48 protein-coding genes are annotated in these 54092 nt (G+C 70.0%); 41 read left to right on the plus strand and 7 right to left on the minus strand.

The annotated features are described in order from the left end of the window. Window positions 1-221: 221 nt before the first annotated feature. Complete coding sequence (locus tag QM597_RS02465) at window positions 222-1487, minus strand: phytoene desaturase family protein (protein WP_415003287.1); 1266 nt, start codon at window positions 1485-1487, stop codon at window positions 222-224. 87 nt (window positions 1488-1574) lie between these two features. Between QM597_RS02465 and QM597_RS02470 the strand changes: the two genes are divergently transcribed. From QM597_RS02470 to QM597_RS02490, 5 genes are all read left to right on the plus strand, one after another. Continuing rightward, complete coding sequence (locus tag QM597_RS02470; protein ID WP_415003288.1) at window positions 1575-2018, plus strand: DUF3040 domain-containing protein; 444 nt, start codon at window positions 1575-1577, stop codon at window positions 2016-2018. A gap of 355 nt (window positions 2019-2373) precedes the next feature. After that, window positions 2374-2823, plus strand: a complete 450-nt coding sequence (mraZ, locus tag QM597_RS02475) for a division/cell wall cluster transcriptional repressor MraZ (RefSeq protein ID WP_415003289.1) — start codon at window positions 2374-2376, stop codon at window positions 2821-2823. 163 nt (window positions 2824-2986) lie between these two features. Continuing rightward, a complete protein-coding gene (rsmH, locus tag QM597_RS02480; RefSeq protein WP_415003290.1) occupies window positions 2987-3976 on the plus strand; it encodes a 16S rRNA (cytosine(1402)-N(4))-methyltransferase RsmH in 990 nt (329 codons plus the stop codon). Continuing rightward, window positions 3973-4413: a hypothetical protein gene (locus tag QM597_RS02485; RefSeq protein ID WP_415003291.1), complete on the plus strand. Its 441-nt coding sequence runs from the start codon at window positions 3973-3975 to the stop codon at window positions 4411-4413. Before rsmH ends, QM597_RS02485 begins: the two co-directional genes overlap by 4 nt. Further along, window positions 4410-6170, plus strand: a complete 1761-nt coding sequence (locus QM597_RS02490) for a peptidoglycan D,D-transpeptidase FtsI family protein (protein WP_415003292.1) — start codon at window positions 4410-4412, stop codon at window positions 6168-6170. The genes QM597_RS02485 and QM597_RS02490 overlap by 4 nt, the downstream gene beginning before the upstream one ends. Before the next feature lie 25 nt (window positions 6171-6195). Here the strand turns inward: QM597_RS02490 and QM597_RS02495 are convergent, their stop codons facing one another. After that, window positions 6196-6528: a histone-like nucleoid-structuring protein Lsr2 gene (locus tag QM597_RS02495; protein WP_415003293.1), complete on the minus strand. Its 333-nt coding sequence runs from the start codon at window positions 6526-6528 to the stop codon at window positions 6196-6198. A gap of 435 nt (window positions 6529-6963) precedes the next feature. Here QM597_RS02495 and QM597_RS02500 point away from each other — a divergent pair, with 435 nt between their 5' ends. The 18 genes from QM597_RS02500 to pheT all read left to right on the plus strand — a co-directional run bounded on the left by QM597_RS02500 (window position 6964) and on the right by pheT (window position 26430). Next, window positions 6964-8466: a UDP-N-acetylmuramoyl-L-alanyl-D-glutamate--2,6-diaminopimelate ligase gene (locus QM597_RS02500; protein ID WP_415003334.1), complete on the plus strand. Its 1503-nt coding sequence runs from the start codon at window positions 6964-6966 to the stop codon at window positions 8464-8466. Beyond that, on the plus strand, window positions 8463-9845 hold the full coding sequence (locus QM597_RS02505) for a UDP-N-acetylmuramoyl-tripeptide--D-alanyl-D-alanine ligase (protein WP_415003294.1): 1383 nt from the start codon (window positions 8463-8465) through the stop codon (window positions 9843-9845). The genes QM597_RS02500 and QM597_RS02505 overlap by 4 nt, the downstream gene beginning before the upstream one ends. Before the next feature lie 57 nt (window positions 9846-9902). Further along, window positions 9903-10967, plus strand: coding sequence for a phospho-N-acetylmuramoyl-pentapeptide-transferase (mraY, locus tag QM597_RS02510; RefSeq protein ID WP_415003295.1), 1065 nt, complete (start codon window positions 9903-9905; stop codon window positions 10965-10967). Beyond that, window positions 10964-11965 (plus strand): hypothetical protein, encoded by a 1002-nt coding sequence (locus tag QM597_RS02515; protein ID WP_415003296.1) that lies wholly within the window; start codon window positions 10964-10966, stop codon window positions 11963-11965. Before mraY ends, QM597_RS02515 begins: the two co-directional genes overlap by 4 nt. Window positions 11966-12099: 134 nt before the next feature. Further along, window positions 12100-13323 (plus strand): putative lipid II flippase FtsW, encoded by a 1224-nt coding sequence (ftsW, locus tag QM597_RS02520; protein WP_415003297.1) that lies wholly within the window; start codon window positions 12100-12102, stop codon window positions 13321-13323. After that, window positions 13320-14399 carry an undecaprenyldiphospho-muramoylpentapeptide beta-N-acetylglucosaminyltransferase gene (murG, locus tag QM597_RS02525; RefSeq protein WP_415003298.1) on the plus strand — a complete coding sequence of 360 codons (1080 nt, stop codon included), beginning with the start codon at window positions 13320-13322 and terminating at the stop codon, window positions 14397-14399. Before ftsW ends, murG begins: the two co-directional genes overlap by 4 nt. Continuing rightward, a complete protein-coding gene (gene murC / locus QM597_RS02530) occupies window positions 14399-15787 on the plus strand; it encodes a UDP-N-acetylmuramate--L-alanine ligase (protein ID WP_415003299.1) in 1389 nt (462 codons plus the stop codon). The genes murG and murC overlap by 1 nt, the downstream gene beginning before the upstream one ends. Further along, window positions 15780-16526, plus strand: coding sequence for a cell division protein FtsQ/DivIB (locus QM597_RS02535; protein WP_415003300.1), 747 nt, complete (start codon window positions 15780-15782; stop codon window positions 16524-16526). Before murC ends, QM597_RS02535 begins: the two co-directional genes overlap by 8 nt. Window positions 16527-16693: 167 nt before the next feature. Next, window positions 16694-17854 (plus strand): cell division protein FtsZ, encoded by a 1161-nt coding sequence (gene ftsZ / locus QM597_RS02540; protein WP_415003301.1) that lies wholly within the window; start codon window positions 16694-16696, stop codon window positions 17852-17854. Beyond that, the gene (locus QM597_RS02545) at window positions 17855-18520 is read left to right on the plus strand and encodes a polyphenol oxidase family protein (RefSeq protein ID WP_415003302.1); all 666 of its coding nucleotides are present in this window, start codon (window positions 17855-17857) and stop codon (window positions 18518-18520) included. Continuing rightward, a complete protein-coding gene (locus tag QM597_RS02550; RefSeq protein ID WP_415003303.1) occupies window positions 18513-19226 on the plus strand; it encodes a YggS family pyridoxal phosphate-dependent enzyme in 714 nt (237 codons plus the stop codon). The genes QM597_RS02545 and QM597_RS02550 overlap by 8 nt, the downstream gene beginning before the upstream one ends. A 67-nt stretch (window positions 19227-19293) precedes the next feature. Continuing rightward, a complete protein-coding gene (locus QM597_RS02555) occupies window positions 19294-19809 on the plus strand; it encodes a cell division protein SepF (RefSeq protein WP_415003304.1) in 516 nt (171 codons plus the stop codon). Between the two features lie 3 nt (window positions 19810-19812). Next, complete coding sequence (locus QM597_RS02560) at window positions 19813-20106, plus strand: YggT family protein (RefSeq protein WP_415003305.1); 294 nt, start codon at window positions 19813-19815, stop codon at window positions 20104-20106. 92 nt (window positions 20107-20198) lie between these two features. Next, window positions 20199-20951, plus strand: a complete 753-nt coding sequence (locus QM597_RS02565) for a DivIVA domain-containing protein (RefSeq protein ID WP_415003306.1) — start codon at window positions 20199-20201, stop codon at window positions 20949-20951. Between the two features lie 88 nt (window positions 20952-21039). Continuing rightward, the gene (locus QM597_RS02570; protein ID WP_415003307.1) at window positions 21040-22131 is read left to right on the plus strand and encodes an ATP-binding protein; all 1092 of its coding nucleotides are present in this window, start codon (window positions 21040-21042) and stop codon (window positions 22129-22131) included. A 4-nt stretch (window positions 22132-22135) separates the two neighbouring features. Then, window positions 22136-22675 carry a hypothetical protein gene (locus tag QM597_RS02575; RefSeq protein WP_415003308.1) on the plus strand — a complete coding sequence of 180 codons (540 nt, stop codon included), beginning with the start codon at window positions 22136-22138 and terminating at the stop codon, window positions 22673-22675. Window positions 22676-22706: 31 nt separating this feature from the next. Continuing rightward, window positions 22707-23825 (plus strand): phenylalanine--tRNA ligase subunit alpha, encoded by a 1119-nt coding sequence (gene pheS, locus QM597_RS02580; protein WP_415003309.1) that lies wholly within the window; start codon window positions 22707-22709, stop codon window positions 23823-23825. 85 nt (window positions 23826-23910) lie between these two features. Next, entirely contained in the window at window positions 23911-26430 is a 2520-nt protein-coding gene (gene pheT, locus QM597_RS02585; protein WP_415003310.1) for a phenylalanine--tRNA ligase subunit beta, read from the plus strand. Between the two features lie 15 nt (window positions 26431-26445). Here pheT and QM597_RS02590 read toward each other — a convergent pair whose 3' ends face one another. Then, window positions 26446-27309, minus strand: a complete 864-nt coding sequence (locus tag QM597_RS02590) for an NUDIX domain-containing protein (RefSeq protein ID WP_415003311.1) — start codon at window positions 27307-27309, stop codon at window positions 26446-26448. A 111-nt stretch (window positions 27310-27420) separates the two neighbouring features. Between QM597_RS02590 and QM597_RS02595 the strand changes: the two genes are divergently transcribed. The 9 genes from QM597_RS02595 to QM597_RS02635 all read left to right on the plus strand — a co-directional run bounded on the left by QM597_RS02595 (window position 27421) and on the right by QM597_RS02635 (window position 40734). Continuing rightward, window positions 27421-27909: a GNAT family N-acetyltransferase gene (locus QM597_RS02595; RefSeq protein ID WP_415003312.1), complete on the plus strand. Its 489-nt coding sequence runs from the start codon at window positions 27421-27423 to the stop codon at window positions 27907-27909. Between the two features lie 72 nt (window positions 27910-27981). Then, window positions 27982-28761, plus strand: coding sequence for an enoyl-CoA hydratase/isomerase family protein (locus QM597_RS02600; protein WP_415003313.1), 780 nt, complete (start codon window positions 27982-27984; stop codon window positions 28759-28761). Between the two features lie 109 nt (window positions 28762-28870). After that, window positions 28871-31609 carry a hypothetical protein gene (locus QM597_RS02605; protein WP_415003314.1) on the plus strand — a complete coding sequence of 913 codons (2739 nt, stop codon included), beginning with the start codon at window positions 28871-28873 and terminating at the stop codon, window positions 31607-31609. Next, window positions 31554-32930 (plus strand): hypothetical protein, encoded by a 1377-nt coding sequence (locus QM597_RS02610; RefSeq protein ID WP_415003315.1) that lies wholly within the window; start codon window positions 31554-31556, stop codon window positions 32928-32930. The genes QM597_RS02605 and QM597_RS02610 overlap by 56 nt, the downstream gene beginning before the upstream one ends. A gap of 242 nt (window positions 32931-33172) precedes the next feature. Next, window positions 33173-33952, plus strand: coding sequence for an electron transfer flavoprotein subunit beta/FixA family protein (locus tag QM597_RS02615; protein WP_415003316.1), 780 nt, complete (start codon window positions 33173-33175; stop codon window positions 33950-33952). A 14-nt stretch (window positions 33953-33966) separates the two neighbouring features. Further along, the gene (locus QM597_RS02620; protein WP_415003317.1) at window positions 33967-34914 is read left to right on the plus strand and encodes an electron transfer flavoprotein subunit alpha/FixB family protein; all 948 of its coding nucleotides are present in this window, start codon (window positions 33967-33969) and stop codon (window positions 34912-34914) included. Window positions 34915-35029: 115 nt separating this feature from the next. Beyond that, entirely contained in the window at window positions 35030-35692 is a 663-nt protein-coding gene (locus QM597_RS02625) for a hypothetical protein (RefSeq protein WP_415003318.1), read from the plus strand. After that, window positions 35689-37218, plus strand: a complete 1530-nt coding sequence (locus QM597_RS02630) for a DNA polymerase Y family protein (protein ID WP_415003319.1) — start codon at window positions 35689-35691, stop codon at window positions 37216-37218. The genes QM597_RS02625 and QM597_RS02630 overlap by 4 nt, the downstream gene beginning before the upstream one ends. A gap of 108 nt (window positions 37219-37326) precedes the next feature. Further along, window positions 37327-40734: an error-prone DNA polymerase gene (locus QM597_RS02635; RefSeq protein WP_415003320.1), complete on the plus strand. Its 3408-nt coding sequence runs from the start codon at window positions 37327-37329 to the stop codon at window positions 40732-40734. A gap of 232 nt (window positions 40735-40966) precedes the next feature. On the opposite strand, the gene QM597_RS02640 is transcribed toward QM597_RS02635, so the two are convergent. Continuing rightward, entirely contained in the window at window positions 40967-44182 is a 3216-nt protein-coding gene (locus QM597_RS02640) for a tetratricopeptide repeat protein (protein ID WP_415003321.1), read from the minus strand. Between the two features lie 322 nt (window positions 44183-44504). On the opposite strand from QM597_RS02640, the gene QM597_RS02645 reads away from it, so the two are divergent. From QM597_RS02645 to QM597_RS02665, 5 genes are all read left to right on the plus strand, one after another. Further along, a complete protein-coding gene (locus QM597_RS02645) occupies window positions 44505-45233 on the plus strand; it encodes an NUDIX hydrolase (RefSeq protein ID WP_415003322.1) in 729 nt (242 codons plus the stop codon). Continuing rightward, a complete protein-coding gene (gene nadA, locus QM597_RS02650; RefSeq protein ID WP_415003323.1) occupies window positions 45230-46486 on the plus strand; it encodes a quinolinate synthase NadA in 1257 nt (418 codons plus the stop codon). Before QM597_RS02645 ends, nadA begins: the two co-directional genes overlap by 4 nt. 26 nt (window positions 46487-46512) lie before the next feature. Continuing rightward, window positions 46513-48024: an L-aspartate oxidase gene (gene nadB / locus QM597_RS02655; RefSeq protein WP_415003324.1), complete on the plus strand. Its 1512-nt coding sequence runs from the start codon at window positions 46513-46515 to the stop codon at window positions 48022-48024. Then, window positions 48017-48856 (plus strand): carboxylating nicotinate-nucleotide diphosphorylase, encoded by an 840-nt coding sequence (nadC, locus tag QM597_RS02660; RefSeq protein ID WP_415003325.1) that lies wholly within the window; start codon window positions 48017-48019, stop codon window positions 48854-48856. The genes nadB and nadC overlap by 8 nt, the downstream gene beginning before the upstream one ends. 111 nt (window positions 48857-48967) lie before the next feature. Beyond that, a complete protein-coding gene (locus QM597_RS02665) occupies window positions 48968-50077 on the plus strand; it encodes a cysteine desulfurase family protein (protein WP_415003326.1) in 1110 nt (369 codons plus the stop codon). Between the two features lie 474 nt (window positions 50078-50551). On the opposite strand, the gene QM597_RS02670 is transcribed toward QM597_RS02665, so the two are convergent. Continuing rightward, window positions 50552-50956 carry an SRPBCC family protein gene (locus tag QM597_RS02670; RefSeq protein WP_415003327.1) on the minus strand — a complete coding sequence of 135 codons (405 nt, stop codon included), beginning with the start codon at window positions 50954-50956 and terminating at the stop codon, window positions 50552-50554. Between the two features lie 22 nt (window positions 50957-50978). Between QM597_RS02670 and QM597_RS02675 the strand changes: the two genes are divergently transcribed. Both QM597_RS02675 and QM597_RS02680 read left to right on the plus strand, forming a co-directional pair. Continuing rightward, entirely contained in the window at window positions 50979-51215 is a 237-nt protein-coding gene (locus tag QM597_RS02675) for a hypothetical protein (protein ID WP_415003328.1), read from the plus strand. Between the two features lie 10 nt (window positions 51216-51225). Continuing rightward, on the plus strand, window positions 51226-51906 hold the full coding sequence (locus QM597_RS02680; protein WP_415003329.1) for a suppressor of fused domain protein: 681 nt from the start codon (window positions 51226-51228) through the stop codon (window positions 51904-51906). A gap of 10 nt (window positions 51907-51916) precedes the next feature. Here the strand turns inward: QM597_RS02680 and QM597_RS02685 are convergent, their stop codons facing one another. Both QM597_RS02685 and QM597_RS02690 read right to left on the minus strand, forming a co-directional pair. Beyond that, on the minus strand, window positions 51917-52306 hold the full coding sequence (locus QM597_RS02685; RefSeq protein ID WP_415003330.1) for a PIN domain-containing protein: 390 nt from the start codon (window positions 52304-52306) through the stop codon (window positions 51917-51919). Next, the gene (locus QM597_RS02690; RefSeq protein ID WP_415003331.1) at window positions 52303-52548 is read right to left on the minus strand and encodes an AbrB/MazE/SpoVT family DNA-binding domain-containing protein; all 246 of its coding nucleotides are present in this window, start codon (window positions 52546-52548) and stop codon (window positions 52303-52305) included. Before QM597_RS02690 ends, QM597_RS02685 begins: the two co-directional genes overlap by 4 nt. Before the next feature lie 137 nt (window positions 52549-52685). On the opposite strand from QM597_RS02690, the gene QM597_RS02695 reads away from it, so the two are divergent. Both QM597_RS02695 and QM597_RS02700 read left to right on the plus strand, forming a co-directional pair. Beyond that, window positions 52686-53411, plus strand: a complete 726-nt coding sequence (locus QM597_RS02695; RefSeq protein ID WP_415003332.1) for an enoyl-CoA hydratase — start codon at window positions 52686-52688, stop codon at window positions 53409-53411. Beyond that, the gene (locus tag QM597_RS02700) at window positions 53411-53866 is read left to right on the plus strand and encodes a hypothetical protein (protein WP_415003333.1); all 456 of its coding nucleotides are present in this window, start codon (window positions 53411-53413) and stop codon (window positions 53864-53866) included. The genes QM597_RS02695 and QM597_RS02700 overlap by 1 nt, the downstream gene beginning before the upstream one ends. Window positions 53867-54092 lie beyond the last annotated feature (226 nt).

Here is a 54092-nt window from a genome sequence, read left to right on the forward strand (position 1 = left end):
CCAGGTTAGCGTCCATCGCAGGTGCCCCCTACAGGGGTTCGGCGTTCGGGTAAGCAACGCTGAGTCTGGACACCCTGGTCTCTGAGGTCACGCAGCCACGCCGAAGGCCTTATCTCCCCGCATCAATCATCTAGGCCGCGCGTTCCTCGCGCCACCTCAGGACCCGGTGTGCTGCGCTCGCACCTCAATGACCTGATCGACCCGTTCCCGCAGGACCCCGCTCAGGTGCGGGGGGCGGTACCGATGGCGGCGGCGATGGCGGCGGTGGCCATGCCGATGTGCTCCAGGCGCGGCCCCGGATGCGCGTGCGCTCCGGCGTGGAACAGCCCGCCGGCCGGGGCGACCCCAGGACGACGGAACATCGAGGTCCAGCCGGTCCACATCCAGCCGTCGTCGACGTACTCGGTCATGCGCGCCGGGCGCAGGTCGTGACGCTCCAGCACCCGGTCGCGCAGGTCCAGGCCGAAGCGCGCGAGGGCGTCGAGCACGTCCTCGCCGCTGCGGTGTTCGAGCGTCCACCGCCTCGGCGCGGTGCGGTAGGCGACGACCGGGGGATTGGCGTGCAGCAGGGCCTCGGAGGCCAACTCGGGCGGATCGCCGTCGAGTGCCAGCAGGGTTCGTGAGGCGGGGACGACCGGGATGCCCGCGGTGTGCGGCCGGCCCAGGGGCGGGGTGCGGTTGCACCAGACGACGGTCTGCGCGTCGAGGAATCCCGCATCGGTCTCGACGCCCTGGACGTGTCCGGCGCTGTCGAGACGCACCTCGTGGGCGCGGGTGTTCAGCCGCACGTCGATCTTGCGTTCGGTGACGCGCTTGCCGAGTGCGGCGGCCAGGCCCGGCCAGTCGCCGTCGAAACGCCATCGGCCGAAGGTGCGTTCCACGTAGTGCCACACCGACAGGAAGGCCGGGGTCGCGCCTCGGTCGAGGCCGCTGTGACGCACCGGGTCGAGTACGAGTTTGCGCAGCCGGGGGTCGGCGAAGGACCGCTTGCCGAACGACGACATCATTCGCCGTGGGTGCAGCGTGGCGCGGGCGGTGCGGTCGAAGGCCGCTGGGCCGGTGAGGATCTGGTCATAGGCACCTCGGCGCAGCACCTCCCAGACGTCGGCCAGTGAGTCGACCCAGGGCGACCAGGTGTCGAAGCCGACCAGTTCGCCGATGGCGTCGTGCTGGTCCCCGCGATGCCCGTGGGGCAGGTCGAGCACCGAGCCGTCCTTGAACATATGGCGACGCGGCGGTGCCGGTTCCAGGCCGAGGCTGGCCTCCAGGGTGCGCCCGGACTTGCGGAATAGGTCGCGGAAGACGCCCGGTGTCGTGACGGCCGGCGGGTGGAGGTTCCAGCGGCTCCCGTCGATCTCGATGCCGTGCAGGCCGCCGCCGAGCCGCCCGGAGGCCTCCAGGAGGATCACCTCGTGCCGGGCTTTCGCCAGCCGGACGGCCGCCGATAGGCCCGCGAAACCACCGCCGGCGACCACGATGCGCGTCATGCCAGCACCTTAGTTGTGTCTCGGGGGCCGGGTCCTGGGTGGTCTGCTGACCACCGGGCACCTAGACTTTGCCTACGCCCCATCCCTATGGCGTCCACTGTTTTCCGGGAGGCAATCGTGCCGCTGTCAGACGAAGAAGCCCGACTTCTGCAGCAGTTGGAGCAGTCGCTGGCCGCTGAAGACCCCGATTTCGCCTCGACGCTGCGGGGATCGGCCTTCGAGGCGCGCAACCGTCGCTGGGCCGCGCTGGCGGTGTTGGGCTTCTTGGCGGGCCTCGGCGTGCTGTTCTACGGCACGATGCTGACCCTGACCTGGCTCGCGGTGGCCGGCTTCGTGCTGATGGTCGCCAGCGGCTATCTCTTCATCACCGCGTGGCGGCGCGGCATGGGTGCCGACGCCGACGAGGCCCCCCGCGCCCCGCAGGGTCCCCGCAGGGTCTCGCGCGGGGACCGGGGCCGTTCGTCCGGCTCCTTCGTCGAACGGATGGAACAGCGCTGGCAGCGTCGCCGCGACGGCGATCACGGGTTCTGATCCCTCCCTTTTCCACCACGCGCCGGCCGCCCTCCCCCTCGGGGGAGGCGGCCGGCGCGTTTTTCTGGCCGCTCCCGCTCCACCACGCTCCACGTCGCCCCGGATGAGGCTCCGCCCGGCTCCACGCGGAGCGTCTGGGGCGTGAGTAGGGCGCTTTTCGCCTGGAAATAAAGGGGAACGGCGGGCCGCAGGCCCGGTCTCTCCGCGCGCCGGTGGCCATCCCTCGCCGCGACACGCCCCAGTGTCGCGGCGGTAATGCCGTGCGGGGCTAGGCCATGTGGTGCAAAGTGGAGTACTGTGGAGCGAAATGGAGCAGCCGGGATGACCGCCCGGGCGATCCCCGAGGAGGTGCGCCGTGACCGTGGAGTCCGCGCAGTTCTTCGGTACGTTCACTCCGAAGCTCGACGAGAAGGGGCGCATCTTCTTGCCGGCGAAGTTCCGGGCGATGTTCCACGAGGGCGTCGTGCTGGCCAAGGGGCAGGAGAACTGCATCTACGGCTGGAAGCCGGAGACCTTCTCCGAACTCACCCAGAAGCTGCGGGCCGCCTCCTTCACCAACCGCCAGGTGCGCTTCTTCCAGCGCTCGCTGTACGCCAGCGCCTCGACCGAGGTGCCGGACAAGCAGGGCCGGATCGCCATCCCGGTGCTGCTGCGCGAGTGGGCGCACCTGGAGCGCGACTGCGCCGTGATCGGCGCGATGGACCGGATCGAGATCTGGAACGCCCAGCGCTGGGCACAGTTCACTGCCGAACAGGACGAGGCCTTCGCCAACCTCAGCGACGAGGAGATGCCCGACCTGTTCTGACCTCCGTCCCGCCCGTTCGGGCCGCGTCCGTGGAGCGAGATCTTCGGCCGAGTGGTTCTGGCGCACTTCCCCGGTGCCAGACCCATCCGGCCGGGGCTCTGGCTCTGCGGACCGCCTCGGGCCACCGATCCCCGTTCCCTCAGCATCCGGCCTTGGAGCACCGATGACCGCCGCCAGCCCCGCAGCCTCGGCACCCCTGCACGTCCCCGTGGCGTTGGAGCGGGTGCTCGACCTGCTGACCCCCGCAGTGGCCTCGGCCACCGACGACGGCCCCGCAGTCGTCGTCGACGCGACGCTCGGGCTGGGCGGGCATAGCGAGGCCATGCTGGAACGGCTCGGACCGCAGGTCCGCGTCCTCGGTATCGACCGCGATCCGCACGCCCTGAGGCTGGCGTCGCAGCGGCTAGCGCCCTACGGAGATCGGTTCACCGCCGTCGAGGCGGTGTATGACGACCTCGACCGCGTGCTGGAGGAGGCCGGGGTGGCCCGCGTCCACGGCGTCTTGTTCGACCTCGGGGTCTCCTCGATGCAGCTGGACCAGGCCGATCGGGGCTTCGCCTACGCGCAGGACGCGCCGCTCGACATGCGGATGGATGCCGGCGGCCCGCTGACCGCAGCGGACATCCTCAACACCTACGACGTCGCCGACCTCGCCCGGGTGCTGCGCATCTACGGGGAGGAGAAGTTCGCCCGGCGGATCGCCGAGAACGTCGTTCGCGAGCGTGAGCGCGAGTCGTTCACCACGAGCGGTCGGCTCGTCGAGTTGATCCGGGCTAGCATCCCGCAGGCGGCGCGCCGCACGGGCGGGAACCCGGCGAAGCGCACCTTCCAGGCGTTACGGATCGAGGTCAACGACGAACTGCGCGTGTACGAGCGCGCGCTGCCGGCCGCCCTCGCCGCGCTGGCCGACGGCGGCCGGGTCGTCGTGCTGTCGTACCACTCGCTCGAAGACCGGATCACCAAGAGGGCCTTCGCCGCAGCGACGACCAGCCCGGCCCCGCGCGACCTTCCGGTGGTCCCGGCCGACCAGCAGCCGGGCTACCGCTTGGTGACGCGCGGTTCGGAACCCGCCTCGCAGGCAGAGATCGACACCAACCCGCGGGCCGCCTCGGTGCGGCTGCGGGCCATCGAGAAGAGGAGTGCCACGGCATGAGTGCATCCCCGGTGCGATCCGCGATGCGGTCGGCCTACCAGCCGGTGCTCCCGGACCGCGAACTCCGATCCAGGGCGGAGAAGGCGCGCGAGCGCGCCTTCCTGCGCCTCGTGACGCCGGCACAGGCGCGGGCGCGCCGTGCCCCCTTCGTCGTGGTGATCGTCGCCATTTTATCGGTGGGGCTGGTCGGCCTCATCGTCATCAACACCGCTCTCCAGGACCAGGCCTTCGAGTTGGCCAGGCTGCAACAGCAGGCCGCCGCGCTGGAGATGCAGCAGCAGCAGTTGGCCTACGAGGCAGACCGGATGGCCAATCCGGCCTCACTGGCCGATGCCGCTCGCTCACTCGGCATGGTGCCCAACGAGAATCCGGTCTTCCTCAAGCCCGACACCGGCGAGATCATCGGCGTGCCGACACCGGCCGGAACGCAGCCATGACGCCCGCCCAGCGGCGGCGGCAGCGGGTCGTCCGCGCGCGGGTCAGGTTCAGCCTGCTCACCGCATTCGCCGTCTTCGTGGTCTTCGGGGCGCGCCTGCTGCAGATCCAGGGCTTCGACACCGGTGCCTACGCGGCGCAGGCCACCGACGCCGGCACCCGTTCGACCATCGTGCCGGCCGAGCGCGGCGAGATCCTGGACCGCAACGGCGTGGCCCTGGCGACGAGCTACGACGGCGTCACGCTCACCGCAGACCCGGCCTTGACTGCCGAGAACGCCCCCCAGATCGCCAGTATCGTCACGGAGGTCATCGGATCGGACGCGGACTACTTCGACCTCATCGACCGCTTGCGCAAGCCCGATGACCGTTTCGAGTACGTCGCCAAGGACCTGCCCGCCTGGCAGGCCGACCAGGTGATCGAGGCGCTGAGCAAGGCGGGGCTGAACGGCGTGTTCGTGCAGCACGAGAGCCTGCGGTCCTACCCGAACGGTTCGGTCGCGGCGAACCTGCTGGGCCATCTCAACGACGACGGCGACGGCGTCGGTGGGCTGGAACAGCAGTACAACTCGATCCTGTCAGGCAGTGACGGCTCGGCGACCTTCACCGTCTCGCCGAAGGGGGAGAAGATCCCGCTGGCCGACAGCCAGATCGTCGAGATGGAACCCGGCAGCGATGTGCTGACGACCATCGACAGCGATCTGCAGTGGTACGCCGACAGCGTCCTGGCCGACACGGTCCAGTCGACCGGTGCCGACTGGGGTCTGGCGGTGACGCTGGACGTGCAGACCTGCGAGATCCTGCAGATGTCGCAGGTGCCGACCTTCGACGCCGATGCGGGACTCGACCTCACCGACGCGCTGACGGTCAACCGGGCGATGCAGACGGTGTACGAACCGGGGTCGGTGATGAAGACCATCACCATGGCGGCGCTGGCCGATCAGGGCAAGATCGAGCCGACCACACCCATCGTGGTGCCCTCGCAGATGTCCATCGACGGCTTCACCATCGGCGACGCCTGGGACCACGGCACCTTGCACCTGACGGCCGCCGGGGTCATCGCCAAGTCCTCCAACCTGGGCACGATCATCGCCTCGCAGCAGATGGACGACGAGACCATGTACGACTACCTGCGCGCCTTCGGTTTCGGCGAGAAGACCGGTGTCGGCCTGCCGGGGGAGTCCTCCGGCCTGTTGAGCGACGGCTCGGAGTGGACCAAGGCCAATCACGCCACGATCTCCTTCGGCCAGGGAATCTCGGTGACCGCGCTGCAGATGGTGCGCGCGGTCGGTGCCATCGCCAACGGGGGCCAGATGTGCGATCCGACCGTGGTCAGCGGGGTGCAGTCGCCGGGCGGCTCGGTCACGCCGACGGTCGCCGACGCCCCCCGTCAGGTGGTTTCCACGGAGGCGGCGAAGGCGGTCACGACCATGATGGAGGCGGTCGTGACCCCGGAGGGGTCGGCTCCCGTGGCGCAGATCCCGGGTTACCGGGTGGCGGGCAAGACCGGCACGGCCTGGCGGGTCGACCCCGACACCGGGCGGTACGTCACCGGCTCACACACGGTCTCGTTTATGGGCTTTGTCCCGGCCGACGCCCCGCGCTTCCTGACCTATGTCGTCATCGACAACCCGAAGGGGAATGCGAGCGGCGGCGGCACCGCAGCACCGGTGTTCCGCGACATCATGTCGATGGCGCTGCAACGTTTCGGCATCGTGCCGACCGGTGCTGCGGCACCGGGCACGCCGACGACCTGGTAAGGCGCGCCGCCGAGGCCGGTTCGAGTCAGTGGGCGGCGGCAAAGGCGTCCTGCACGGCCGCCGGGATACGGCCGCGGGTGGGCACGTCGAGTCCCTGAGCCTCGGCCCATGCGCGGATCTCCTTGGGCGAGGGACCGCCGCTCTTGGCCGCCGCTCGGCGCGCACCGCGCGTGCCGGTGACGCGCTGGCCTGCGGCGATGTAGGGGGCGAGGACCTGGGCGAACTCCTCGGCCTCGGCCTCGGTCAGGTCGATCTCGTAACTCGTGCCGGCGAAGGCGAAGTACACGGTCGGGGAACCCGATTCGATTTCGACTGCGCTCAGATCCGAGAAATACTTGTCAATGGTTCGTTTAGCCATGCGTGAAGAGTAGGAAAAGTCGCCCGATGATGCAATCTGCGCTCGGAGATTTCGAGATAATGGCGCAAGGAGGAGATAGAAGATCGCGGCTCAAGGACTGATCCTCCGATCATAGGAGCTTCCTGCGCGCCCCTTCGACTTCGATTCAATACCAGAAGGTCCGTTCCCTGAATCCTGCCTCAGGAGCAATGGCGGGCTGCGGGGCCATAGTGCTCACCGTGAAAGGCGCGGTGCTTGCTCGGGTGAGTGGGTGATCGTGAACGAAGCGGGGATGCCCAACCACGACATTGCCCGCGCCATCGGTTTCTTGGCGGGATCGCGGTCGAATGCCTCGTCGAGGAGTAACGTGCTCGGGAACCGACGGCAGTGACTCCGGGCGATGACGTGAACATGGTCAAATCCACGGGCCGCTAGAGTCGGGGAGTGGCCGAGCAGATGAGAGATCGCCCGCGCGTGGGTCCCGGTCGCACGCTCGGCTGGATCGCCGATCACCTCGGCGTCCCGGCCGGGGTCCCGGCGGATCCGGCGCTGCCCGTCGCGGGCATCGCTCTGGGCAGTTCGGACGTGCGCCCCGGTGACCTGTTCGTCGCACTGGCCGGCGAGCGCAGCCACGGTGCCGACCACCTCGACGCCGCAGTGGCTGCCGGAGCCGTGGCCTTGCTGACCGACGAGCAGGGTGCGGTTACGGCCGCCGGCCGGCTCCCGGCTTTGGTCGTGCCGGAGCCGCGCGGCGTCCTCGGCAGACTGGCCAGTGCGTTCTACGGCGACCCGAGCGCCGCCTTTACCACTGTCGGCGTGACCGGGACCCAGGGCAAGACCACGACGACCTACCTCGCCGAGGCCGCCGCCGGACAGCCCGCTGCGGTCGTCGGGACCATCGGCACACGCATCGCCGGGCAGCCGGTTGCCTCGGCGCTGACCACGCCGGAGGCCCCGCGCCTGCAGAGCCTGTTCGCCGTCATGCGTGAAGAAGGCGTCCGCACCTGCGCGATGGAGGTCTCCAGTCATGCACTGGTCCAGCGCCGGGTCGACGGATTCGTCTTCGACGCCGCGATCTTCCTCAACCTGGGCCGCGACCACCTGGACTTCCACCGCGACCTGGAGGACTACTACGCGGCGAAGGCCCGGCTACTGACCCCCGATCACGCCCGCCTCGGCATCGTCAACATCGACGACGAGCACGGGCGCCGGCTCGCGGCGGAGGCACCGGTGCCGGTCACCACCTTCTCGACCGAGGGGCACCCCGCCGACTGGCGCGCGGTCAACATCCGGGCGCACCGGCTCGGCTCGCAGGCCGATCTCGTCACCCCCGACGGGCGAACGGTGCCGGTCTCGGTGCCGCTGCCGGGGGCCTTCAACGTGTCGAACGCGGTCGCGGTGCTGGTGGCGCTGGCCGAGGCGACCGGCCGTGATCTCGCCGACCTCGCGGCGGGCCTGGCGAACGCCCCCGGCGTCCCCGGACGCATGGAGCGGGTCGAGGCCGGCCAGGACTTCACGGTCGTCGTCGACTACGCCCACAAGCCCGACGCGATCACCGCTGTCCTGAGGGCGCTGCGCCCGGTGACGCCGGGCCGGCTCGTCATCGTCCTGGGTGCCGGGGGGGACCGCGACATCGGCAAGCGGCCGCTCATGGGCGCGGCTGCGGCAGGCCTCGCCGACATGGTGGTGGTCACCGACGACAACCCGCGCTCGGAGGATCCCGCGCTCGTCCGCCAGGCCGTGCTCGCCGGCGCGCTCGGTCACGCCGCCGATGTGGTCGAGATCGGCGACCGGGCCGAGGCCATCGCGCACGCCATCGGCCTGGCCGGGCGGGGCGACACCGTGGTGATCGCCGGCAAGGGCCACGAGACCGGACAGGACATCGACGGCGTTGTCCATCCCTTCGACGACCGCGAGGTGGCGCGGGGCGTGCTCGGCGAGGCGCGGGGGCGCGCATGATCGCGCTGACGGCCGCACGGATCGCCGAGGTCGTCGGCGGCAGAGTCGTCGGCGACGATACCGTGCTGGTCACGGCCCCCGCCGTGATCGACTCGCGACAGGCCCAGGGCGGCAGCCTGTTCGTCGCGCTCGTGGGCGAGCACGCCGACGGCCACGACTTCATCGACGCTGCCGCGTCACGGGGGGCGACTGCGGCCCTGGCCGAGCGCGAGGTGGACTCGCCCATCGCGCTCGTCGTCGTCGACGACGCCCAAGCGGCGCTGGGCCGCCTGGCCCGTCACGTCCACCGGCAGCTGACCGCCGCCGGGCTGACCACGCTCGCGCTGACCGGTTCGGCCGGTAAGACCAGCACCAAGGACCTGCTCGCGCACATCGTCGAGGCCCACGGTCCGGCGGTGGCACCCACCGGATCGTTCAACAACGAACTGGGCGTGCCGCTGACCGTTCTGCGCGCTACCGAGCAGACTCGGTATCTCGTGATCGAGATGGGCGCTCGCGGCATCGGCCACGTTGCCGCGCTGTGTGAGATCGCGCCGCCGGATGTCGCCTCCGTGCTCAACGTCGGTACCGCCCACGTCGGCGAGTTCGGGGGTGTCGAGCAGATCGCGCGGGCCAAGGGGGAGATCGTCGAGGCGCTCGGCAGTGACGGCGTGGCCGTGCTCAATGCCGACGACCCGCGGGTGTTGCCCATGTCCTCGCGCACCCGTGGCCGTGTCGTGACCTTCGGCACGGCCGACGATGCCGATGTGCGGCTCGCCGGCCTGACACTCGACGAACGGGGATTCCCCGAACTGCTCCTGACCCGTGGCGAGGAGTCCGTGCAGGTGGTGCTGCCGCAGCCCGGCCTGCACCACGGGGCCAACGCCGCCGCTGCGGTGGCGATGGCGGAGTCCGCCGGAGTGCCGTTCGCAGATGCGGTCGCCTCGCTGGCAAGCGCGACCGCCCGCTCGCCGCACCGCATGGCGCGTTACGACCTCCACGGCGGTGCCACGGTGGTCGATGACGCCTACAACGCCAATCCCGAGTCGATGCGGGCCGCACTGGGCTGGCTGGCCGAGGCCGCGCCGGGCCGGGGGATCGCGGTGCTCGGCGCGATGCTGGAACTTGGCGACGACGCGGACCGCCTGCACCGCGAACTCGGTATCGCTGCCGCCGGACTCGGGCTGCGTGAGCTCATCGCCATCGGCGAGCAGGCCGCGCCGATGGCCGATGGCGCGGGGCGGATCGGTCACCGCGTCGCCGATGTCGGCGAGGCCGTCGAGCGCGTGCGGGCGGCCCTGCGACCCGGCGACGTGGTGCTCGTGAAAGCATCCAGAGGCTGCCGCTTGGAGCGCGTCGTGGACGCGTTGCGGGAGCCGACCGGGCATACTGCGCAGTGACCCGATTCGACCGTTGCCCTTGTCTTTGACGTCTGCCTGAGAGGAACACGCTTTCCGATGTTGGCCATCTTGATCGCCGGAGCCGTCGCCCTGTTCAGCACGCTGCTCGGGACGAGGGTGGCGATCACGGTGCTCGTGTCCAAGGGCTACGGCCAACTCATCCGCGACGACGGCCCGACCTCCCACCACGTCAAGCGAGGCACGCCGACGATGGGCGGACTGGTTGTCATCTTCGCGGTGCTGCTCGGTTACGGGGCGGCCCACCTGTTTATGAAATCGCCGCCCACCGCGTCGGCGCTGCTGCTGCTGTTCCTGTTCGCGGGCTTGGGCGGCATCGGCTTCCTGGACGACTGGATCAAGATCTCTCGCCAGCGCAGCCTCGGCCTGCGCAGCAAGGCGAAGATGATCGGTCAGATTTTCGTCGGTCTGGTGTTCGCGCTCATGGCCATCGGCTGGGAGAACGAGAATGGAGACACGCCGATCACCCATGTGGTCAGCTTCACCCGCGACCTCGCTGGCTGGGAGCTGCCGACGGTGCTCCTGGTCATCTGGGTGTTGCTGCTCATCGCGGCGACGAGCAACGGCGTCAACCTCACCGACGGCCTCGACGGCCTGGCCACGGGTGCCTCGGTCATGGTTTTCGGTGCCTTCGTGCTCATCAACCTGTGGCAGAGCAATCAGAACTGCACGACCGTCCCCGGCCCGAAGTGCTACGACGTGCGCGACCCCATCGACCTGGCCGTGGTGGCCTCGGCCCTGACCGGCGCGTGCTTCGGCTTCCTGTGGTGGAACACCTCCCCGGCGAAGATCTTCATGGGTGACACCGGCTCGCTCTCGTTGGGCGGCGCGATGGCCGGGTTCGCTTTGATGACCCGCACTGAGTTGCTGCTGGTGATCCTCGGCGGCCTGTTCGTCATCATCACCGCGTCGGTCATCTTGCAGGTCGGGTACTTCAAGATCAGCGGCGGCAAACGCATCTTCCGGATGGCACCGCTCCAACATCATTTCGAGTTACTCGGCTGGGCGGAGATCACCATCGTCGTGCGTTTCTGGCTCATCAGCGGCCTGTGCGTGGCGACCGGCCTGGGCTTGTTTTACTGGGAATGGGTCACGGGCCTGTGAGCGCCGGCCCCCGGCTGCCCGAGCACGGAGAGTCATGGGCGGGCCGCCGGGCGGTCGTGCTCGGCTACGGTGCCGGCGGTCATGCGGTGGCCGACGCGCTGCAGCATCTCGGTGCTGAGACGGCGGTGTTCGGGCAGTCTCCCGCAGGGCCGGAGTGGCCCGAGCGCGCACGGCTGTTGGAAGTGTTGGGGGTCGACCTGCGCCTGGGCGAGAAGCCCGAGGACGCCCGGTTCGACCAGGCCGACCTGGTGGTCGTCGCGGCGGACGAGCCGCAGTGGTCGGTGCCGTGGGCGGCGCGGGCCGCCGGACGCGGCGTCACCGTGTGGGGCGAGGCCGAGTTCGCGTGGCGCTTGCGCGCGCCGGACGCGCCTGCCTGGCTCGCGGTCGCCGGGAGTCGCGGCGTGGCAACCACGGCTCGTCTGGTGCAGGCCATCGCGCGGGCCGAAGGGTTGAGCTGCGATGTCGCCGGTTCCCGGAACCGTCCGCTGCCCGAGGCGGTCATGGACCCGCAGCCCTGCGATGTGCTGGTGGTCGAGGCCTCCGCCGCGTTGGCGGCCGGCATGGCGAGCGTGTCGTGCCGGGCTGCGGTCGTGCTCGATGTCGCACCGGGCGAGCGGGACACCGGCATCGGCCGGGTCTACGAGAACGCGCAGATCGCCTGCGTCTACAACGCCGCCGACGCCGCGACCGAGGCGCTGGTGGCCGAGGCCGACGTCATCGAGGGCTGCCGGGCCATCGGATTCACCCTCGGGATGCCCGGACTCAGCATGATCGGCCTGGTCGAGGACATCATCGCCGACCGCGCCTTCGTCGTGGACCGGCATTCCAATGCCGCAGAACTAGGCACGACCGGTGATCTGGAGCGCGACGGCCGTGCCGCGACACCGGACCTCGTCGAGTGCGCCCTCGCCGCCGCAGCCCTGGCGCGCGCCCACGGGGTCTCCCAGCGTGCCGTCCGCGACGGCCTGCGCACCGCGCTCCTGCCCGCCGCGCCCTGAGCCGCACCGTTCGATGCTCGGCCGCAGGCGGCCTCACACCTCAGCCACCGGCGACACGCGCCCGGACGTCCCGCTCTCGGCCGTTCCCAGCGGCCAGACTTGACCCATGCTCTGCGATGAGGAGGTCTGTCCGCATGGGCGCGACATCTGACCGCCGACCGCCCGCCGAGGCCGTGGGCGGCCTGCTCGCCCGGCCGCTGGCCTCTTATCAGCTCGTCCTCGGCGTCTCGGCCATTCTCGTCGGACTCGGACTCGTCATGGTGCTCAGCGCGAGTTCGGTGCTGGCCTACCGCTCGAACGGTAACTCCTACGCCATCGTGATGAAGCAGGGCCTGTTCGCGGGCCTGGGCCTTGCCGGTGCCCTGGCTGCGCTCAAATTGCCGCTGACTTTCTTCCGCCGGATCGCCGGTCCGCTGCTGATCGCGGTCACCCTGCTCATCGTGGCCACTTTGATCCCCGGCATCGGCGTCGAGGTGGGCGGCAACCGCAACTGGCTGCCGCTGGTCGGCGGATTCCGCCTCCAGCCGTCGGAGTTCGCCAAGCTCGCCGTCATCATCTGGATCGCGGCGCACTACGCGGACCACCAGAAGGCCCTGCACGGACCCCGCGCGACCCACGCGATGCTGATGCCGGTCGTGCCGGTCGCGGGCGCCATCGGCTGTCTGGTCGTGGCGCAGAAGGACCTCGGCACGGCGGTCGTCCTGTTCGGCGTGATCTTCGCGATGGTGTGGGCCGCCGGGCTGCCGCGGCGGCTCGTCGCTACCGGTGCGGTGCTCCTGGGCGTGGCTCTCGTGCTGTTGGTGACGACCGCACCGCACCGCATGGACCGGCTCATGGTGCTGCTGGACCCCATGAGCGACCCCGACCGCACCGGCTATCAGTCGATCCACTCGATGATGGCGCTGGCCACCGGCGGATTCTGGGGGGTCGGTCTCGGCGGCAGCCGCCAGAAATGGGGGGCGCTGCCCAACGCGCACACCGACTTCATCCTCAGCGTCGTCGGTGAGGAACTCGGCCTGCTGGGCACTTTGGTGGTCCTGGCGCTGTTCGTGCTGCTGGCTATCGCGGGGGTGCGCATCGCCCTGCGCACCACTGACCGGTTCGCTCAGTACGTCGCCATCGGCGTGACCATCTGGATCACCGGGCAGGCCGCGATCAACATCGGCATGGTTCTCGGACTGCTGCCGGTCATCGGCATCACCCTGCCGCTGATGTCCTACGGGGGATCGAGCCTCTTGGTGACCATGACAGCCTTGGGGTTGTTGGCGCGTTGCGCCTTGACCGAACCCGGCGCGTCGCGGGCGCTGCAAGCCCGTAAGAAGCGCGACCAGGAGCCTGAGCGAGGAGCGCGACTATGACACCACGGATCCTGCTCGCCGGCGGCGGCACTGCGGGACACACCTCGCCGCTGCTGGCGACCGCCGAGATCTTGCGGGAGGCCGGTGCGGAGATCACCTGCCTCGGCACGCCGCGCGGCCTGGAGGTCACGCTCATCCCGCAGGCCGGCTACCCGCTGGAACTCGTCCCGCCCGTGCCGCTGCCGCGCAAGGCCGGCGCGGACCTGGCGAAGGTCCCGACGCGGCTGCGCCGCTCCGTCGCCGCCACGCGCGAGGTCATCGAACGAGTGCAGCCCGACGTCGTGGTCGGCTTCGGCGGCTACGTCTCGGTCCCGGCCTACCTGGCCGCGCGCAAGAGGCTGCCCCTCGTCGTCCACGAGGGCAACGCCCGGCCCGGCATCGCCAACAAGCTCGGCGCGCGCTTTACCCCATACGTCGCCACGAGCTTTCCCGATACCGATCTGCCGCACGCGCAGTTCGTGGGCCTGCCGATCCGCCGGCTCATCTCCGGCCTGGACCGCACGGCACTGCGCGGCGAGGCTCGGGAGTTCTTCGGCCTGGACGCCGATCGCCCCACCCTGCTCGTCACCGGCGGATCGCAGGGGGCGCGGCGGATCAATCACGCCGTCTCCGGTGCGGCCAAGGCGCTCGCCGAGGCCGGCATCCAGGTGCTGCACGTCGCGGGACGGGTCGAGGAGGCACAGCCCGAGCGTGGTGACGACGACCCGCCTTACGTCGTCGAGGGATTCGTCGACCGGATCGACCTGGCCTATGCCGCAGCCGACTTCATCGTGTGCCGAGCCGGTGCCAATACCGTCACCGAGGTTGCGGTGACCGGGCTACCTGCGGCCTTCGTGCCCCTGCCCATCGGCAACGGGGAGCAGGCGGTCAACGCCCACCCCGTCGTCCAGGCCGGGGGAGCACTGCTCATCGACGACGAGGCGTTCTCGACACGCTGGGTCGAGCAGGTGGTGGTGCCGCTGCTGGCCGACGCCGAGCGCCTGGCGGCGATGAGCGATGCTGCCGCCCACGAGTTGCCGCGCGATGCCGATCAGCGCCTGGCCGAGATGGTCCTGGCCGCTGCGAAGGGGCAGTGATGCACGTTCCCGTGCCGGAGGTCGTCGAGCCGGCCGCCTCGCTTCGTCACGTCCACCTCGTCGGGATCGGCGGCGCGGGCCTGTCGGCCATCGCCCGGCTCCTGCATCAGCAGGGCGTGTGCGTCAGCGGCAGCGACCAGGCCGACTCGGCGCTCACCCGTGCTCTCTGCGACGAGGGGATCACGGTCCACATCGGCCACCGGGCCGAGAACCTGGGCGACGCGGACACGGTCGTCGTCTCGACGGCGGTCCGCGAGGACAATCCCGAGGTCGTCGCCGCGCAGGCCGCCGGAGTACGCCTGTGGCCGCGGTCGGCGGGCCTGCAGTCGATCCTGATCGGCCGGCGGGTCATCGCCGTCGCCGGTACCCACGGCAAGACCACGACGACGGCCATGATCGTCTCGGGCCTGCGCGCGGCCGGCCTGGACCCGACGTTCGCCATCGGTGCCGAAGTCGCCTCGCTCGGCACCAACGCCCGGCTGGGCGGCGACGATCTCGCGGTCATCGAGGCTGACGAGAGCGACGGTGCCTTCCTGGTCTACACGCCGGACTTCGGCGTCGTCACCAACGTCGACGCCGACCATCTGGACTACTGGGGGTCGGCGCAGGCCTACGCGGAGGCGTTCGTCCGGTTCGTCGACGGCTGCGCGGCCGGTGCGGCGGTGGGACTCGACGACGAGGGCGCGCGCGCCCTCGTCGGCCGCCGCCGCGTCGTGACCACCGGCTTCGCCGAGGACGCCGACCTGCGCGGCACGGACCTGAGCGCCGACGCGGCGGGCACCCGGTTCCGCGTGCGGTGCGCGGGTGAGGCGGACCTCCCGGTGGAGTTGGCGGTCACCGGCCGCCATTACGCCCAGGACGCACTACTCGCGCTGGCCGCCTGTCGGTATGTCGGTGCCGATCTCGACGGTTTCGTGCGCGGTCTCGGCGAGCATCGTGGGGCCAAGCGCCGGATGGAGTACCTCGGCGAGGCTGCGGGCGTGCAGGTCTACGACTCCTATGCCCACCATCCCACCGAGATCGCTGCCGATGTGGCCGCCGCCCGTGCCATCGCCGGTAAGCGGCGGCTGGTGGTGGCCTTCCAGCCGCATCTGGTCAGCCGTACCCGGATCTTCGGGGCTGAGATGGGACGCGAGCTGTCGGCCGCCGATGAGGTTGTCGTCGCCGACATCTACCTCGCGCGCGAAGACCCCGACCCGCGGGTGAGCGCGCAGCTCGTCCTTGACGCCGTGGACGGCCCCGCCGCGCTGGCCGGCGGACCGGTCGAGGGCCTCGACGCGCTGCTGGCCTGCATCGTGCGTGCCGGCGACCTGCTCGTGACCTTGGGGGCCGGCGACATCACCGCCGTCGGGCCGCGGGTGCTGGAGCGGCTGCGAGCCGATGCCTAGCCGGCATGACCCACGGGAGCCGTTGTCGTTCCGTGCCCGCCGTCGGCGAGAGCGTCTGCGCCGCACGCTCCGGGTACTCACGGTGCTGGTCGTCGTGGCGATCCTCGGAGCCGGGGTGTGGCTGGTGGCGTTCTCGTCGGTGCTGGCCGCCGACCGGGTCAAGGTCACCGGCGTCGACCTGCTCTCGACTCAGGAGGTGCTGGCTGCGGCCGACGTCCCGCTGGGCACCCCGTTGGTGCGCCTCGACGTCGACGGTATCGAGGAGCGTGTGAGTTCCCTCGCACCGGTGGAGTCCGTCGATGTCTCCCGGTCGTGGACCGGCACGGTGACCGTCGCGGTGACCGAGCGCACGGCGGTTGCCTGGGTCGATGACGGTGGGGAGATTCGCGGGGTGGATCGCTTCGGCGCGGACTTCCGCACCTTCGACGAGCCGCCGGCGCTGACCGAGATCCGGGTACCGGCCGAGCAGGGCCGGGACCGTCGTCAATCGCTGGAAGGGCTGGGTTCGGTGGTCGACACCCTGGCGTCGTCGGCACCGGAGCTGCTGGGCCAGATCGCCTACGGCGAGGCCCAGAGTCAGGACTCGATCACCTTCCAGCTGGTCGACGGCCGCCGGGTGCAGTGGGGGAGTGCGGAGGAGTCCGAGCGCAAGATCGAGGTCATCGAGGCGCTGCTGGCCTCGGTCGAGGCGACCGAGTATGACGTGAGCGCCCCCGAGCAGCCGACGACACGAGCCTGAGCCTGGTCGGCGTGTCGGCTGGGGCCTGCTCGCTTCGCCCCGTACCGTCATACGTGGACGAGGTTGACATAACTATAACTCTCTACATGAGGGTCAGAGTTTGAACGAGCCTCCTCCCCTACGTACCTGCTGCACTTCGCATGCTCGCCTCCTCGGGAAGGAACACCATGGCGGTCCAGAACTATCTCGCCGTGATCAAGGTCGTCGGCATCGGCGGCGGCGGCGTCAACGCCGTCAACCGCATGATCGAGGTGGGGCTCAAAGGTGTCGAGTTCATCGCGATCAACACCGACGCGCAGGCGCTTCTGATGAGCGACGCCGACGTCAAGCTCGACGTCGGCCGCGACTCCACGCGCGGTCTCGGTGCCGGTGCCAATCCGGAGATCGGCAAGCGTGCCGCAGAGGACCATGCCGAGGAGATCGAGGCAGCCATCAAGGGTGCCGACATGGTTTTCGTGACGGCCGGCGAGGGCGGCGGCACGGGCACGGGCGGCGCGCCCGTCGTGGCCCGCATCGCTCGTTCACTCGGCGCGCTGACGATCGGCGTCGTGACCCGCCCGTTCAGGTTCGAAGGACGCAACCGTTCTCTCCAAGCCGACGCCGGAATCCAGGCGCTGCGCGAGGAGGTCGACACCCTCATTGTCATCCCGAATGATCGGCTGTTGTCGATCAGCGACCCCAATGTCAGCCTGCTTGACTCTTTCCGGCAGGCCGATCAGGTGCTCCACCAGGGCGTATCGGGAATCACCGACCTCATCACGACTCCGGGCCTCATCAACCTCGACTTCGCCGACGTCAAGTCGGTCATGTCCGACGCCGGCTCGGCGCTCATGGGCATCGGCTCGGCCCGCGGCGAGCAGCGCGCGGCAGTCGCTGCCGAGATGGCCGTGTCCAGTCCGCTGCTGGAAGCCTCTATCGAGGGTGCCCGCGGCGTGCTGCTGTCCATCGCGGGAGGCTCTGACCTTGGCCTGTTCGAGATCAACGAGGCGGCCGGGTTGGTCTCGGACGCCGTCCACCCCGAGGCCAACATCATCTTCGGCGCAGTCATCGACGACGCCCTCGGTGACGAGGTCCGGGTCACCGTGATCGCCGCCGGGTTCGACGGGGGAGAACCCAAGGTGCGCGACGCCTCCCAGCCGGTCCTGCGCAAGGAGCCGGGGGCCGCATCGCCGGCCCATGCGGCCGAGGCGCGCCCGGCCGAGCGGGTCACCCCGGCACCAGGGGAGGAGCCGAAGTACCTCAAGCCCGACCCGCACCTGGACGGCCCTCTGGAACCGGTCGAGGTCGCCTATGACGACGACCTGGACATCCCTGACTTCCTGCGCTGAGTGGATACCTGGCCTCTCGACTGGCGGGTGAACGACGGTGATCTGGATATCGCGGTCGTCAACCGCGCCGTCGATCTGACCGATCGGGCCGATGTGGCGCGGGTCGGTGCGGTTCTGGGGGTTCGCCGCATCGTCACCATGACTCAGATGCACGGCGCGGAGGTGGCCTGGGTCGGAGTCGGCGAGGAGCCGCCGCCGCGAGCCGACGCCCTGCTCACCGACACTCCCGGCGTTGCCGTGGTCGCCCGCGCCGCCGACTGCCTGCCCGTGGCGCTGGCCTGCGGTGACGCGGTCGGTGCCGTCCATGCGGGCCGCGCCGGCATGACGGCCGGCGTCGCGGCGGCAGCGGTCGAGGCGTTGCGCGAGCGCACCGGTCAGCAGCAGGTGCGCGCCTGGTTCGGACCGTGCATCTGCGGATCCTGTTATGAGGTGCCCGCCGAGCTGGCGGCCGAGGTCGAGCGGCTTGTGCCCGGGAGCCGGTCGCGGACCTCCTGGGGCACCGACGCCCTCGACATCGCTGCGGGCGTGGCCGCGCAGCTGCGTGACCTCGGCGTTGAGGTGCACCCGCGCGCCGCACGTGCCTGCACCTTCGAGGAGGAGCGCTTTTTCTCCCACCGCCGCAGCGACACCGGGCGTCACGGCATCGTGGTGGTGCGTCATGGCTGAGCGGCGCGATGAGCTGGCTCGCGGCCTGGCGGCCGTCGAGGAGCGGATCGCCGCTGCCTGCGCTGCGGCGGGGCGTGACCGCGCGGAGGTCACGCTGATCGCCGTGACGAAGACCTATCCGGCCGCCGACGTCGATCATCTGGCGGCCCTCGGCATTACCGACGTCGGCGAGAACCGGCACCCCGAGGCCGGGCGCAAGCGCGAGGAGTCACAGGCCGGTCCGGGCCTGCGCTGGCATTTCCTCGGCGGGGTCCAGACCAACAAGGCCGGGGCCATCGCCCGGTATGCCGATGTCGTCCATTCGGTCGACCGGGCCAAGCTCGTCGCCTCCCTCGGGCGCGGGGCCGTCGCGGCCGGGCGCGATCTGGAGGTGCTGCTGCAGGTCGACCTCGGCCCGGAGTTCGAGCGTCCGTCTGACGGACGCTCCGGTGCTGCACCGGGGGAGTTGCTGCCGCTGGCCGATGCCGTGGCTGAGCAGGAGTGCTTGCGGCTCGGCGGGATCATGGCCGTGGCACCGCTCGGCGTCGACCCGGCACCCGTCTTCGCGCGACTCGCCGAGATCTCCGCGCGCTTGCAGGAAACGCACCCTCAGGCCGCCGCGCTCTCGGCCGGTATGAGCGGTGACCTGGAACAGGCCGTGGCCGCCGGCGCGACACACCTGCGTGTCGGGCGCGCCCTTCTCGGCGAACGCCCGTCACTCGGGTAGTGTGACTGCTGTGACTTGAGTGAACTCTCAGGTCTCTTCATCGAACAGCACACAATGAGGGGCAGTCATGGCTGGCGCAATGCGAAAGATGGGCGAGTACCTCGGCCTCGTCGAGCAGGCCGACTACGACGAGATGTACGACGACGAGGTGAGTGCCGCTCCGGCGCGCCGCGAGGATTCCGCGACCCGTGAGGAGTCCCCGGCGCCGCGCGCGTCGCGCACCCCTGCGGTGATCCGGCCTGCGGCCGTGGCCAACATCGACGACCGCCGTCGTCGTGTGGCCCCCGCTGCTGCGGACACCGACGTCGCACGGATCGAGACCGTCACCCCGCGCAGTTTCACTGACGCGCGCGTGGTCGGCGAGAACTTCCGCAGCGGGGTCCCGGTCATTATGAACCTCACCGAACTCGACGACGCCGACGCGCGCCGCATGGTCGACTTCGGTGCGGGTCTGGTGTTCTCGGTCCACGGCGCGATCACCCGGGTCACCTCGGGTGTCTTCCTGCTCACCCCGGCCAATGTGGTGGTGTCCGACGAGGACAAGCAGCGCATCGCCGGTGGCGGCCTCTACGACGCCGACTGACGTATGCCGCTTGCGGTCGCCAGCGTCGTTATCCTGATCCTCTGGATCGCGATTGTCCTGCTGCTGGCGCGTTTCGTCATCGAATGGATCGGCGTCTTTGCCCGTTCGTGGACCCCTCGCGGCTGGATCGCCGTGCTGTGCGAGGGGATCTACGTGGTCACCGATCCGCCTCTGCGGGCTATCCGGCGGCTGATCCCTCCGCTGCGCCTCGGCCAGGTGTATCTGGACTTATCCCCGCTCATCTTGCTGATCGTCTTGCAGATTCTCATCAGCGTGGTGCGCGCCACGGCGTTCTGAGAAAGTTGTGAGATCCCACGTTCCGGCGGCAAGGTAGCGTAGGGTTGATCGCAAGTCACAATCCGAGACCCCTTCTTTTCTGAGGTGAACCGATGCCCCTGACACCAGAGGACGTGCGCAATAAGCGCTTTACGCCCGTGCGGCTACGCGAGGGCTACGACATGGGCGAGGTGGATCAATTCCTTGACGAGGTCGAGGCCGAGTTGGAGCGCCTCACGGTCGAGAACGAGGAGTTGCGCGCCAAGGTTGCGGCCGCGTCTTCTGGTGAGCCGACCGGCCTGATCCCGCAGGTGGCCCCGCCCGTGGTGGAGCAGCCGCCCGCACCGGCTATCGCCATTCCCGAGCCGACCCCGCAGCCTGTGGCCGCCCCGGTGGCGTCCGCGCCTTCGGTCGCCGACGCCTCCTCGGCTGCGGCCCGGCTGCTGGAGATCGCTTCGTCCAATGCCGATCAGCTCATGGAGGCCGCTAAGGAGGAAGCCGACCGCATCGTCGGCGAAGCCCGGGTCAAGGCCGACCGCCTCGAGAGCGAGTCGCGCGGCAAGGCCGACCGCCTTGAGACCGATGCCCGTATCCGCGCGCAGAAGCTCGACGACGAAACCAAGCAACGCCGTGAGCAGGCGCTGGCGAGCATCGAGCGCGAGCGCTACGAGATGCAGCGTGAGGTCGAGCATCTGCGGGCTTATGAGCGTGAGTACCGCGCCCGGCTGAAGAACTACTTCCAGACCCAGTTGGAGCAGTTGGCGTCCACGGACAACTCCCCGGAGTCGGTCTCCGTGGGGGCACCGGTTGAGGCCGCGCACCAGCCGCGCCGCATGCGCACCCTGTTGAGCGACGAAGAAGTCTGAGAATCTCCTTCAGATCGAAGCGGGGGTTCTGGTCATCGCGACCGGGACCCCCGCTTTGTCGTTGGGGGGCGCTCTTTAGGGTCGGGGTGTGGACCACCTCGCCTTCGACGACTTCCCGGACGGCCTGATCGTCGCCGGTCCTGACGGGCGGGTGACGTACGTCAACGAACGGGTCCGCAAACTGGCTCGCGCCGAGGGCGACGAGATGATCGGGATGCCGCTCGCCGAGGCCATGCCGTTCGATGACCTCAACGGGCACACCTGGATGGAGTGCGTGCGGCCCTACGACGGCCTCAACACGCGCTCGGCGATCCTGGAACAGTCCTGGTATTCACCGCGAGGCTCGGAATACCTCATCACGGCCTCGCTGAAACGCGACCGGCCTGGCGGCCGGGTGCAACAGGTTGTCATCGGCATCCGCAGTGCCCGCGTCCGTAACCGGCACGATCGCGAGCGTTCCGATCTCGTGGCGACCGTCGCCCACGAGTTGCGCTCCCCGCTGACCGGCATCAAGGGCTTCACCTCGACGCTGCTGACCAAGTGGGATCGCTTCACCGACGAGCAGCGCCAGTTCATGCTGGAGACCGTCGACGCCGAGGCCGACCGGCTGACCCGGCTCATCATCGACCTGCTCGACGCCGCCCGTATCGATTCGGGCCGGTTGACGCTCAAACGTGGGCCAGTGCGCCTCGACGAACTGACCGAACGTGTGCTGCGCAGTATCTCGGCGGCCGGCAGCGAGCCGTCCTGGCGCATGGACATCGGTGCGGTGCAGACCGTCTGGGGCGACGAGGACCGTCTGGTGCAGGTCTTCACCAACCTGGCCGAGAATGCGATGCGCCACGGTCACGGGCTGCGGCGTGTCGAGGTCGTGGAGGCCGAGCGAGAAGGTGTTCACGGGGTGCGGGTGCGGATGTGTGACCGTGGACCCGGGATCCCGCCGGAGGCGCGGCAGCGGGTCTTCAGTCGCTTCTGGCGGTCCGGTCCGGGTGCCGGGAGCGGCCTGGGCATGTACATCGTCGGTGGCATCGTCACCCAGCACGGCGGCCTGGTTGACATCGATGATGCCGCCGGGGGCGGAGCGCAGATCGACGTGTGGCTCCCCGTCAACGAACCCGAAGCCCTGCGTGACGGGGACGATCGCGGTAGCGTGATCGGGTCAGGAACGACACGGGGGTGAGGCGGTGTCTGATCAAGGAGGCGACGGGATCCTGGAGCAGGTCGGGATCGGGTTCGCGCTGTTCGCCCTGATCGTGCGTGACCTGACCCTCGTCATCGCGGCGCTCGCGGTGGTGACGATCACTGCTTCGCTCGTGGTGGCCGGATCGGTTCCTGGCTTGGCCGAGAACCTGCCTGCCCTCGTGACCCTGGCGGTGCTGGCCGGCGCGGCCTTCTGGGTCGAACGTCAGGCCGAGCGGCGCGGCGGACGCTGGACGAGCGACCCGGTGGTGGATCGCGCGAAGCGGGCGATCCGGTTCTGTCTCGCCCTGCTGGTGGCCTTCGTAGGCAATGCCCTGGCCGTGATCGGTGCGGGCATGGTGGTGCTCTCGGTGGTCGTCCTGGCGGTCGCCGCCGTCAGGGGCGATACGCCCGGCTTCGGCGACGCCGCTGCTCCGCTCCTGCTGTTCGCGGTCTCGGCGGTGGTGGGCTGGCTGCTGCTGCGCGTCTGTGGTCAGGGTGTGCTGAGGCCGCGACTGGAACGTTTCACCGCCAGCGGCTCCTGACGCCCCGGAGCGCCCACTAGACTCGTGCCTCGTGTCCGCTCCGAACTCCGATTACGACCCCGTTGAGGTCACCCCGCTGCATCCCGACGAGATCGCCCGCGTGGTCCGTGAGGCGCTCGATGCCGTCGCGGGCGCGGTGACGCTGGCCGAGCTGAAGCAGGTGCGCCTCGACCACGCGGGCGACCGTTCGCCGCTGGCGCTGGCGAACCGGGAGATCGGCGCGCTGCCGCCGCAGGCCCGCAAGGAGGCCGGTCAGCGCGTCGGGCAGGCGCGCGGTGAGGTCAACCGCGCCATCGCCGAGCGCACCGCCGCCTTGGAGGTTGCCGAGAAGGCCGCTCGCCTGGCCGCCGAGACCGTTGACGTCACGCTGCCGGTCGACCGCGAGCCGGTCGGCGCGCGCCACCCCATCACCACGATCCAGGAGACCGTCGCCGACATCTTCGTCGCGATGGGCTGGGAGGTCGCCGAAGGGCCGGAGGTCGAGGCCGAATGGCTGAACTTCGACGCCCTCAACCTCGGCCCGGACCACCCGGCGCGCACCATGCAGGACACCTTCTGGATCAAGTCCGGCGAGAGTGCCTCCCAGGAGTCGGGCATGGTGCTGCGCACACACACCTCCCCGGTCCAGGCGCGCACGATGCTGACTCGGACGCCGCCGATCTACGTCGTCTGCCCCGGCCGGGTGTACCGCACCGACGAGGCTGACGCGACGCACATGCCGGTCTTCCACCAGGTCGAGGGACTCGCCATCGACCGGGGCCTGTCGATGGCCCATCTCAAGGGCACGCTCGACCACTTCGCCCGCGCGATCTACGGCGCGGGCATGACCACGCGCTTTCGGCCGTCGTACTTCCCGTTCACCGAGCCGAGCGCGGAGGTCGACCTGCTCTGCTATGTCTGCCACAACGATCCGGGGGCGGTCGCCGGCTGCCGGACCTGCGGCGGCGAGGGCTGGGTCGAATGGGGCGGCTGCGGCGTGGTGAACCCGCGCGTGCTCGTCGCCTGCGGCGTGGATCCCGAGGAGTTCTCCGGCTTCGCCTTCGGCATGGGCCTGGACCGCACCATCACCAGTCGTTACGACATCGCCGACCTGCGTGACCTGTGGGACGGCGATATCCGTTTCACCGAGCCGTTCGGAGTTGGTCTGTGAACGAGCGTCAGCGAGTGAGCCATCGAATGAACGCGAACACCTTCCCGTACTCTTGCGGTCTTTCTGTGACGGGGAGGTGGTCGTGATGCGAGTCCCTGTTGAGTGGCTGCGGTCCTTGGCGGAGTTGCCCGAGGGCGTCACGACGGCCGAGCTGGCCGAGCGGCTGACGATGTACGACCTCAAGCTGGAGGAGATCCTCGGCGGGGGTGTCAGCGGACCGCTCACGGTCGGCCGGGTGCTGGCGATCACCCCCGAGCCGCAGAAGAACGGCAAGGTCATCAACTGGTGCCGGGTCGACGTCGGTGCCCAGAACCTCGACTCGGTGCCGGATGCGCCGGGTGAGGACGTGCCGTCGCGCGGCATCGTCTGCGGTGCGCACAACTTCGCCGTCGGCGACCTCGTGGTGGTGTCGCTGCCCGGTACATGCCTGCCTGCGCTCGCCCATGTGATTCCCGGCGGCGAGATCGGCTCGCGCAAGACCTACGGTCACGTCTCGGACGGCATGATCTGTTCGGTCGCCGAACTGGGCCTGCCCGGTGCCGCCGACGGCATCCTCGTCCTGGAACCCGGCAGCGCAGAACCCGGTGACGACGCCATCGCGCTGCTCGGACTCGCCGACGAGACCCTCGACCTGGAGGTCAACCCCGACCGCGCCTACGCGCTGAGTATGCGCGGTGCGGCGCGTGATGCGGCTCTCGCTTTCGGCGTACCTTTCGTCGATCCGATTGAATCGATTGCGCTGCCATCGGGTTCCGGTGGCTTCCCGGTGCGGGTCAAGCACGCGGAGGCCTGCCCGGTGTTCACGACGCTCGTGGTGACCGGCATCGACGCGAGCCGTCCGACCCCGGCGTGGATGGCGCGGCGGATCGAGCAGGCGGGCATGCGTTCGATCTCGCTCGCGGTCGACATCAGCAACTACGTGATGCTCGAACTCGGTCAGCCGAACCACTGCTACGACCGCGCCAAGCTCGACGGCGAGATCGTGGTGCGGCGGGGGCTTTCCAGTGAGACGATCACGACCCTCGATGGGGTCGAGCGGATGTTGAGTGCCGAGGATCTGATCATCGCCGACCGCTCCGGCCCTATCGGATTGGCCGGCGTCATGGGTGCTGCTCGTGTCGAACTGGACGAGAACAGCACCGATGTCGTCATCGAGGCCGCGCACTTCGATCCGGTGACGATCTTCCGGTCCGAGCGCCGCCACAAGTTACCCACGGAGGCCGCCAAGCGGTTCGAGCGCGGCGTCGATCCGGCGTTGACGGTGCCCGCTGCCGCGCGGGTTGCCGAACTGCTGGTCGAGTTGGCCGGGGGGACGTTGCAGCCGGGCCTGACGCACGTCGGCACGGTTCCGTCCCGTACACCGGTGACCTTTGGCGTTGATCTGCCCGCCCGCATCAGCGGTGTCGATATCAGCGCGGAACAGGCCCGTGCCACCTACGAGGCGAACGGGTGTGTGGTCCAGACCGACGGCGAGACGTTCACCGTCACCCCGCCGACCTGGCGTTTCGACCTGAACGACCCCTACGACTTCGTCGAGGAGGCGCTCCGCTCGGCCGGCTACGAGAACGTGCCGTCGGTGCTGCCGACCCCGACCGGCGGTCGCGGCCTGACCCGCCATCAGCAGTTGCGTCGCCGGGCCGGGCACGTGCTCGCGGGGGCCGGTCTGGTCGAGGTCACCACGTTGCCGTTCGTCGGTCAGGGTGACTTCGACAAGTTGGGGCTGCCTGCGGACGACGCCCGTCGCCGCCAGGTCCTGCTGGCCAATCCGCTCTCGGAGCGTGAACCCGGTCTGACCACGACGCTGCTGACCGGGCTGCTGCGCGCTGCCTCGCTCAATGTGAGCCGCGGTCACGAGAGCGTGCAGATCAGCGAGGTCGGGCGGGTGTTCTGGCCCGTCGTTGGCGATGAGGTCGCCCCCATCTATGGTGTCGAGGCACCTCCGACGAAAGAGGAACTGGCGGCATTGGATGCGGCGCTGCCCATGCAACCCTTGCACGCCGGCATCCTGCTTGCGGGAGAGCGTCAGCGCGGCGGTTGGGACGGCGCGGGTCGTGCTGTCGAGTGGACCGATGCTGTCGCGATCGTGCGCCGTCTCGCCGAGGCGCTGCACGTCGAGCTGGGGATACGTCAGACGCAGAAAGCGCCGTGGCACCCAGGACGGTGTGCGATGTTCACGCTGGACGATGGCGTCTTGGTCGGCTACGCCGGCGAGTTGCATCCGGACGTCGCGGAGACGTACGGCTTGCCGGGCCGTGTTGCGGTGGCCGAGATCGACCTGGAAGCGTTGCTGGAGGCAGCGCCCGCTATCGGTCCGAAGCCGGACTTCTCACCCTTCCCGGTGGCCAAGGAGGATCTGGCCTTCCTGGTCGACGAGGCCGTTCCCGCCGAGCAGGTGCGCGTTGCCCTGGCCGGTGCGAGCGAGTTGATCGAGTCGGTGCGCCTGTTCGACGTGTACACCGGTGACCAGGTGCCCGACGGCCAGCGGTCGCTGGCGTTCGCCCTGCGCCTGCGCGGCGCGGATCGCACCCTGGCCGAGGCCGACATCAAGGCGGCCCGCGACGCCGCCGTCACCGCCGCCACGGCCCTCGGGGCCACCCTGCGCTGACGCCGGGCGGAACGGTCAATCCGCCTGCGAGGACTCGCGGTAGGCGGGGACGCCCGACTCCAATGCCTCCAGCAGTTCGATCGTGGCGGCGGTGGCGCGCTCGCGCACGGTCGCGGGGTCGCACCAGTGGACGTCGGCGATCTCGGCGGCTTGCAGGGTCAGCGCCTCGCGTTCGGGGACCGGCGTGCCTCCGAGGTCGAAGACGAACACGCAGGCGTCGTCCCAGCCGCGCCAGGCGGGCAGCCAGTTGACTGTCACGAGGCCGCCGACCTCCACCTCGATCCCCAGTTCCTCGGCGAGTTCGCGGCGCAGCCCGACGGCTGGCGACTCGCCGACCTCGATGACCCCGCCCGGCAGGTCCCATTCGGACTTGTAGGTCAGCTCGCACAGCAGCACCCGGCCGTCCGGATCGCGCCAGAGGCCCTGCGAGATGACCCGTTTGGTCGGCAGCCCGGCATTCAAGATGGCGATGAAGCCGTCACGCGACTGCACCGGAGGATCGGCGAGAAGCCGGGCCATGAGCACGCGGTCGGGTTCGCGCCCGGGGCCGCGCGTGACGCCCTCCTTGCGCAGGCCGCAGATCGACGCGGCCCGGATGTCGGTGTCGCGGCCGACCGGGATCCGCGCCTCGACGCGCCGGCCGCCGAGCGTGCCGAGGACGTGATCGACCACGAGTCGCACGACGTGGATCGCTGGGCGCAGCGCACCTGGTCCGTCGCCGACATTCCAGCGGACCGACCATGTGGAAGAGGATTCCTGGTGCAGCGCCACCGAGCCGATGCGCTCGCCGTCCATCCACACGCTGTACCCGTCGAAGCCCGCGTTGGACCGCTCGGGGCGCAGCCGGACGAAGTCGTCGGCCAACTCGTGTGCGTCCATCGCTCCCTCTCGTCGCGGCCGGACCGAGACACCCGCCGGCCCGGCACCACCGTACGCGGTCAGCGACCCCGGCCGGTGTCCGCCGGGTCCGCCCAGGAAGGATCGTCAGACATGGAATCGGTGACCGTGCGCCCTGCCTCGCCCACTGACGTCGACGACCTCGTCGAGCTGATCGGCCAGCTCGCCTCCTATGTGCGCCAGCCGGACAGCTGCCGGATCACGCCCGAAGTGCTCGATGCGGCCTTGTTCGCCTCGCACCCGGCGGTGTTCGCCTCCGTGGCCGAGGGCGATGAGGGGCAGGTCGCCGGCGCGGCGATCTGGTTCCTGTCGTTCTCCACCTGGGAGGGTCGGCACGGCATCTTCCTCGAAGACCTCGTCGTGCGCGAGGAGTGCCGCGGCCGGGGGATCGGCACCGCGCTGCTCGGATCGCTGGCCGCCCTCTGCCGCGAGCGGGGTTACAGCCGCCTGGAATGGTCGGTTCTGGACTGGAACGAGAACGCCATCGCGCTGTATCGCTCCGTGGGTGCGCGGCCGATTGCGGGGATGACCGGATACCGGCTCTCGGGCGAGGCGCTGGCCGCAGCCGCCCCGAGTCGGTGACGCCGCGAACCAGGTGCCGCCTATGCTCGTGGCGGCCGCTGTGGGAGCGGTCACAACGACAAGGAGAAGCGCGTGGGTGAGTTCGTCCGCCTCGAAGTCAGCGACGGTGTCGGCACGATCCGGCTGGACCGTCCGAAGATGAATGCTCTCGACGCCCAGATGCAGCGCGAGATCGCCGAGGCCGCGCAGGAGGCCGATGCGCGCGACGACGTTGCGGCGGTCGTCGTCTACGGCGGCGAGCGGGTCTTTGCCGCCGGTGCCGACGTCAAGCAGATGGCCGACATGTCGTATCAGGACATGGTCCGCCACGGTCAACTCCTGCAGTACTTCACCCGGTCGCTGGCGGCCATCGGCAAGCCGACGGTGTCGGCGATCACCGGGTTCGCGCTCGGCGGCGGCTGCGAGGTCGCGCTGGCAACCGACGTGCGCTTCGCCGCCGAGAACGCCAAACTCGGCCAGCCGGAGATCCTGCTGGGCATCATCCCGGGTGCCGGCGGCACGCAGCGGCTCGCCCGCCTGGTGGGGCCGTCGGTGGCCAAGGACCTCATTTACACGGGTCGCTTCGTCGACGCGGCCGAGGCGCTGCGCATCGGACTGGTCGACCGGGTGTTGCCCGCCGACGAGGTCTACCCGGCCGCGCTGGCGTGGGCCGCGCAGTTCGTGGGCGGCCCGGCGCTTGCGCTGCGGGCCGCCAAGGCCGCCGTCGACCGCGGTCTGGAGGTCGACCTCCAGACCGGCCTGGAGATCGAGCGGGCCGAGTTCACCGGGCTTTTCGCCACCGAGGATCGGCTCGCCGGCATGACGTCCTTTGTCGAGCAGGGGCCGGGTAAGGCGACCTTCTCGGGCCGCTGACCTAAATGCTCGCTCAGAGTCCTCGCAGGGGCCTGGACGAGCACGACAATTGAGGCATACTGATGCGGGCGTGGCTTTCGTGTCACCGTCACTGTGAGGAAAGGGAGTCATGAGCGACTCAGACGAGAAGTCGACTGTGCGGCGGGGTCCAGCCGATCCGCTGCGTATTGCCGCAGAGATGATCGAGGATCCGTCTGCTGGGGGCATCGGTTCGGACTCTCCGATCAGTTCCGGCAGGCCGATGACGGCGCGTGAGCGGCGCGCGGCGGCCAAGGCGGCTCGGCTCGCTGCGGCACAGCGCCGCCGCGAGGAACGGGCTTCACGCCGTGGCGGGGAGCCGCGCGATCCCAGCGCGGATGCGCCGGCTGTCGTCGAGGAGGAGGTCGATGAGCCGGTTGCCACGTCGGAACCGGCGACCAGCCCTGCGCCGCAGACGCTTGCCCAGCGGTTGGAGGCCGCTCGCCTCGCTGCGACGCAGCGCAGTGACGAGTACACGAGCGGTCGTGACGAGGTGGCCGAGGAGATCACGCGCGGCCAGGGCGACAGCTTCGCCGAGAGGTATTCCTCGCCGGTGAGCGCCGCCGAACCCTCCACGCCCACTGTCGAGGAGACGCACGTCTTCGATCCCCTCGACGAGCCGCAGGGTTCGGTGTTCGGGCGTCTGTGGACCGCCGCGACGGCTGCAGAGTTGGCGGCTGACGGTGACGGCTCGGCGAATGAGGCCGAACCGGTTACCGACGCGCTGAACTCGCCGGAGGTCCCTGGGGTCGATCCTGATCCGGTGCGCGAGAGCGTCGGGTACGAGTTTGAGGCCGCCGACGACGTGGACCGGAGGCCGACCTTCGGTAGCGAGTCCGGATACGAGGCTGCCTCGACCTCTTACGAACCCTCGACGCCGTCGTACGCCTCCTATGAGCCGGAGCCGATCTTCACGCGGCGTTACGAGCCGGACCCCTATGTTCCGTTGGTACGCGAGTCGGAGGCGGTGGTCGAGCCGGACCTGGACCCGGAGCCGGCGGTCGAGCCGGTCGCGGCGATTTCAGAGCCGGAACCCGCGCCGGAGCCGGTCAGCGAGGTTCCGTCGGTCTACAAGTCGGCGGAGGTCGAGGAGACCCCTGAGCCGGAGCCGGTCGCGGTGTCTTCGAGCATCGATGACGAGCCGGAACTCGATCCGGTCGCCTATGCGGCCTCCACTCCGGACAGCGCCTCGGCGATCCGAGCGTCCTTCGCCGAGAAGCTGGCTGCGGCGAGTGCGGCGGCGCAGGACCGCGTGGCGAATGCCCGTGCCGAGGCCCAGCGTCTCATGGACGAGGCCGCGCGGGAGCGTGCCGAGGCGGTCGCCCGTCTGGAGGCCGATGAGGCCCGCCAGCGCGAGATCGCTGCCGAGAAGCTCCGGGCTGCCGAGGAGGCCGCCGAGGAGCGGGTCGCCGCCGCGCGCGCCGAGGCCGAGCGGGTCACCCGCGATATCCAGAGCGAGCGAGCGTCCGCAGCCGCACGAATCGCCCAGTTGCAGCGTGAGTCTGACGAGCGCGTGGCGCAGGCCAAGGCCGAGGCCGAGCGTGAGGCCGCCGCCAGGATTGCGGATGCGGAGGCTGAGGCTCGCCGGCTGGTTGCGGAGGCTGAAGCCGAGGCGGTCCAGCGTGCTGAGCAGCGCGTGATCGCCGCAGAGCGGGCCGCCGAAGAGGCCGCCCGCGAACGGCTGGCTGCGGCCGAGGCCGACGCCGAGCGTCGTATTCAGGCCGCCCGCGACGCTGCCGAGGAGGTCGCACGCCAGGCCGCCGAGGAGCGTGAAGCGGCTCGGGTGCAACTCGTCGCCGAGCGAGAGGATGCCGAGCGTCGCCTCGCCGAAGTGCGTGCCGAGGCCGAGCGCATTGTGGCCGAGGCGGAGGAGACCTCCGCCAATCATGTGGCGGCGGCGAAGGCCGAAGCCGAGAAGTACGCCCAGGAAGTCGCTGCCGAGCGTGTGGCCATTGCGGTTCGGGTCGCTGACGCCGAGCGCGCTGCCGAAGAGAAGCTCGTCGCGGCCAAGGTCGAGGCTGAGCGTGTGGCCTCCGAGGCTGCGGCACGCCACGAGGAGGCCGCTGCCGAGTTGGCACGTGAGCGAGACGAGGCTCATGCACTGGTTGCCGAGGCCGAGACGAAGGCCAAGGCGCTTGCCGAGGAGGCCGAAGCCCAGCGTCAGGAGGCGATCCGTCGTTTGGCCGAGGCTGAGCGTGTTGCCGAGGAGCGAGTGCGCTTGGCCCAGGCGGAGGCCGAGCGGGTAGCTGCGGAGGCCGCAGAGGCCGCCCGTGTGGCGGCCGAAGCGCGGGCCGAGGCCGAGCGGCAGCAGGAGAAGGCCGCCGAGGAGGCGCGCCTGGACGCCGAGCGCAAGGTCGCCGACGCCGAGCGGGCTGCGGCCGAGAAGGTCGCCGCTGCCCAGGCCGAGGCCAAACGGGTTGCCGAGGCCGCCGAGGCCGAGGCCAAGCGCCGGATCGCGGCGGCCGAGGCTGAGGCCGAGCGGGTCACTGCGGCCTCCAAGCGCGATGCCCAGGAGCGGCTGAGCAAGGCGGTCGCGGCAGCACGGGAGGCGGCCGAGATCAAGTTGCAGGAGGCCGAACGGACGGCGATGGAATGGGTGGCGGCGGCCGAGGCTGAGGCCGAGCGGGTCGCTCAGGCTCACATCGTCATGGCTAACAAGGTCGCCAAAGGGACGCCGCTGACGCCCGCTTCCGCACCCACTGCCTCGGAGTTCGTCGATGATGGGGAAGAAGATCCAGACGACACTGCGGCGACGGCGCCCCAGGGGGTGATCGGTGAGTCTGGGGCACCCACCACCCCGATCAAAAAAAGAGTCGTCCGACGTAGTTGACGAGATCATCGCCTCGACCTTCCCCGAAGCCCCGGAGCTGACGGAGGTCGAGCAAGGGGTGGCCGACGAGCCGCAGACGCCGGGTCTGGTCGATCCGGCGGCCGGCGAGGAGAGTTCGTTGCGCCGTGCGCTGGCGGGGTTCAAGTCCGTGGGCGGGCGGCCGGTGGACGAGCCGTCGGCCTCGGCTCCCGAACCGGTGCCCGCAGAGTTGGCCGTGGACACGGCTCGGGCCGCCCTCGAAGAGGCCGAAACGCCGCCCGCGGCACGATCGGCAGCCGAGAGCGAAGAGGGTCTGTCGCCGCGTCAACTGGCTAAGAAGCAGCGGGCCGAGGCTAAGGCCGCCCGGCGCGCAGCGCGTCTTGCTGCGCATAGTCAGCAGCCGGTGATCGAGGCCGAGGAGACCGGCGACCCCGTCGCCATAGAGGCGGCGACGGTCGAGGTGCCGCAGGCCGAAGAGGTGCCGGGCGGCGAAGCGACTGAGGAAGCGGCAGCAGGGCTTCCTGAGGAAGCGTCGGCTGCCGTGGCGTTGGCACATCCGCGTGACATCCGCCGGGCGGCTCAGCAGAAGCGACGCCGCGCCCGCGCCGAGGCTCGTCAGCGTCGCCACGACGGCGTGGTACCGGAGGCCGAGGCCGCCGAGGCCGCGCTTGAAGTGCAGGTCGCCGAGCAGGAAGCCGAGATCGTCGCGGCTGTCGCGCCGGAGGTCGTTGAGGTCGATGTCGCTGAACCCGAGGCGGAAACCCCGGAGCCGGAGCCGGAGGCCGACGACGAGCCGACGATCATCATTTCGCAGGAGAGTGCCGAGGCAGAGCCGGTCGCCGAGACGACTGACGAACCCACGGCGATCATCGACCTGACGCTCGAGCAGCCGGTCGAGAGCAAGGCCGACCTCCGCCGCCGTAAGGCCGAGGAGAAGGCAGCCGCACGGGTTGCCAAGATGGCCGCGAAACAGCAGGTGTCCGCGCGACCGGCCGATGATGTGCCCGAGCCTCCCGCCGAGGTGGGGCCTTCCTCGGCGGGAGGCTCCTCGCGGGTGACGACCATCGCGGCCGTTGTCAGCGCCCTGGGCCTGATCCTGTCGGTCGTGCTGGCTATTGGTGCCCTGCTGGTGGCACTCGATGCCGGCTCCGGTGGTGCTTTCTCGGTGCTGTCGAGTGTCTGTGATGTGCTGACCGCGCCGGTGGCCGGGTTTATCGACTTCTCCGGAGCCAACGCCGATCGCAAGGAGGCGCTGGTGACCTGGGGACTCGGCTCGATGGTTTACCTCGTCATCGGCCTGGCAGCCCAGTCGCTCGTCCGCTCTCGGCTCGACGACGACTGATTCCGCCCCATCACCGTCATCACGCCCCCGCATCTCTGCGGGGGCGTGATGGTGTCTCGTGGCCTGGATCACACTGGCGACCCGTCGCCGTGCGTGCGGCGAATCGGTACCATGCAGGTGCTGAGGGTCGCCTCACCGCCGTGTGCAGCACGGTGGCACAGTGGTCCTCAGGCGTCATCATTCAGATGACCACGGTGCCGGAGACCCGGCGGCGTGATTCCCGAATCTCCAGGAGGGTCCTCGTGACCAAGATCGTTGTGGCGGTCAAGTACGTCCCGGATGCGACGGCCGACCGTACCTTCACGTCCGACAACACCGTCGACCGCGAAGGCGTCGACGGCCTGCTGTCGGAGTTGGACGAGTACGCGGTCGAGCAGGCATTGCAGGTTGTCGAAGCGGGAGAGGGCGAGGTCACCGTGGTGACCGTCGGCCCCGACGATGCCGCTGACGCCGTGCGCAAGGCGTTGCAGATGGGTGCCGATGCCGGTGTCCATGTTGTCGACGACGCCATCGCCGGCTCCGATGCGTTCCAGACCTCGCTCATCCTCGCCAAGGCCATTGAGAAGCTCGAGTACGACCTCGTCTTCTTCGGCATGGCTTCGACCGACGGCGGCATGGGCGTCGTCCCGACCCTTGTGGCCGAGCGTCTCGGCCTGCCGGCCGTGACCTTCGCTTCGGAGGTCACCGTCGACGGCGACACCGTCAAGATCCGCCGCGACGGCGATGCCGCCACGCAGGAGATCGAGGCCACCGGCAAACTCGTCGTCTCGGTCACCGACCAGACCGGCGAGGCTCGCTACCCGTCCTTCAAGGGCATCATGGCGGCCAAGAAGAAGCCGATCGACGAGTGGTCGCTGGCCGACCTGGGCGTCGACGCCACCGAGGTGGGCGGTAGCAATGCGTGGACGGCCGTCGAGTCGTTCACCCCGCGCCCGCCGCGCACGGCCGGTGAGATCGTGACCGATGAGGGAGACGGCGGCGTCAAGCTGGTCGAGTTCCTCGCCTCCAAGAAGTTTGTCTGAGAAGGAGATCGAACATGTCTGAAGTTCTCGTCCTCATTGACGCCCCTGGGGGCAAGGTCACCAAGCCGTCGCTGGAGTTGCTGACGATTGCCCGCCGCATCGGCGAGCCGTCGGCTGTCGTCTTCGGTGCCGAGGTGCCCGCGCAGCTCGCCGAGTACGGTGCCGAGAAGATCTACCAGCTCGACGACGCGGTCTACGACGAGTACCTCGTCGCGCCCAAGGCCGAGGCCCTGAGCCAGCTCGTCGCCGATAAGAGTCCCGCCGCAGTGCTCGTGCCGTCCTCGAGCGAGGGCAAGGAGATCGCCGCCCGTGTCGCGCTCAAGGCATCCTCGGGTCTCATCACCGATGCCGTCGACGTCACGGTCGACGGTGATGCCATCACCACGACGCAGTCGGTCTTCGCCGGCAACTTCAGCGTCGAGGCCAAGGTCACCAATGGGGCACCGGTCATCGCCGTCAAGCCGAACTCGACGACCCCCGAGGCTGTGACCGGTGCCGGTGCGGTCGAGGCGGTCTCCGTGGCCGTCTCCGACGCCGCCAAGGGTGCCAAGGTCGTCTCCAGCGAGCCGCGCCAGAGCACCGGTCGCCCCGAGTTGACCGAGGCCGCCATCGTGGTCTCCGGCGGTCGTGGCACCGGCGGCGACTTCTCCGAGGTCGAGGCCCTGGCCGACGTCCTCGGTGCCGCCGTGGGTGCCTCGCGCGCTGCGGTCGACTCCGGCTGGAAGCCGCACACCTTCCAGGTCGGCCAGACCGGCAAGGTCGTCTCGCCGCAGTTGTACATCGCCAACGGCATTTCCGGGGCGATCCAGCACCGCGCCGGTATGCAGACGTCCAAGACCATCGTCGCGGTCAACAAGGACGAGGAGGCGCCGATCTTCGAGCTCGTCGACTTCGGCGTCGTCGGCGACCTCAAGACGGTGCTGCCGCAGGCCGTCGAGGAGATCACCAAGCGCAAGGGCTGATCGACCAGCTCGTTTCGCCCGCAGGCCCCGGACCCGACGGTCCGGGGCCTGCGGCGTTGGGTAGTCGCCCGCTTCACTGCTTGACATCCTCGAACATGTGTTCGAGGATGTCGGAATGACGGATCTCGACGAGTTGCGACGCCGGGTGGCCCGGCTGGAGGGACGGCCGGTCGATACGGCTGCGGTGCCGGTCCACCCGGCGCTGCGGGGCGTGGTGACGCCGCGAGCCGGTGGCGTCTACGGGGTGGATGCCGCCTCGCTCGCCTTGGCGCTGCTGGCCGGCCCCTCGGCGGCGGGGGCCTGGTGCGGGGTCGTGGACTGCCCCGACCTGGGGTTCGCGGCGGCGCGCGAGTTCGGTGTCGAGACCGAGCGGCTCGTGGTCGTGCCCGATGCCGGACCCCAGTGGTGGGAGGTCGTGGCGGCCTTGATCGACACGCTGCCGCTGGTCGTCGCGCGTCCGCCGGAACGGGTGAGTCAGCGCGACGCGGCTCGGCTGGCGGCTCGGCTGCGCAGCCGTCAGGGCGTGCTCGTCACCTGGGGGGCATGGCCGCGCTGCGAGGCCCGGCTGTCGCTGATGGCTTCGCAGTGGTCGGGCCTGGGCGAGGGGCACGGGTATCTGCGGGCGCGCCGGGCGCTGGTCGAGGTGCGCAGCGACGTCACGCTCGCCCGGCGGCACGAGGTCTGGCTGCAGCCGCTGCCGGGCGAGGCGGAACCCCCGGACGGAACGAGTGGCCTCGAAGGGCGAGATGACCAAGCACTCCTGCGGGGGGCATCGTGAGGACCCTCGTCCTCTGGTGCCCCGACTGGCCGGTGGTCGCCGCCGAGCAGCCCTCCACGGTGCCGGTGGCGGTGCTCGCCGGAGGCGAGGTGCTGGCCTGCTCCCCAGCGGCACGGTCCGAGGGGGTGCGCCGCGGAATGCGCCGGCGCGATGCCCAGGCCCGGTGTCCCGAACTGCGGCTCGTCGACCGGGCGCCGCAGATCGAGCAGCGCCGCTTCGAGGAGGTGCTCGACGCCGTCGAACAACTCACGCCGGGCGTGGCCCCGATCCGTCCCGGCCTGTGCGCGCTGCGGGTCCCGCCACGGTATTACGGGGGCGAGCGCGAGACGGCTGCGGTTCTGGCCGAGCGGGTCGTCGGCCTGGGGGTGTGGGACGTCCGCTGCGGTGTCGCCGACGGGGTGTTCGCGGCCGAGCACGCGGCGCGGCGCGCCCTGACGCAGGACGTCTGCATCGTCCCGCCGGGCGGCTCGGCGGACTTCGTCGCCGACCTCGGCGTCGAGGTGATCGAGGACGTGGCGCTCGCCGACCTGCTTCGGCGCCTCGGGGTGCGCACCTTGGGTGCCTTCGCGCGTCTGGAGGCCGGGGAGGTGCGCACCCGCTTCGGCGACACGGGGGCGCTGTTGCACCGCCTGGCCCGAGGGGAGGATCCGCAGCCCGTCACGCGCCGGGCGATGCCGCCTGACCTGCTGGGCGGGGTGTCCTTCGAGCCGCCGCTGGAGAGTGCCGAGGCGGCGGTCTTCAGCGCCCGCCGGGCGGCGGAGGACTTCGTTGCCGACCTCGCGCATCACGGGCTGGTCGCCACCGGGGTCCGTATCGAGGTCGACTCGGGGGAGAAGATCACGGCTCAGGCGCGCACGTGGCGGCATCCCTCCTGGTTCGATGCGGCAGCGCTGCTCGACCGGTTGCGCTGGCAGCTGGCCGGCGCGGGACGGCAGCAGGATGCTGCTGTGTGGCGCGAGGGCATCGCGGCGATCCGCTTCGTGCCCGAGGAGACCTCGGCGGTGGGCGATCACGCCGAGACCCTGTTCGGCGCGGGGCCGGACGCGGCCACCGAGCGCGGGGTGGCACGGGTGCAGGCCCTCGCCGGTGATCCGGCGGCGGTGCGGTCGCTGCGGGCGCAGGGAGGTCGCGGCCCCGGCGATCAGGTCCACACCGCGCTGTGGGGGGAGCGTGTTCCCGTGGCCCGGCCCGCCGAGCGGCCGTGGCCGGGGCAGATCCCGGCCCCGGCTCCGGCCACGGTCTTCGCCGCGCCACGGGCTGCCGTGGTGGCCGGTGCCGAGGGGCAGCGCATCGTCGTCACGCCGCGCGGCGCGGTCTCAGCCGCACCGGCTCGCTTCCGGGTCTCGGCGAACGAGCCGTGGCAGCAGGTGGCGGCCTGGGCCGGCCCCTGGCCCGTCGACGAACGATGGTGGGACGAGCACACCGCCCGGCGGATCGCGCGTTTCCAGGTGGTCGGGGTCGACGGCCGGGCCTGGCTGTTGATGCTCGACGGTGACACCTGGTTCACCGAGGCCCGCTATGACTGACGTCATTCGGTCCCTGAGGTGCGAGCTTGCGAGCCTCGAAGGGACCCCACCGCGAGTCCCTTCGAGGCTCCTCGCTGCGCTCGTCGCACCTCAGGGACCGGGGTGCGCATGAGGTGGAACAACTCGAACCTGACCTGGCGGGAGATGGAGCGCCGGCTCAGCGGCCGGCCGCTCGCCCCCGATGAGGTGCTGGAGGCCCCGCGGTCCCGTCGCCCCCGGCGTTCGGTTCCCGGCGAGGCCGTGGAGCGCCCGGCGAGCGCCGTGCCCTATGCCGAACTGCACTGTCACAGCAGTTTCAGTTTCCTCGACGGTGCCAGCGATCCCGGTGACCTGGTAGCCGAGGCGGTGCGGTTGGGGCTGGAAGCGCTGGCGATCACCGATCACGACGGATTCGCCGGGGCACCGGCCTTCGCCGAGGCCGCTCAGGAGCACGGGCTGGCGACGGTGTACGGCGCGGAACTGACCTTGGACCTGGCGCGCCCGCAGAACGGTATCGCCGACCCCGAGGGCACCCACCTGCTTGTCCTGGCGCGCGGGCCGGAGGGCTACCACCGGCTGTCGGAGGCGATGACTCAGGCGCATCTGCGCGGCGGGGAGAAAGGGCGTCCGGTCTACCTGCTGGACGAACTCACCGAGATCGGCCGCGACCATTGGGTCGTCCTGACCGGCTGCCGCAAGGGTGCGGTGCGCCAAGCGCTCGCGGCGTCCGGGCCGGCAGCAGCCGAAGCCGAGCTGGCCGGACTCATCGAGCGGTTCGGCCGCGAGCACGTCGTCGTCGAGCTGACCGATCACGGACGGCCCGACGACTCGGCCCGCAACGACGTGCTCGCCGAGTTGGCCCGGCACCTGGGGGTTCCCGTGGTCGCCACTCAGAACGTGCACCACGCCACCCCCGCGTCGGGCCGGCTCGCCGCGGTCATGGCGGCGGTGCGCGCACGACGCAGCCTGGCCGAGATGGACGGATGGCTGCCGCCGTCGGGAACGGCCCACCTGTGTTCGGGGGCCGAGATGGCCGCGCGCTTCGCGCGATATCCGGGCGCGGTAGAGACATCGGTGCGCCTGGCCCGCGACCTGGCCTTCGGCCTGCGGGCGGTCACGCCGCGGCTGCCCGTCGTCAGCCCCGAGGGCGTGAGCGATCACGACCACCTGCGCGCGCTGGCCGAGAAGGGGATCGCCGCGCGGTACGCCCCCGACCGGCAGGCCGCAGCCCGCGCACGCATCGACCGCGAACTCGCGGTCATCGCCGAGAAGGGGTTCGAGGGCTACTTCCTCATCGTCCACGCCATCGTGACCGAGGCTCGGCGGCGCGGCATCCTGTGCCAGGGGCGCGGCTCGTCGGCGAACTCGGCCCTCTGTTACGCCCTGGGCATCACGGCCATCGACTCGATCTTCTACGACCTGCCCTTCGAGCGGTTCATCGCCGCCACACGGGAGGAAGAGCCGGACATCGACGTCGACTTCGATTCGGCGCGCCGCGAGGAGATGATCCAGTGGGTCTACGACACCTACGGTCGCCACAACGCCGCCCAGGTCGCCAACGTCATCACCTACCGGCCGCGTTCGGCGGTCCGTGACGCCGCGAAGGCGCTCGGCTACTCGCCCGGGCAGCAGGACGCCTTCAGCGCGGGCATCGAACGATGGTCCGGCATCGGTGACGAGGTAGACCTGCCCGGCCCCGTGCGCGCCCTCGCCGAGCAGTTCCTCGGCCGCCCTCGCCACCTCGGCATCCACTCCGGCGGCATGATCCTGACCGAGCGGCCCATCGGCCAGGTGTGCCCCATCGAGTCGGCGCGTATGCCCGGCCGCACGGTTCTGCAGTGGGACAAGGACGCCTGCGAATGGATGGGCCTGGTCAAGTTCGATCTGCTGGGGCTGGGCATGCTCGGCGCGCTCGATCACTGTTTCGCTCTGGTCGGGCAGCACCTGGGGGAGGAGTGGGAGCTGGCCACGATCCCGCAGGAGGAGCCGGGCGTCTTCGACATGCTCTGCCGGGCCGACAGCATCGGGGTCTTCCAGGTCGAGAGCCGCGCCCAGATCGGCACGCTGCCCAGGCTCACACCGCGGAGTTTCTACGACCTTGCGGTCGAGATCGCGCTGATCCGTCCCGGCCCGATCCAAGGCGGCGCGGTGCATCCGTACATTCGCCGGGCCACCGGGGCCGAGCCGGTGACCTACGCCCACCCGTTGTTGGAAGACGTGCTCCGGCGGACCAAGGGTGTGCCGCTGTTCCAGGAGCAGCTCATGCAGATGGCGGTGGTGCTCGGTGACTGTACAGGCGACGAGGCCGACCTGCTGCGCCGGGCGATGGGGTCCAAGCGAGGCATCGAGCGGATCGGCCGGCTGCGCCGCAAGCTCCTCGACGGGATGCTCGCCAAGGGGTTGACGCCCGAGGAGGCCGAGGCGATCTACGTGACCATCGAGTCCTTCGCGGACTTCGGGTTCGCCGAGAGCCACGCCCTGAGTTTCGCGCTGCTGGTCTATGCGAGTAGTTGGCTCAAGCTGCACTATCCGGCGGCCTTCCTTGCCTCGTTGCTGCGCAATCAGCCGATGGGCTTTTATTCGCCGGCCTCGCTGGTGGCCGATGCGCGACGTCACGGCGTGCAGACGCGACGCCCCGATATCGCGCTCTCGCAGGCTCAGGCCGATCTGGAGCCGCTCGATGACGGGGGCAGGCGGCAGCCGACCGGGCTGGCGTCGTGCCTGGACCGTTCGCAGCCGGCGCCGGGCCGGTTCGATCCCGACGGCCCCGACCCGACGCTGACGCATCGCCGTGACGGCCGTTTCGCGGTGCGGCTGGGCTTCGACAGCGTGCGGGGCATCGGCCTGGAGGCGGCGCGGCGCATCGTGGCCGCGCGCGAGGAGCGTCCTTTCGCCGACATGGCCGACGTGGCGTGCCGGACGGGGCTGACGCCGGCGCAGATGGAGGCGCTGGCGACGGCGGGGGCCTTCGACGGTTTCGGGCTGAGCCGCAGGCAGGCGCTGTGGAACGCCGGTTTCACCGATGCGGCCGACATGCTGCCGGGTACGGCGGTGAGTGCGGCGGCACCGTGCCTGCCCGGCCTCACCGAGGTCGAGGAGACGCTAGCCGACCAGTGGGCTACGCGCATCACGCCGCAGCGGCATCCGATGGAGCATGTGCGGGAGGTGTTGCGCGCTGCAGGGGTCTGCTCGGTGGCCGAGGCGATGGCGGCGGAGTCGGGCAGCCGGGCGTGGGTGGCCGGGCTCATCACCCACCGCCAGCGGCCTGGAACGGCCAGCGGCGTTACTTTCCTCAATCTGGAAGACGAGACGGGCATGCTCAACGTGGTGGTGTTCGGCACCGTGTGGCAGCGATATCGCCGCGTCTTCCGCAATGCCGCCGGGGTGGTGATCTTCGGCCGGGTGGAGGTCACCGATGACCGGGTGGTCAACCTCGTGGCCGAGTGCGTCGACCGCATCGAGTCTCGCTACCCGGCGGCCGCCCAGGCCGGCGCGGGTGCCCTGACGGCCCGCCACCGCAGCCGCGACTTCCAGTAGCGGAACTGGCCGTGGCTCACTATCTCGGTATCACCGCCGTCGCGCCGCCCGGAACGTCGTCGAGGAGACGCCGATAGGCCCGCTGGCAGGGACCGTGACCGGCTGCTACAGGTCCCGCTGGCTGAGGTGCGAGCGAGGAACGAGCGAGCCTCGAAGCCTGCAATGGCGGGTCCCTTCGAGGTGTGCTGCGCTCGCACCTCAGGGACCGAGCGGGGCCTACTGGCGGAACCACTTACACGACTCCGAGGGCGACTGCCAGGGTGACGGCGAGCATGACCAGCGAGATGGCCGCGGCGATCTTGCCGCTCTTCAGGTGGACGCCGTCGAACGGCTTGATCGGCAGCAGCGACACCGTGACCATGGCGAGCGCAGTCAAGCCGAGGGAGCGCACGAAGGGGGTGCCCTGCCAGAGCGCCAGGACCAGGGCGACGGCGGTGACGACCGCGGTGATGAGCGTGCCGAGCCAGCGGTCCCGCCAGCCGGCCTGCTCGTCGTCACAGGTCGGCACCGGGACGAAGCCGTAGCCGAACAGCATGCCCGCGCCGCCGACCGCGATGCTGGGAACGTATCCCTTGCGCGGCGGCAGGTCGGTCACGGGCCGCGGGCGAGCCGCGGTGCTGAACAGCCAGGCGAGCGACGCGCCGACGGCGGCACAGGTGAGCACACTGAACCAGGAGCCGCCGGTCTCGCGCAGCACCGTCCAGGCGACGAAGGCCGCAGTGACGCCGAGCGCGATGCGCAGGCCGGTGAACCGGTGGAGGTGAGACCACCACGAGGACTTCCGCAGGGCATCGGGGCGGTCGGGATTCATCGCGCGGACGGCGAGACGTTCCAGGACGAACTCCTTACCCACGGTCACGCTCAGGCTGAGCATCGCCATGGCGACGAGGATCCAACTCATGCCCCGGCTGGGCACCGAGGCAGTATCGGAGAAGGTCCAGTCGCGGTCCAGGGCGCGCGAGACGTCCAGCCCGGTGTCGACCGAGGACAGGTCCGAGGTCAGTTCGGGATCAGCCCCGCGGTAGGAGTGGTCCAGGCGCACGGCGTGGGCGAGGTAGCCCTGGGACCGGATGAAGTTGCCCAGGCCGCCTTGGTCTGCGGTGTGGACGCCGAGATTCCACCAGGCCAGCGCGTAGTCGGGCTTGGCCTGCAGGGCGGCGGCGAAGGCGTCGACGGCCGCTGCGTCGTGGCCCGCCCGCGAGGCGATGACGCCCAGGTTGTTCTGCGACTGGTAAGAGGAGGCGTCCATCTCGGTGACTTCGGTGTACAGGTCTTCGGCCTGTCCGGTCTCGTCGGCCAGCTCGTAGGCCTGGGCCAGGGTGTCGGTGTAGATGGGGCTGAGGGGGTCGCAGGCCCGCGCGGTCTCGGCCATCTCGACGGCGAGTTCGGGATTCTCCCCGAGTGCAAGTAGGCTGACGGCCAGGTTGTTGTGGGCTGACCCGTCAGAAGCGATGCCCTCGTCGTTGCAGGGCAGCGACCACGCGACGGCCTTCTCCAGATAGGGCAGTGCTGCGGCATGGTCGTTCTCGGCGGTGTACGTCGCCGCGGCCCCGGCTGCCGCAGCCCGGTAGACGAAGGTGTCCGTACCGGCGTCGCCGGAGGCGATCTGCTCGAGTTCGCTGGCGAGTGATTCCTCGTCGATGCCGTCGAAAGAGTCGGCCACACGCCGGTAGTGCGCGCGGGCGCCGTCGAGGTCTCCGGCACGCTCCTGACTCAGTGCCCACTGCACGGTGACCCGGTCGGTGAGACTGGGTTCCTCCTCCGATGCGGCGTCGATGGTCGGGTTCCAGCCGCCGTGGTCGAGGCTGTCGCGGAAGCTCGCGGCGGCCTGTTCGTACTCGCCTTGGATGAACTGCACCTCGCCCAGCAGAGCCGAGACCATGGTCGCGTTTCCGGGGGTGCGGTGTTCGATGAGGAAATCCTCGGCGGCGGCCCACTCGCCCTCGTAGCGCAGGAGGTCTTGTACCGAGGCGGTCCAGGCGTCTTCGTCGTCGGCATAGTCGAGGACGGATTGAGTGTTCCACGAATCGGTCTCTTGCTCCTGGCTCGACCAGTCCTCGAAGGAGAGGTCGCGGTCATCGCCGTCTTCGATGGCCCGCAGGGCGTCCTCCACGAATGCGGCGCGCCGCTGGCCGAGGTCGGTGAACGCCGGCAGCGTTCTGATGGCCGGATACCGGTGGAGCGGGATGAGGGCACTCGAGGTCACGAAGCCGCCGCCGCAGCCACCTTCGCGGTAGCCGATGGAGGAGGCCAGCGCCTCCTCGGCACCGAGGTAGCCGGGGGTCGACGACTCCGGGTTCATGCAGGCACCGTCGCCCACGGCTCTGATGCTTGGGACGAGTGTCAGGCTCACGGCCGGCTTCTGGGCGGCGGTGAATGCTTCGGCGGCCCAGGCGTAGTCGCCGTCGCGCTCCCGTGCGACCGCCGCCCACTGGTTGACGGCCGGTGAATCGGGAAGATCGTCACGAAGGTCGTCGGCGATCTCTCGTGCTTCCGCGGCCTCGCCGAGGACGAGGAGGGAGCGGGCCTGTCCCAGGCGTGCCGCGGCGACATCGGGATCGGCGTCGAGCACGAGTTCGTAGTGCGCCAGTGCCTGTTCGGCGTTGGCGCGCACAGTGAAAGGGGCGAGGCCCTCGCGGTGCGCGATCTCGGCCTGGGTGAGGAGTTCGTCGGCGTAGCCCAGATGGGCCAGCAGCGACAGCGGCTCCTCCTCCAACCAGGTGGAGAAGGGGGTCTGCGAGGCGGCGACCTCCAGCGGCTCGTAGAAGCTGAACTCGTCGATGGAGTTGTAGTCGGCCGCGTACGTGTCGAGCACCAGCTGCCCGGCGAGCCAGCGGGCTGTCGGCTCGTCGTCGCAGGCCGACGGCAGGTAGTCCATCGGGTCTTTCGGGTTCGTCGTGTCGGTATGGCTTGTGGCGATGATCGACTCGCCGGTGTTGTAGTCACGCCAGGAGGCTGTTTGAAGCTGGGTGAACCACCAGCGCGACAGCTCCAGGTCGCAACTCGGCTGAAGGGCGTTGGCTTGGTCCATCAGTAGCCCGGACACCTCACCGACAACGCGCGACGGGGTCGTGGCATCTGGCGGCACGACGGCCGAGGCGAGGGCGAAGAGTCCGGCCAGCTCGATCAGTGTCGACTCGTGCTGACTGACCATCTCGGGGGTGAGCGACGCGGTGAGGAAGGCGAACGTCGACTCGATGGTCGTAGAACTGGAGGTGAGGTTTCCCGAAGCGTGCACTCCGTCCAACACCGGCCATAGGCCGCGGATCTGGTCGCCGATGCCGATCTGGTCGCCGAGCTGCTCGGCGACGGCGCGTACCTGGGCGAAGTTGGTCAGGCCTTTGCCGCCGGGGAAGGACGTCTCGACCGGGCCGTTCTCGATGAGCAGCGGAAGCCGGCGCAGGTCGTCGTGGTCGTGGCTCAGATCCTCGGGATCGGGCAGGGACAAGCGCTCACCTGCCTGCGGCTCCGGCGGGGGGGGGGAGAGATGAATCCCAGGGAGAAGGCGAACGCCAGGACCGCCACCGAGGCCAGAGTGAGGAGCGTACTCACGATCCGTTGGAGGCAAGGCTTGCGCACGGGGAGGTCTCCCTTGGGCGAAACGACGACGCTCGGGAGCCTAGCGTGAATGCGACGCTTCCGTGGCCGTTTCACGGATTCGGCAGGGAACGGCTTGCGAGGGACAATCGGCGCGCCGATTGGCGCCTCCCTAAAGGTTGACCTGACTCTAAGGGGGAGTTAGAGTCAGACCTACCCAAAGGAGGTGAAGCATGACGATCCACGCCGAGGCACCCGCCGACCGCGTAACGCCGACTGCCGTCGAGGACGAGCGCGTCTCGCTCGCGGTCTCCACGGTGATCTTCGCGCTGCGCCCCCACCCCGTGACCGGGGAACCGACGATCTGGCTGCCGCTCGTGCGCCGCATCCGCGAACCGCACCTGGGCCGCTGGGCGCTCCCGGGAGGGCCGCTGCGTCCCGACGAAGACCTGGCCGCCTCCGCGCGGCACACGCTCGAACGCACCACCGGCTTCGCCCCGCGCTACCTGGAGCAGCTGTACGCCTTCGGCCGGATCGACCGCTCGCCCGACCGCGTCGTCTCCATCGTCTACTGGGCGCTCGTGCGCGCCGAGGAGGACGCCCACGGCGTCGTCGGCGACAACGTGGAGTGGTTCGTCGCCGACGAGGTTCCGGCCCTCGCCTTCGACCACAACGAGATCATCGAGTACGCGCTGACCCGGCTGCGTGCCAAGATCACCTACTCACCGATCGCCTACCGGTTCCTGCCCGAGGAGTTCACCCTCGCCCAGCTGCGCGAGGTGTACGAGGCCGTGCTCGGGCGTCGCCTCGACCCGGCCAACTTCCGCCGGCAGGCGCTGCGCCACCTCGAGCCGACCGGTCGATGCCTGTCCGGTCGCAACCACCGGCCCCCGGCCCTCTACCGTTTCCCTGCCCCTGCCTCCCCATCGCCGTTGACCTTCGCCAAGGAGGAGTCCCGATGACCATCTCTGTCAACGAACTCATCACCACCGCCCCCGGCGCCACCTGCGACGCCGACCTGGCGAAGGGTCCCTGGGCCTTCGACCTGAGTCCCGGCTACGGCCCCGGTGCCTCCGAGCACGACCTCATCCCCGATCCCGTGGTGCGCCCCGGCCAGCTGCCGGTTGCCTACCAGCGCATGAGCGAGGACGAGCTGCACGCCCGCATCCGCGCCGCCAAGGAGACCCTGGGTGACAAGCTCGTCATCCTCGGCCACTTCTATCAGCGCGACGAGGTCGTGCAGTACGCCGACTTCGTGGGCGATTCCTTCCAGCTCGCCAACGCCGCGCTGACCAAGCCCGACGCCGAGACCATCGTGTTCTGCGGCGTGCACTTCATGGCCGAGACCGCCGACATCCTCGCGCGCCCCGAGCAGCACGTGATCCTGCCGAACCTGGCTGCGGGCTGCTCGATGGCCGACATGGCCGACGAGGATTCGGTCGAGTCGGCCTGGGCCGAGTTGATGGAGCTGTACGCCGGCGAGGACGACTCCGAGCTGGCCTCGGTCATCCCGGTCACCTACATGAACTCCTCGGCCGCGCTCAAGGCGTTCTGCGGTCGCAACGGCGGCATCGTCTGCACGTCGTCCAACGCCGCGACGGTGCTGGAGTGGGCCTTCGAGCGGGGCCGCCGGGTGCTGTTCTTCCCCGACCAGCACCTCGGACGCAACACCGCCAAGGCGATGGGCGTGCCGCTGGAGCGCATGCCGATGGTGAACGCCCGCAAGCCCGGCCTCGGCGTGGAACGCCACGAGTTGCTCGACGCGAAGGTGTTGCTGTGGCCCGGCTTCTGCTCGGTGCACAAGCGGTTCACCGTCGCGCAGATCGAGCAGGCGCGGGCACAGTTCCCCGGCTGCAAGGTGATCGTCCACCCGGAGAGTCCCATGCCGGTGGTCGACGCTGCCGACGCCTCCGGCTCGACCGACGCGATCCGCAAGTTCGTGATCGCGAGCGAGCCGGGCGACGTCATCGCCATCGGCACCGAGATCAACATGGTCAACCGGCTCGCCGCCGAGTTTCCCGACCGCACGATCTTCTGCCTCGACCCGGTCATCTGCCCCTGCTCGACGATGTACCGCATCCATCCCGGCTACCTCGCCTGGACGCTCGAAGGCCTCGTCGAGGGCGAGATCCGCAACGAGATCGTCGTCGACGACGAGGTGGCCGCCAACGCCAAGATCGCCCTCGAGCGCATGCTCGCGGCCCTGCCCAAGTAACCCTGCCCACGTTAGGGACCAAGAACATGACCCACATCCTCGTGATCGGCAGCGGCGTCGCCGGGCTGACCGCAGCCCTCGACGCCGACGGCCGCGACGGCGTCTCGGTGACCCTGGTCACGAAGTCGACGCTCGACCAGTCGAACACCTGGTACGCCCAGGGCGGTGTCGCCGTCGTCACCTCCGCCGACGACACCGTCGCCTCGCACGTCGCCGACACGCTGGTCGCCGGTGCCGGCCTGTCCGAGGACGAGGCCGCACGGGTGCTGTGCGCCGAGGGGCCGGAGGCGGTGCAGCACCTGATCGACCGCGGCGTGCTGTTCGACGTCCACGACGGCGAACTGGCGCGCGGGCTGGAGGCCGCCCACTCCCACCAGCGCATCCTGCACGCCGGAGGCGACGCGACCGGCGCGGCCATCGCCGCCGCGCTCATCGGCCGCCTGCGCGACTCCGGTGTCGCCGTGCGGGAGAACGCCACGGTCGCCGATCTCGTGGTCGAGCACGGCCGTGTCGTCGGTGTCACCCTGCTCGACGGCAGGCGCATCGACGCCGACGCGGTCGTGCTGGCCACCGGCGGTGCCGGGCAGTTGTACCCCTACACCACCAACCCCGCCGTGGCCACCGGCGACGGCCTGGCGATGGCGCTGCGGGCCGGTGCCTTCGCCGCAGACCTGGAGTTCTACCAGTTCCATCCGACGTCGCTGGCCGTGCCGGGCAGCCCGCTGGTCTCCGAGGCCGTGCGCGGTGAGGGCGCGGTGCTCATCGACGCCGACGGCCGGCGGTTTATGACCGACGTCCACCCCGACGCCGAACTGGCACCGCGCGATGTCGTGGCCCGTGGTTGCGCCGCGCAGATGGCCAAGCAGGGCGGCGTGCCGGTGCGGCTCGACGCCACCGCGCTCGGCGGACAGTTCCTGGCGAAGCGCTTCCCGACCATCGACGCGGTGGTGCGCAGCCACGGCTTCGACTGGGGTACGACGCCGATCCCGGTGTCTCCGGCCGCGCACTACTTCATGGGCGGTATCCGCACCGACCTGTGGGGGCGCACCTCGCTGACCGGGTTGTTCGCCATCGGCGAGGTGGCCTGCAACGGCTTGCACGGTGCCAACCGGCTCGCCTCGAACTCCCTGCTGGAGGGAGCGGTCTACGGCCGCCGCGTGGTTGATGCCGCCCTCGGTGCTGCGGGTGCCTCGGAGGGCTTCGACAGCGAATGGGCCGAGCCGGTCGTGCTGCCCGCCGACGCGCGGGGGTTGGCCGTCAGCCGCGCCGATCTGCAGCAGATCATGTGGGACGCTGCGGGTCTGGTGCGCACCGGCGCGGCGCTGCGCGAGGCGAGTGAGACCCTTCTGCGGGCCGCCGTGCCCGTGGTGAGTGATGTGAAGTCCGTCGAGGACGCCAACCTGTTCGTCGTCGCGCAGGCCGTCATCGCCAGCGCCCTCGCCCGGCGCGAGTCGCGCGGCGGCCACTATCGCAGCGACTTCCCCGACACCGACAGCGCGCAGGCCGTGCACAGCACCGTGGTGATGGCCCGTGCTTGAGCGCGATCAGATCCGCCCGGTCGTGCGGCTCGCCCTGGTCGAGGACGCTCCGGCGGGCGATGTCACCTCCCAGGTGTTCATCCCGGCCGAGGCGCGGGCTGCGGCCGACTTCGTGGCGCGCGGGCCGGGCGTCATGGCCGGGGTCGACGTGGTCGAGGTCGTCTTCGAGGAGGTCGACCCGGAGGTCACCGTGGCGTGGCGGGTCGCCGATGGCGACTCCTTCGGTCCCGGAGACGTGCTGGGGACGCTGAGCGGGCCGGCCCGCTCGATCCTGCGTGGCGAACGCATCGCGCTCAACCTGATCCAGCGCATGTGTGGCATCGCGGCCATGACGGCGCAGTTCGTGCGGGCGGTCGCACATACCCCGGCTCGCGTGGTCGACACGCGCAAGACCACGCCGGGGCTGCGCGCGCTGGAGCGTCACGCGGTGCGCTGTGGCGGGGGTCACAACCACCGCTACTCGCTGTCGGAGGCCGTCATGGCCAAGGACAACCACCTCGCGCTGACGGGCGACATCACTGCGGCCATCCGCGCGGCGCGTGAGCAGATCCCGCACACGATGCACCTGGAGGTCGAGGTCGACCGGATCGAGCAGATCGAGCCGGTTCTCGCCGGGGGTGTCGACACGATCATGCTCGACAACTTCTCGGTCGAGGAGTTGCGTGAGGGGGTCGCGCTCGTCGGCGACCGGGCCATCGTCGAGGCCAGCGGCGGCGTCACCCTCGACACGGTGGCCGCCATTGCCGAGACCGGCGTCGACGTCATCAGTGTCGGCGCACTGACCCACAGCGTCCGCGCCCTCGACATCGGGTTGGATGTGCGGATCTTGTGAACGTTTGGTCCCTTCGAGGCTGCTTCGTCGCACCTCAGGGACCGAAATGGTCGACCCCTGAGGTGCGAGGAGGAACGACGAGCCTCGAAAGGTCGAGACAGAGGAGCACACATGACCATCTACCTCGATGAAGCCGCGACGACGCCGGTGCGGCGGGACGTGCTGGAGGCCATGTGGCCGTACCTGACCGGCACCTTCGGCAATCCGTCGAGCCGTCACGAGGTGGGGGAGCTGGCGCGGCGGGCGCTGGAGGAGGCGCGTCGCGCGGTGGCCGACTTCCTCGGGGCCAGGCCCGGTGAGATCACCTTCACCTCCGGCGGCACCGAGTCCGACAACGCCGCAGTCAAAGGCATCGCGCTGGCCTCGACGCGCGGCAATCATGTGGTCGTGAGCGCCGTCGAACACCCGGCGGTGCTCGAATCGGCCGCCTGGCTCGCGCGACAGGGCTTCGAGGTCACCGAACTGGGGGTCGACGAGGCCGGCCGGGTGTCACCCGAGGCTTTGGCGGCGGTCTTGCGCGACGACACCGCGCTGGTCAGCATCCAGCACGCCAACAACGAGGTCGGCACGGTGCAGGACATCCCGGCGCTCGCTGCGGTCGCGGCCGAGCGGGGAGTACCGTTCCACACCGATGCCGTGCAGTCGGCCGGCTGGCTCGACCTTGACGTGACCCGGCTCGGCGTGCAGGCGCTGAGCCTGTCGGGCCACAAGCTCGGCGCCCCTAAGGGGGTCGGCGCGCTCTTCCTCGCCCGTCGCACTCCGGCAGAGCCGCTTTTGCACGGGGGAGGGCAGGAGGGGGAGCGCCGCTCCGGTACCGAGAACGTCGCCGCAGCCGTCGGCTTGGCGGCGGCCGTACGGGCTGAGCGTCCCGACGCGGCCGCAGTGGCCGTGCTGCGCGACGAGTTCATTGAGCGGGTGCTCGCGGGGGTTCGGGAGGCCCGCCTCACCGGCGATCCGGTCAACCGGCTCCCCGGCAACGCCTCCTTCGTCTTCCCCGGACGTTCGGGCGAATCGATCCTGCTCGACCTGGAGCGTCGCGGTGTCGTGGTCTCCAGCGGCTCGGCCTGCCACGCAGGCAGCGACGAACCCAGCCATGTTCTGACGGCGATGGGCCTCGACCGCGAGGTTGCCCAGACGGCCGTCCGCTTCACCTTCGGCACAGCGATCACGGCCGAGATGCTCGCCGAGGTCGCCGATGCGGTCATTGAGGTCGTCAGGTGATCGTTTCCTCCGCCGCACCGGCCCTCACGATGCGGCACCGGTCGTCAATATCTCCGTCGAGGACGTCGATGCCGCACCGCCGAGGTCGGAGGGGCGGTGGCCCAGCCTCTCGATGGGGCTGTTCACCGACCCCGAAGGCAACGTCCTGGGCGTCTACTCGGCGCTGCAGGGCCGGTGAAATGACAGTGACCGTAGCGCGGATAGGCGGCATTCCGGTCATTGAGGAGCGAGCGCAGCACACCTCGAAATGACCCACCACTGCCGGCTTCGCCCTTCGAGGCTCGTCGCAAGTTCCTCGCACCTCAGGACCCGGCTCGCTCGTTCCTCGCTCGCACCTCAGCCAGCGGGTCTATTGGCGCGCGTTCCAAGACCCGGAAACGTGCCGCCGAGAGTCTGGAGCGCTGCCACGGCATCGAAGCGGTTGAGTCCGTAGCCTCGTACATGGTCGGCGCAGGGCGACTGCCGGGTCCTCGGTCATGGGTGCCTGGCTTCGATGAGGGTGCGGAGCCGGGCGAGGTCGTCGCGGACCATCTGGGCATCGGAAAACAGCATGTCTTCGGTCATGCCCGGCCGCCGGTAGAGGGTGAAGGCGACCTCGCTGCCCGCATCGTTGCGCAACACTCGCAGTGGATTGTGGACGACGGTGCCGTCCGGGAGCGTCACATCGTGGTCCAGCACGCCGGCCGCAGTATCGCCGGTGAAGGTGATCTGGACCCGTCCCATCGGGGAGTCGGCGAACCACCGGCCCTCTTCGTGACGGATGCCGGTGCTGAGTCCAGCCGCCCAAGAGGGCAGGTTGCGCGGGTCGGCGGCGAAGGCGATGACCTCTTGCGGGACGGCCTCGATGGACTGCGAGACGTGCAGCGCCGGCCAGGTCATGCGTGCAGCGTATCGTCGGGTCATGGCCGAACAGGTGCCGGCGGTCGGCAATATCCTCAGCCTGATCGAGCGGCGCGACTGGGATCGGCTGCAAGCCGCGCTGGCGCCGGATATCCGCTGGACCACCGCGGTCGAGGAGGACCTGCGCGGCCCCGAGGCGGTCATCGAACGGCTTCGCCGCGACCCGGTTCCCGGTCCGCCGGCATTCCACGAACTCCGCGACGGTCTGCTGGTCCGCTGGATCGACAAGGTCGGCTAGCGTCGCACGCATGATGACCAAGGACGAGTACCTCGCACGCGCTGCCGCCGAGGACGACTGGTCGCCCGGCTGGGCCGCCGTCGACGAGGCCTTCGCGAGCCTGTACACCGGCGTCAACCCGCCGCATCTGGCGACGCTCCTGCCCGCGCGAGCCATGTTCGGCGGCCCGGAGCACCTCGACGGATGCAGCCTCTACCCGAGTCCGAACGGGTATCAGCACCTCCTGACCTACGGCATGTCCACGCTCTACGTCGACGAGGAGTCCTTCGGCGGCGAATTCAGCGGCTGGGGTTATGAGATGACCATGAAGGTCCGCTCCGACGATCCCGACGACTGCCAGTGGGCCGTCAGTTCGCTCGGCAATCTCGCCCGCTACACCTACACCTCCAAACGCTGGTTCGAGCCGTTCCAGTTCATCAGCGGGCAGGGCAACCCCTTGCGGATCGGCAGCGACACCCGTCTGACCAGCTACCTGATCGTGCCGGACACCGAGGTCGGCGGCATCGATACGGTCCACGGCCGGGTCGACTTCCTGCAGCTGGTCGGCATCACTCAGGACGAGCTGGACTGGGTCGCCGGCGACTCGCCGGAAGGGTCGCTGGAGCGCTCCCGCGAGCTGGCCCGGCGCATGGCCGACAGTGGCAACCCGCACCTCGTCACCGACCTCGCCCGCACCGAGAGCCTCGTCTGAGCCGGCGGCCTCACAACAGCCTGAAACCGAGCTTGGCCGACGCTCTCTTGTCGAAGGTCACCGTCTCGTGCGCCCCGGCGCTTCGGGCGGCCTCGGCGACGAGTGCGTCGGCGAAGTCCGCGCCGTCCTTCACCGCCGCGATGGCGAACCGGACGGCAGCCGGGTTCTCCGTCACGATGTCGTCTGATCCGACGAACTCGGCCAGATGCCCGGCGGCCTCACGGGGAGCGACGCGATAAGAGCGGGTCAGCACCCAGAACAACTCTGCCAAGACGATCGATGACACGAAGCCGGGCGAGGAAGGGGTCAGCGAGTCCATCACGGCATCAGCGCGCGAGGCCTGGTCGGGGTCGTCTCGCACCAGATATCGGACGACGACGTTGGTGTCGAGAGCGATCATCGCTGGGATTCGGCAGCGGCTTCGGCGATGGAGTCGTTCATCTGCTCGACGGTGACCGGCGGGCCGTCGTAGGCGATGGCGCCGCGCAGCCGCCGCACGGACCGGGAGGCCCGCCTGACGATGAAAGCACCGTTCTCGGTGGGCGTGAACGACAGGTGCGCGCCCGGTTCCAGGCCCAACTCGTCACGCACGTCTTTCGGGATGGTGACCTGACCCTTGGAGGTGACGGTGGCGATTGACATGCCAAAATCTTACCTGTCGGTAAGGCGATAGAAAAGGCCGCTAACCGCCGTCCACCGGGTGGTCAGCGTGACAGCGGCGACCCACGCTCTCGCTCCTCCTCGTCTGAGTGCATCTCGCCGACCGATAGCGTGGGGGCATGTCGGTTCTCGATGCCCGCCGCGACGGTGACGTCGCCGTGTTGACCCTGACCCGCCCGGATCGGCGCAACGCGCTGAACATCGACCTGTGCCGTGCCCTGCACGCGGCGGTCGACGAGGCGGTCGAGGCCGGGTCGCGGGTCGTCGTCATCACCGGTGAGGGCACCGCTTTCTGCGCGGGAGCCGACCTGGGCGGCGTCTACGGCGAGGAGTTCCTGGAAGCCCTGTACGGGATGCTCCACCGGCTGACGCAGGTGCCGGTACCGGTTATCGCCGCAGTCAACGGCCCGGCTATCGGTGCTGGCACCCAACTCGCGATGGCCTGTGATCTGCGGGTCGCTGACGAGACTGCACGTTTCGCGGTGCCGACGGCCAAGAACGGCATGGCCGTCGACGCTTGGACCATCCGCACGCTCGGCAAACTTGCCGGCATGGGTCCGGCGCGCCGCCTGATGCTCGCCGCCGACACCCTTGACCGCGACGAGGCGCTGGCCTGCGGGCTGGTTGACCGCGCCGGGACTCTCGCCGATGCCCTGGCCTGGGCAGGCGAGATCGCCGTGCTGGCCCCGCTGGCGCTCGCACACAACAAGCTCGTGTTGAACTCCTCACGGGCCGATGATGCGGCCATCGAGGAGAGTTTCCGGTCGGTCTGGGCTTCCGAGGACGTCCGCGAGGCCGCACAGGCGCGCCTGGACAAGCGCCCGCCGGTCTTCCGGGGCGTCTGATGGCTCGTCCGTCGAGCCTGGCGTTCCGCGCCCTGGACGCGCAGGTGATCGCCGGGCGTGCCGACGACATCGCGCTGGTCGACGACGCGGGTGAACTCAGCGTCGCGCACCTGCTGCACGAGTCGGCGGTCATCGCCGGTGCGTGGCGGCTGCTGGGTCTCGCAGAGGGTGACGGCCTGCGGATCGAGGCCGACGGCCGGTATCGGGTCATCGCGGTGCTCGCTGCGCTGCGACGCCAACTCGACTGCGCCGCGCCGGGACCGGCGAGCCTGACCGGTCGGCCGCCGGTGGCCGCCATCGGCGGCGAGGAGATTCCGTGGGACGCCCTGGTGCGGTTGGGGCGCACCGATCCGCTGCCCGCGCCCCTCGCCGACGCTCCGCACGTCACCGCCTGGGCGCGCGAGTACGGCGACGTCATCGAACCGCTGCTTGCCGGCACCGCCATCGGCCTCTAACCGCAGGGGTGCTGGGCGCGCGTTTACAGGCTCTTCACAATCGAGGGTGTAGAGGCTGACGGCGCGTCGGTCCGGGGATAGACGTCGAGGTCTCCCGAAGATGGAAGTTCTGACGCTCGCCATCTGGAAGACCTCGACGTGCCTGACGCTACCTTCTCCACGCCTGATCTGACGACGTTCGCCCGTCTTGACGAGCTCGGGTTGGAGGTGGTCGGGCAGCGGCTCG

Source organism: Aeromicrobium sp. (genome assembly GCF_047607065.1).
Lineage (GTDB): Bacteria > Actinomycetota > Actinomycetes > Propionibacteriales > Nocardioidaceae > Aeromicrobium.

What these genes read in the sequence shown, in the direction of transcription:
- QM597_RS02465 (WP_415003287.1), bottom strand. Translation starts at nt 1,487, where the DNA reads ATGACGCGCATCGTGGTCGCCGGCGGTGGTTTCGCGGGCCTATCGGCG.
- QM597_RS02470 (WP_415003288.1), top strand. Translation starts at nt 1,575, where the DNA reads ATGGCGTCCACTGTTTTCCGGGAGGCAATCGTGCCGCTGTCAGACGAA.
- rsmH (WP_415003290.1), top strand. Translation starts at nt 2,987, where the DNA reads ATGACCGCCGCCAGCCCCGCAGCCTCGGCACCCCTGCACGTCCCCGTG.
- QM597_RS02485 (WP_415003291.1), top strand. Translation starts at nt 3,973, where the DNA reads ATGAGTGCATCCCCGGTGCGATCCGCGATGCGGTCGGCCTACCAGCCG.
- QM597_RS02490 (WP_415003292.1), top strand. Translation starts at nt 4,410, where the DNA reads ATGACGCCCGCCCAGCGGCGGCGGCAGCGGGTCGTCCGCGCGCGGGTC.
- QM597_RS02495 (WP_415003293.1), bottom strand. Translation starts at nt 6,528, where the DNA reads ATGGCTAAACGAACCATTGACAAGTATTTCTCGGATCTGAGCGCAGTC.
- QM597_RS02500 (WP_415003334.1), top strand. Translation starts at nt 6,964, where the DNA reads ATGAGAGATCGCCCGCGCGTGGGTCCCGGTCGCACGCTCGGCTGGATC.
- QM597_RS02505 (WP_415003294.1), top strand. Translation starts at nt 8,463, where the DNA reads ATGATCGCGCTGACGGCCGCACGGATCGCCGAGGTCGTCGGCGGCAGA.
- mraY (WP_415003295.1), top strand. Translation starts at nt 9,903, where the DNA reads ATGTTGGCCATCTTGATCGCCGGAGCCGTCGCCCTGTTCAGCACGCTG.
- ftsW (WP_415003297.1), top strand. Translation starts at nt 12,100, where the DNA reads ATGGGCGCGACATCTGACCGCCGACCGCCCGCCGAGGCCGTGGGCGGC.
- murG (WP_415003298.1), top strand. Translation starts at nt 13,320, where the DNA reads ATGACACCACGGATCCTGCTCGCCGGCGGCGGCACTGCGGGACACACC.
- murC (WP_415003299.1), top strand. Translation starts at nt 14,399, where the DNA reads ATGCACGTTCCCGTGCCGGAGGTCGTCGAGCCGGCCGCCTCGCTTCGT.
- QM597_RS02535 (WP_415003300.1), top strand. Translation starts at nt 15,780, where the DNA reads ATGCCTAGCCGGCATGACCCACGGGAGCCGTTGTCGTTCCGTGCCCGC.
- ftsZ (WP_415003301.1), top strand. Translation starts at nt 16,694, where the DNA reads ATGGCGGTCCAGAACTATCTCGCCGTGATCAAGGTCGTCGGCATCGGC.
- QM597_RS02550 (WP_415003303.1), top strand. Translation starts at nt 18,513, where the DNA reads ATGGCTGAGCGGCGCGATGAGCTGGCTCGCGGCCTGGCGGCCGTCGAG.
- QM597_RS02555 (WP_415003304.1), top strand. Translation starts at nt 19,294, where the DNA reads ATGGCTGGCGCAATGCGAAAGATGGGCGAGTACCTCGGCCTCGTCGAG.
- QM597_RS02560 (WP_415003305.1), top strand. Translation starts at nt 19,813, where the DNA reads ATGCCGCTTGCGGTCGCCAGCGTCGTTATCCTGATCCTCTGGATCGCG.
- QM597_RS02565 (WP_415003306.1), top strand. Translation starts at nt 20,199, where the DNA reads ATGCCCCTGACACCAGAGGACGTGCGCAATAAGCGCTTTACGCCCGTG.
- pheT (WP_415003310.1), top strand. Translation starts at nt 23,911, where the DNA reads ATGCGAGTCCCTGTTGAGTGGCTGCGGTCCTTGGCGGAGTTGCCCGAG.
- QM597_RS02590 (WP_415003311.1), bottom strand. Translation starts at nt 27,309, where the DNA reads ATGGACGCACACGAGTTGGCCGACGACTTCGTCCGGCTGCGCCCCGAG.
- QM597_RS02595 (WP_415003312.1), top strand. Translation starts at nt 27,421, where the DNA reads ATGGAATCGGTGACCGTGCGCCCTGCCTCGCCCACTGACGTCGACGAC.
- QM597_RS02605 (WP_415003314.1), top strand. Translation starts at nt 28,871, where the DNA reads ATGAGCGACTCAGACGAGAAGTCGACTGTGCGGCGGGGTCCAGCCGAT.
- QM597_RS02620 (WP_415003317.1), top strand. Translation starts at nt 33,967, where the DNA reads ATGTCTGAAGTTCTCGTCCTCATTGACGCCCCTGGGGGCAAGGTCACC.
- QM597_RS02625 (WP_415003318.1), top strand. Translation starts at nt 35,030, where the DNA reads ATGACGGATCTCGACGAGTTGCGACGCCGGGTGGCCCGGCTGGAGGGA.
- QM597_RS02635 (WP_415003320.1), top strand. Translation starts at nt 37,327, where the DNA reads ATGAGGTGGAACAACTCGAACCTGACCTGGCGGGAGATGGAGCGCCGG.
- QM597_RS02645 (WP_415003322.1), top strand. Translation starts at nt 44,505, where the DNA reads ATGACGATCCACGCCGAGGCACCCGCCGACCGCGTAACGCCGACTGCC.
- nadA (WP_415003323.1), top strand. Translation starts at nt 45,230, where the DNA reads ATGACCATCTCTGTCAACGAACTCATCACCACCGCCCCCGGCGCCACC.
- nadB (WP_415003324.1), top strand. Translation starts at nt 46,513, where the DNA reads ATGACCCACATCCTCGTGATCGGCAGCGGCGTCGCCGGGCTGACCGCA.
- QM597_RS02665 (WP_415003326.1), top strand. Translation starts at nt 48,968, where the DNA reads ATGACCATCTACCTCGATGAAGCCGCGACGACGCCGGTGCGGCGGGAC.
- QM597_RS02670 (WP_415003327.1), bottom strand. Translation starts at nt 50,956, where the DNA reads ATGACCTGGCCGGCGCTGCACGTCTCGCAGTCCATCGAGGCCGTCCCG.
- QM597_RS02675 (WP_415003328.1), top strand. Translation starts at nt 50,979, where the DNA reads ATGGCCGAACAGGTGCCGGCGGTCGGCAATATCCTCAGCCTGATCGAG.
- QM597_RS02680 (WP_415003329.1), top strand. Translation starts at nt 51,226, where the DNA reads ATGATGACCAAGGACGAGTACCTCGCACGCGCTGCCGCCGAGGACGAC.
- QM597_RS02685 (WP_415003330.1), bottom strand. Translation starts at nt 52,306, where the DNA reads ATGATCGCTCTCGACACCAACGTCGTCGTCCGATATCTGGTGCGAGAC.
- QM597_RS02690 (WP_415003331.1), bottom strand. Translation starts at nt 52,548, where the DNA reads ATGTCAATCGCCACCGTCACCTCCAAGGGTCAGGTCACCATCCCGAAA.
- QM597_RS02695 (WP_415003332.1), top strand. Translation starts at nt 52,686, where the DNA reads ATGTCGGTTCTCGATGCCCGCCGCGACGGTGACGTCGCCGTGTTGACC.
- QM597_RS02700 (WP_415003333.1), top strand. Translation starts at nt 53,411, where the DNA reads ATGGCTCGTCCGTCGAGCCTGGCGTTCCGCGCCCTGGACGCGCAGGTG.